44 protein-coding genes and 1 pseudogene are annotated in these 44,029 nt (G+C 63.2%); 19 read left to right on the top strand and 26 right to left on the bottom strand.

The window, feature by feature from the left end; all coding sequences use genetic code 11:
* Positions 1-634, top strand: a 634-nt coding sequence (locus tag AC2FM3_RS12240) for an urea carboxylase-associated family protein (protein WP_496682138.1), incomplete at its 5' end; no start/stop codon positions are given.
* 30 nt (positions 635-664) lie between these two features.
* On the opposite strand, the gene deoD is transcribed toward AC2FM3_RS12240, so the two are convergent.
* The 3 genes from deoD to AC2FM3_RS12225 form a co-directional block, all read right to left on the bottom strand.
* Positions 665-1,375, bottom strand: a complete 711-nt coding sequence (gene deoD, locus AC2FM3_RS12235; protein WP_496682136.1) for a purine-nucleoside phosphorylase — start codon at positions 1,373-1,375, stop codon at positions 665-667.
* A 19-nt stretch (positions 1,376-1,394) separates the two neighbouring features.
* Positions 1,395-1,712, bottom strand: coding sequence for an H-NS histone family protein (locus AC2FM3_RS12230; RefSeq protein ID WP_496682133.1), 318 nt, complete (start codon positions 1,710-1,712; stop codon positions 1,395-1,397).
* A 114-nt stretch (positions 1,713-1,826) separates the two neighbouring features.
* Positions 1,827-3,794: a protein meaA gene (locus AC2FM3_RS12225; protein ID WP_496682131.1), complete on the bottom strand. Its 1,968-nt coding sequence runs from the start codon at positions 3,792-3,794 to the stop codon at positions 1,827-1,829.
* A 146-nt stretch (positions 3,795-3,940) separates the two neighbouring features.
* Here AC2FM3_RS12225 and AC2FM3_RS12220 point away from each other — a divergent pair, with 146 nt between their 5' ends.
* From AC2FM3_RS12220 to AC2FM3_RS12190, 7 genes are all read left to right on the top strand, one after another.
* Positions 3,941-5,326, top strand: coding sequence for a 1-acyl-sn-glycerol-3-phosphate acyltransferase (locus AC2FM3_RS12220; RefSeq protein ID WP_496682130.1), 1,386 nt, complete (start codon positions 3,941-3,943; stop codon positions 5,324-5,326).
* Between the two features lie 112 nt (positions 5,327-5,438).
* The gene (gene ccrA / locus AC2FM3_RS12215) at positions 5,439-6,725 is read left to right on the top strand and encodes a crotonyl-CoA carboxylase/reductase (protein ID WP_496682128.1); all 1,287 of its coding nucleotides are present in this window, start codon (positions 5,439-5,441) and stop codon (positions 6,723-6,725) included.
* A gap of 205 nt (positions 6,726-6,930) precedes the next feature.
* A complete protein-coding gene (locus tag AC2FM3_RS12210; protein ID WP_496682143.1) occupies positions 6,931-7,149 on the top strand; it encodes a hypothetical protein in 219 nt (72 codons plus the stop codon).
* Positions 7,088-7,807 carry a helix-turn-helix transcriptional regulator gene (locus tag AC2FM3_RS12205; protein ID WP_496682127.1) on the top strand — a complete coding sequence of 240 codons (720 nt, stop codon included), beginning with the start codon at positions 7,088-7,090 and terminating at the stop codon, positions 7,805-7,807. The genes AC2FM3_RS12210 and AC2FM3_RS12205 overlap by 62 nt, the downstream gene beginning before the upstream one ends.
* Before the next feature lie 82 nt (positions 7,808-7,889).
* Entirely contained in the window at positions 7,890-8,528 is a 639-nt protein-coding gene (locus AC2FM3_RS12200) for an acyl-homoserine-lactone synthase (protein WP_496682126.1), read from the top strand.
* A 51-nt stretch (positions 8,529-8,579) separates the two neighbouring features.
* Positions 8,580-10,112: an ATP-dependent DNA helicase gene (locus AC2FM3_RS12195; RefSeq protein WP_496682124.1), complete on the top strand. Its 1,533-nt coding sequence runs from the start codon at positions 8,580-8,582 to the stop codon at positions 10,110-10,112.
* The gene (locus tag AC2FM3_RS12190; RefSeq protein WP_496682122.1) at positions 10,109-10,837 is read left to right on the top strand and encodes an SDR family oxidoreductase; all 729 of its coding nucleotides are present in this window, start codon (positions 10,109-10,111) and stop codon (positions 10,835-10,837) included. Before AC2FM3_RS12195 ends, AC2FM3_RS12190 begins: the two co-directional genes overlap by 4 nt.
* A 3-nt stretch (positions 10,838-10,840) precedes the next feature.
* On the opposite strand, the gene AC2FM3_RS12185 is transcribed toward AC2FM3_RS12190, so the two are convergent.
* The 14 genes from AC2FM3_RS12185 to AC2FM3_RS12120 form a co-directional block, all read right to left on the bottom strand.
* Positions 10,841-11,584, bottom strand: coding sequence for a TIGR02186 family protein (locus tag AC2FM3_RS12185; protein WP_496682141.1), 744 nt, complete (start codon positions 11,582-11,584; stop codon positions 10,841-10,843).
* 22 nt (positions 11,585-11,606) lie between these two features.
* Positions 11,607-12,527 (bottom strand): sulfite exporter TauE/SafE family protein, encoded by a 921-nt coding sequence (locus AC2FM3_RS12180; RefSeq protein WP_496682119.1) that lies wholly within the window; start codon positions 12,525-12,527, stop codon positions 11,607-11,609.
* 129 nt (positions 12,528-12,656) lie between these two features.
* Positions 12,657-13,577, bottom strand: coding sequence for a sulfite exporter TauE/SafE family protein (locus AC2FM3_RS12175; RefSeq protein ID WP_496682117.1), 921 nt, complete (start codon positions 13,575-13,577; stop codon positions 12,657-12,659).
* 87 nt (positions 13,578-13,664) lie between these two features.
* Positions 13,665-14,633 carry an ABC transporter permease gene (locus AC2FM3_RS12170; RefSeq protein ID WP_496682116.1) on the bottom strand — a complete coding sequence of 323 codons (969 nt, stop codon included), beginning with the start codon at positions 14,631-14,633 and terminating at the stop codon, positions 13,665-13,667.
* Positions 14,633-15,727 (bottom strand): ABC transporter permease, encoded by a 1,095-nt coding sequence (locus tag AC2FM3_RS12165; protein WP_496682113.1) that lies wholly within the window; start codon positions 15,725-15,727, stop codon positions 14,633-14,635. The genes AC2FM3_RS12170 and AC2FM3_RS12165 overlap by 1 nt, the downstream gene beginning before the upstream one ends.
* A 1-nt stretch (position 15,728) precedes the next feature.
* Positions 15,729-17,258, bottom strand: coding sequence for an ABC transporter ATP-binding protein (locus AC2FM3_RS12160; RefSeq protein ID WP_496682111.1), 1,530 nt, complete (start codon positions 17,256-17,258; stop codon positions 15,729-15,731).
* Between the two features lie 113 nt (positions 17,259-17,371).
* Positions 17,372-18,370, bottom strand: coding sequence for a BMP family lipoprotein (locus AC2FM3_RS12155; RefSeq protein ID WP_496682109.1), 999 nt, complete (start codon positions 18,368-18,370; stop codon positions 17,372-17,374).
* A gap of 159 nt (positions 18,371-18,529) precedes the next feature.
* Positions 18,530-18,943, bottom strand: coding sequence for a GNAT family N-acetyltransferase (locus tag AC2FM3_RS12150; RefSeq protein ID WP_496682108.1), 414 nt, complete (start codon positions 18,941-18,943; stop codon positions 18,530-18,532).
* On the bottom strand, positions 18,940-19,530 hold the full coding sequence (gene tsaB, locus AC2FM3_RS12145) for a tRNA (adenosine(37)-N6)-threonylcarbamoyltransferase complex dimerization subunit type 1 TsaB (protein WP_496682106.1): 591 nt from the start codon (positions 19,528-19,530) through the stop codon (positions 18,940-18,942). The genes AC2FM3_RS12150 and tsaB overlap by 4 nt, the downstream gene beginning before the upstream one ends.
* Positions 19,520-20,083, bottom strand: coding sequence for a NifU family protein (locus AC2FM3_RS12140; RefSeq protein ID WP_496682105.1), 564 nt, complete (start codon positions 20,081-20,083; stop codon positions 19,520-19,522). Before AC2FM3_RS12140 ends, tsaB begins: the two co-directional genes overlap by 11 nt.
* A gap of 69 nt (positions 20,084-20,152) precedes the next feature.
* Complete coding sequence (locus tag AC2FM3_RS12135) at positions 20,153-20,746, bottom strand: 2-hydroxychromene-2-carboxylate isomerase (protein ID WP_496682103.1); 594 nt, start codon at positions 20,744-20,746, stop codon at positions 20,153-20,155.
* Positions 20,746-21,201 (bottom strand): universal stress protein, encoded by a 456-nt coding sequence (locus tag AC2FM3_RS12130; RefSeq protein WP_005978853.1) that lies wholly within the window; start codon positions 21,199-21,201, stop codon positions 20,746-20,748. Before AC2FM3_RS12130 ends, AC2FM3_RS12135 begins: the two co-directional genes overlap by 1 nt.
* A gap of 67 nt (positions 21,202-21,268) precedes the next feature.
* On the bottom strand, positions 21,269-22,132 hold the full coding sequence (locus AC2FM3_RS12125; RefSeq protein ID WP_496682101.1) for a branched-chain amino acid aminotransferase: 864 nt from the start codon (positions 22,130-22,132) through the stop codon (positions 21,269-21,271).
* Between the two features lie 58 nt (positions 22,133-22,190).
* Positions 22,191-22,652, bottom strand: coding sequence for an Lrp/AsnC family transcriptional regulator (locus AC2FM3_RS12120; RefSeq protein WP_496682099.1), 462 nt, complete (start codon positions 22,650-22,652; stop codon positions 22,191-22,193).
* 129 nt (positions 22,653-22,781) lie between these two features.
* Between AC2FM3_RS12120 and AC2FM3_RS12115 the strand changes: the two genes are divergently transcribed.
* Entirely contained in the window at positions 22,782-23,831 is a 1,050-nt protein-coding gene (locus tag AC2FM3_RS12115; RefSeq protein ID WP_496682097.1) for a Glu/Leu/Phe/Val family dehydrogenase, read from the top strand.
* Positions 23,832-23,889: 58 nt separating this feature from the next.
* On the opposite strand, the gene trpS is transcribed toward AC2FM3_RS12115, so the two are convergent.
* A complete protein-coding gene (gene trpS, locus AC2FM3_RS12110) occupies positions 23,890-24,918 on the bottom strand; it encodes a tryptophan--tRNA ligase (RefSeq protein WP_490359977.1) in 1,029 nt (342 codons plus the stop codon).
* Positions 24,919-25,004: 86 nt separating this feature from the next.
* On the opposite strand from trpS, the gene AC2FM3_RS12105 reads away from it, so the two are divergent.
* A complete protein-coding gene (locus AC2FM3_RS12105) occupies positions 25,005-25,691 on the top strand; it encodes a rhomboid family intramembrane serine protease (protein WP_496682094.1) in 687 nt (228 codons plus the stop codon).
* 3 nt (positions 25,692-25,694) lie between these two features.
* Here AC2FM3_RS12105 and murJ read toward each other — a convergent pair whose 3' ends face one another.
* The 3 genes from murJ to AC2FM3_RS12090 are packed head-to-tail and all read right to left on the bottom strand — an operon-like array spanning position 25,695 to position 31,172.
* Positions 25,695-27,236, bottom strand: a complete 1,542-nt coding sequence (gene murJ / locus AC2FM3_RS12100; RefSeq protein WP_496682091.1) for a murein biosynthesis integral membrane protein MurJ — start codon at positions 27,234-27,236, stop codon at positions 25,695-25,697.
* Positions 27,233-30,052 (bottom strand): [protein-PII] uridylyltransferase, encoded by a 2,820-nt coding sequence (locus AC2FM3_RS12095; RefSeq protein WP_496682089.1) that lies wholly within the window; start codon positions 30,050-30,052, stop codon positions 27,233-27,235. The genes murJ and AC2FM3_RS12095 overlap by 4 nt, the downstream gene beginning before the upstream one ends.
* The gene (locus AC2FM3_RS12090; RefSeq protein ID WP_496682086.1) at positions 30,012-31,172 is read right to left on the bottom strand and encodes a penicillin-binding protein activator; all 1,161 of its coding nucleotides are present in this window, start codon (positions 31,170-31,172) and stop codon (positions 30,012-30,014) included. Before AC2FM3_RS12090 ends, AC2FM3_RS12095 begins: the two co-directional genes overlap by 41 nt.
* An 88-nt stretch (positions 31,173-31,260) precedes the next feature.
* On the opposite strand from AC2FM3_RS12090, the gene rsmI reads away from it, so the two are divergent.
* From rsmI to gshB, 3 genes are all read left to right on the top strand, one after another.
* On the top strand, positions 31,261-32,118 hold the full coding sequence (rsmI, locus tag AC2FM3_RS12085; RefSeq protein WP_496682083.1) for a 16S rRNA (cytidine(1402)-2'-O)-methyltransferase: 858 nt from the start codon (positions 31,261-31,263) through the stop codon (positions 32,116-32,118).
* Position 32,119: 1 nt separating this feature from the next.
* Complete coding sequence (locus tag AC2FM3_RS12080) at positions 32,120-32,491, top strand: YraN family protein (RefSeq protein ID WP_496682081.1); 372 nt, start codon at positions 32,120-32,122, stop codon at positions 32,489-32,491.
* A gap of 61 nt (positions 32,492-32,552) precedes the next feature.
* Complete coding sequence (gene gshB / locus AC2FM3_RS12075; protein WP_496682078.1) at positions 32,553-33,485, top strand: glutathione synthase; 933 nt, start codon at positions 32,553-32,555, stop codon at positions 33,483-33,485.
* Here gshB and AC2FM3_RS12070 read toward each other — a convergent pair.
* From AC2FM3_RS12070 to cobU, 4 genes are all read right to left on the bottom strand, one after another.
* Positions 33,482-34,996: a YifB family Mg chelatase-like AAA ATPase gene (locus AC2FM3_RS12070; RefSeq protein ID WP_496682076.1), complete on the bottom strand. Its 1,515-nt coding sequence runs from the start codon at positions 34,994-34,996 to the stop codon at positions 33,482-33,484. The two genes, gshB and AC2FM3_RS12070, sit on opposite strands and share 4 nt — an antisense overlap.
* 64 nt (positions 34,997-35,060) lie before the next feature.
* The gene (locus tag AC2FM3_RS12065) at positions 35,061-35,939 is read right to left on the bottom strand and encodes a glutathione S-transferase (protein ID WP_496682074.1); all 879 of its coding nucleotides are present in this window, start codon (positions 35,937-35,939) and stop codon (positions 35,061-35,063) included.
* A 58-nt stretch (positions 35,940-35,997) separates the two neighbouring features.
* Complete coding sequence (locus AC2FM3_RS12060) at positions 35,998-36,576, bottom strand: histidine phosphatase family protein (protein ID WP_496682071.1); 579 nt, start codon at positions 36,574-36,576, stop codon at positions 35,998-36,000.
* Complete coding sequence (cobU, locus tag AC2FM3_RS12055; RefSeq protein ID WP_496682068.1) at positions 36,573-37,094, bottom strand: bifunctional adenosylcobinamide kinase/adenosylcobinamide-phosphate guanylyltransferase; 522 nt, start codon at positions 37,092-37,094, stop codon at positions 36,573-36,575. The genes AC2FM3_RS12060 and cobU overlap by 4 nt, the downstream gene beginning before the upstream one ends.
* 101 nt (positions 37,095-37,195) lie before the next feature.
* On the opposite strand from cobU, the gene AC2FM3_RS12050 reads away from it, so the two are divergent.
* The 6 genes from AC2FM3_RS12050 (at position 37,196) to AC2FM3_RS12025 (ending at position 43,801) form a co-directional block, all read left to right on the top strand.
* Positions 37,196-38,074 (top strand): RNA polymerase factor sigma-32, encoded by an 879-nt coding sequence (locus AC2FM3_RS12050; protein WP_496682065.1) that lies wholly within the window; start codon positions 37,196-37,198, stop codon positions 38,072-38,074.
* Positions 38,071-38,895: a ChaN family lipoprotein gene (locus tag AC2FM3_RS12045; protein ID WP_496682064.1), complete on the top strand. Its 825-nt coding sequence runs from the start codon at positions 38,071-38,073 to the stop codon at positions 38,893-38,895. Before AC2FM3_RS12050 ends, AC2FM3_RS12045 begins: the two co-directional genes overlap by 4 nt.
* Positions 38,896-38,959: 64 nt before the next feature.
* Positions 38,960-40,156: a bifunctional phosphopantothenoylcysteine decarboxylase/phosphopantothenate--cysteine ligase CoaBC gene (coaBC, locus tag AC2FM3_RS12040; protein ID WP_496682062.1), complete on the top strand. Its 1,197-nt coding sequence runs from the start codon at positions 38,960-38,962 to the stop codon at positions 40,154-40,156.
* Positions 40,157-40,201: 45 nt separating this feature from the next.
* The gene (gene dut / locus AC2FM3_RS12035; protein WP_496682140.1) at positions 40,202-40,657 is read left to right on the top strand and encodes a dUTP diphosphatase; all 456 of its coding nucleotides are present in this window, start codon (positions 40,202-40,204) and stop codon (positions 40,655-40,657) included.
* Positions 40,657-41,703, top strand: coding sequence for a HesA/MoeB/ThiF family protein (locus AC2FM3_RS12030; RefSeq protein WP_496682060.1), 1,047 nt, complete (start codon positions 40,657-40,659; stop codon positions 41,701-41,703). Before dut ends, AC2FM3_RS12030 begins: the two co-directional genes overlap by 1 nt.
* Before the next feature lie 82 nt (positions 41,704-41,785).
* Complete coding sequence (locus AC2FM3_RS12025; protein ID WP_496682058.1) at positions 41,786-43,801, top strand: M3 family metallopeptidase; 2,016 nt, start codon at positions 41,786-41,788, stop codon at positions 43,799-43,801.
* 88 nt (positions 43,802-43,889) lie between these two features.
* Here AC2FM3_RS12025 and AC2FM3_RS12020 read toward each other — a convergent pair.
* A pseudogene (locus tag AC2FM3_RS12020) lies at positions 43,890-44,029 on the bottom strand (glyoxylate/hydroxypyruvate reductase A); the annotation flags it as partial.

Raw genomic sequence — 44,029 nt, 5'->3', positions numbered from 1 at the left:
CCCGCAGGTCGGTGACCTGAACCTGTGGAGCCTGCACGACCTGTCCGAGCGTTTCTATTCAGGCAAGACCCGCGCGTTGCACGGAACCCACGTGACGACGGGCGAGCGGCTGTGGTCCAGCTTTCCCCATCTGCGCCCCATGGCGACGATCGTGGCCGACACGCTGGACTGGTACGGCATCGACGAATATGGCGGGTCGGTGCATGACGTGATCGGAACGCGCTGCGACCCCTACACCGGCAATCTGCTGTCGGGCACGCAGTATCACCAGTGTTGCCATTCCAACCTGACCCGCGCGCTGGCCGACCATCTGGGCCTTTCGCTGGCCGAGGCCGAGCCGGCCGTGCACGACGTGCTGAACGTGTTCATGTGCACCGGCTTCACCCGCGATACCGGGCAGTATTTCATGAAGGCGTCGCCGGTGCGTCCGGGCGACTATCTGGAGTTTTTCGCCGAGATCGACCTGCTGGGCAACCTCAGCGCATGCCCGGGCGGGGATTGCTCGGCCGAGCATTCATCGGACACCGCCGCCTGTCATCCGCTGCTTGTCGAAGTGTTTGCGCCTGCCGAGGGGAGGTTGACCGGATGGCAAAGCCCGGCGCCCAATGGCTATGACCGCTCGCACGGGCGCTGAGGCCCGGGAATAGCCCCGGGCCGGTTGGCTTCAGGCGTTCGGGAAGGCGGCGTGCAGCGCAATTTCCACCATGTCGCCAAAGCTGCTCTGGCGCTCGGACGAGGGCAGGGCCTCGCCGGTCAGCAGGTGATCGGACACGGTCAGAACCGCCAGAGCACGGCATTTGTGCCGTGCGGCCAGGATATACAGCTCGGCGGCCTCCATCTCGACACCCAGGATGCCGTGGCGCACCATCTGCTCGTTCAGGTCGGGGCGTTCGTCATAGAACACGTCCGACGAGTAGATACCGCCGACATGCATCGGGGTTCCTTTCGCCTCGGCCGCCTGCACGGCCGCCTGCAACAGCGACCAGTCGGCGCAGGGCGCGAAGTTGATCTCTTTCATGATGCCCCGAGACGGCGTGCTGAGCGTCGTTGACGTCATCGCAATGATCACATCGCGCAGTTTGACGTTTTCCTGCATGCCACCGCACGAGCCGATGCGGATCAGGGTTTTCGCACCGTAGTCCCGGATCAGTTCATTGACGTAAATAGACAGCGAGGGCATTCCCATTCCGCTGCCTTGAATGGTGACCGGATTGCCTTTCCATTCGCCGGTGAATCCCAGCATTCCGCGCACATCGTTGATCTGGCGGACATTGCTCAGGAAAGTTTCCGCTGCCCATTTCGCGCGATAGGGGTCGCCGGGCAAAAGCACGGTTTCGGCAATTTCACCTTTTTCGGCGCCAATGTGAATTGTCATTTTGGTACAAAACCCTCATTCAGATTTCGAGATCGGTTATATCTGCTCCGGCTTTCAGCGCTTCGTGTACCCATTTCGGTTTGCGCCCGCGCCCCGTCCAAGTTTGCGAAGGGTCAGCCGGATTCCGGTATTTTGCCTTGGCTTTGCCGCTCTTTCCAGATCTGGACGCCTTCACCGTCAGGTCCGACAGCGAGAACCCATAAGCCGCCGCGGCCTGTTCAGCCGCTTTCAGGGCTTCTTCGCGCTCGCGGGCCTCGGCATTCTCCAAAGCCGTGTCGATTTGGCCGCGCAATTCCAGAAGTTCCTGACGCGACATTTTTTCAAGATTGATCGCCATTTTCCCCGTACCTGTCAATTTCGGTTGCGAATTGTCCGCACACGGTAAGGAGAACTTTCTTTGTTTTCTAATCTTTTTTACTGAAATCGAATAATAAGCGCGCTCATTTCTGTTTTATTCTGCGGCGATCGTTTTTGGATCTGCCAACGCCACGATGTCTCCCATGATCGCATTCAGTTCGAAATTCTTGGGAGTATAGACATTGGCAACACCCATCGATCTGAGGCGATCCGCGTCTTCGTCCGGGATGATGCCCCCGACGACAACGGGAATATCACCCAAGCCAGCTTCGCGCAGGCGTGTCATGACTTCCTGAACCAACGGCAGGTGACTGCCCGACAGGATCGACAGGCCGATCACATGAGCTTGCTGATCCATGGCCGACTTCACGATTTCCTCGGGGGTCAGGCGGATGCCGTCATAGGTGATGTCCATGCCGCAGTCGCGGGCGCGGAAGGCGATCTGCTCTGCACCGTTGGAATGGCCGTCCAGCCCCGGCTTGCCCACCAGGAATTTCAGGCGACGCCCCAGGCGGTCGCTGACCGCATCCACCGCCGCCCGCAGGTCGTCCAAGCCTTCGGTCTTGTTCGAGACCGACCCCGAAACGCCCGTCGGGCCACGATAGGTGCCAAAGACGCGCCGCATCTCTTCGGCCCATTCACCGGTGGTGACGCCGGCCTTGGCCGCGGCGATCGAGGGCTCCATGATGTTGGCGCCCGATTGCGCGGCGGCGCGCAGATCGGCCAGCGCCGCGCTCACGGCGGCGTCATCGCGGGCGGCACGCCAGTCGTTCAGGCGATCGATCTGTTCCTGTTCGACCGCCGGATCGACGACCATGATCCCGCCATCCTCGGTCTGCAGCGGCGAGGGCTCACCCTCGGTCCAGCGGTTCACGCCGACGACGATGGTCTCGTTGCGCTCGATCCGGTTGAGCCGCTCGGCGTTGGAATCCACCAGCCGCGATTTCATGTAGTCGATCGCCGCAACCGCACCGCCCATCGACTCCAGATTGGCCAGCTCGGCCCGGGCGCCCTGCTTCAGTTCCTCGACTTTGGCATCGACCACCGGGTTGCCGTCGAACAGGTCGTCATATTCCAGCAAGTCTGTCTCATAGGCCAGGATTTGTTGCATTCGCATCGACCATTGCTGGTCCCAGGGGCGCGGCAGGCCCAGTGCCTCGTTCCAGGCGGGCAATTGCACCGCCCGGGCGCGCGCCTTTTTCGACAGGGTCACGGCCAGCATCTCGATCAGGATTCGATAGACGTTGTTCTCGGGCTGCTGCTCGGTCAGGCCCAGCGAGTTGACCTGAACGCCATAGCGGAACCGGCGGAACTTGGGGTTTTCCACGCCATAACGTTGTTGCAGTATTTCATCCCAAAGGTCGACAAAGGCCCGCATCTTGCACATTTCGGTGACAAATCGGATGCCCGCATTCACGAAGAACGAGATGCGGCCGCACAGCGCCGGAAAATCCTCGGCCGGAACGCGGGGACGCAACTCGTCTAGGACCGCGATGGCGGTGGCCAGCGCATAGGCCAGCTCCTGCTCGGGCGTCGCGCCGGCCTCTTGCAGGTGATAGGAACACACGTTCATCGGGTTCCATTTCGGTACGTTCGAATAACAGTACTCGGCCACATCCGCGATCATCTTGAGCGAGGGCTTGGGTGGGCAGACATAAGTGCCGCGGCTGAGATACTCCTTGATCAGATCGTTCTGTACCGTGCCCTGCAGCTTGGACACATCGGCGCCCTGTTCCTCGGCCACCGCGATATACAGCGCCAGCAGCCAAGGGGCTGTGGCGTTGATCGTCATCGACGTGTTCATCTGCTCCAGCGGGATCTGATCGAACAAAACCCGCATGTCCCCCAGGTGGCAGACCGGCACCCCGACCTTGCCGACCTCGCCCCGGGCCAGGGTGTGATCACTGTCATAACCCGTCTGCGTCGGCAGATCGAAGGCAACCGACAAACCGGTCTGCCCTTTGGCCAGGTTGGACCGGTACAGCGCGTTCGAGGCTTTGGCCGTGGAATGACCGGCATAGGTTCGGATGAGCCAGGGGCGGTCTTTCTGCGTCTGCGTCATGGTCAGAGCCTCATGCGTCGATGGGTAACAATATTTCTCTCATGGGTTCTAAAGCGCAATTTTCAGCACATGTCAATTCGCTGCGTTGCGGCATGTACGGCGTGCTGCAGATTGTGACGGCGGCGGTTTGATGGCACTGTGCCGGCATGACGCAGACCGTTGAGCTACCGATTTGGCTGTTTGTTCTGATCGTGGTGTTTGCCGCGGTCACTTTTGCCTCGCATTTCCTGTTCCCGTCGGTGCGCTGGTTCTTTCGCCGCCGGCTTGAACGGGCTGTTGAACGGTTGAACCAGCGCCTGCAACGGCCAATCCAGCCGTTCAAACTGGCCGAGCGTCATGACATGATCCAACGCCTGATCTATGACCCGCAGGTTGGTCAGGCTGTTCAGCACCACGCCGAAGAACATGGTATCCCCGAAGCGGTCGCGTTCGAGCAGGCCCGGCGATACGCCCGAGAAATCGTCCCGTCGTTTTCGGCCTTCATGTATTTCAGCTTTGCCATTCGGTTGGCTCGATGGTTGAGCAACGCGTTCTACAATGTCCGCCTCAGCCACGAGGACGAGGCCGCATTGAAGGAGATCGATCCCAAAGCAACCGTGGTCTTTGTAATGAATCACCGGAGCAACATGGATTATGTTCTGGTGACCTATTTGGCCGCGCAACAGTCGGCGCTGTCCTATGCGGTGGGCGAGTGGGCACGGGTCTGGCCGCTCAGCCGGTTGATCCGCGCGATGGGAGCCTATTTCATCCGGCGCAAGTCCGGCAGCGAACTCTACCGGCAGGTTCTGGCCAGCTATGTGCGCTTGGCCACCAATGCCGGTGTCACGCAGGCGATGTTTCCTGAAGGTGGCCTAAGCCTGACCGGGGCGCTGGGCCGACCCAAGCTAGGGCTGCTGAAATACATCATCGACGGCACCAGCCCCGATGGGCGGGATGTGGTGTTCGTGCCGGTTGCGCTGAACTATGACAGGGTGCTGGAGGATACGATCCTGACCGCTGCCGCCCTGGGCAGCGAACGGCGGTTTCGCGCTCGGATCGGCGTGATCACAAGGTGGAGCCTGAAACAGGTATGGCGCCGTATCATCGGGCGCTACAAGCGGTTCGGCTTGGCCTCGGTTCGGTACGGCCTGCCCATTTCGCTGCAGGAGTTTCGCGAACAAGCTGGCCCGGACCTGATGACGGATCTGGCCCGAGAGCTGATGCGCCGGATTGGCCAGGCGATTCCTTTGGTACCAGCGCCCGCCGCGTGTTGGCTCGTTCGCGAGAACGGCACCATCTCCGAGTCTGACGTTCAGTCACGCATCGTCGAACTGATGCGGCGGGAAGGCGCGACGGACGAAGACCTGAAAGCTATTTCGCCAGCGATCGAACAACTGGTTGAACGGCGAATACTGAGCAGAAACAACGGTATGCTGTCGCCATCGGTCGAGCGGCTGGATCTGATGCAGTATTATGCCGCCTCAGCGCCCATCAGCGAAGACCCGGATGGTTCTGCGGCTGCAAAAGAAATTTCTGCGGCTGCTGGGTCATAAAATTTCAATAATGATCCGAAATGGGTTGCAAAATTACTCATGGGCCAATATTCCAGCCTATGAAGCGCGCGATTCTGCGTCGCGGCGAACATGTTTGACAGAGGAGGCCACAATGGCTTTGGACACCGACAGCGGCATCGCGTCCTACGAGGCACCGGAAAAAGACCTCTACGAAATGGGTGAAATCCCGCCGATGGGATATGTGCCGAAGAAGATGTATGCGTGGGCCATCCGTAAGGAGCGCCACGGTGAGCCCGACACTGCGATGCAGTTGGAGGTGGTCGATGTGCCCAAGCTGGACAGCCACGAAGTACTGGTTCTGGTGATGGCGGCGGGCGTCAACTACAACGGCGTTTGGGCCTCGCTCGGCAAACCGATCAGCCCCTTTGATGGCCACAAGGCCCCGTATCACATCGCGGGCTCGGATGCATCAGGCATCGTCTGGGCGGTGGGCGACAAGGTGAAACGCTGGAAGGTCGGCGACGAGGTCGTGATCCACTGCAACCAGGACGACGGCGACGACGAGGAATGCAACGGCGGTGACCCGATGTATTCACCCAGCCAGCGGATCTGGGGCTATGAAACGCCCGATGGGTCGTTTGCGCAATTCACCAACGTGCAGGCGCAGCAGCTGATGCCGCGCCCCAAGCATCTGACCTGGGAGGAAAGCGCCTGCTACACGCTGACGCTGGCCACTGCCTATCGGATGCTGTTCGGGCATGAACCGCATGACCTGAAGCCGGGCCAGAACGTTCTGGTCTGGGGCGCGTCGGGCGGTCTGGGCTCCTACGCGATCCAGCTGATCAACACGGCGGGCGCCAACGCAATCGGCGTGATCTCGGACGAAAGCAAGCGCGACTTCGTCATGGGGCTGGGCGCCAAGGGTGTCATCAACCGCAAGGATTTCAACTGTTGGGGTCAGTTGCCTACGGTCAACACACCCGAATACGCCGAATGGTTCAAGGAAGCCCGCAAATTCGGCAAGGCGATCTGGGACATCACTGGCAAGGGCGTGAATGTCGACATGGTGTTCGAGCACCCCGGCGAAGCCACCTTCCCGGTCTCGACCTTCGTCGTGAAGAAGGGCGGCATGGTGGTCATCTGCGCCGGCACCACCGGTTACAACCTGACCTTCGACGTGCGGTACATGTGGATGCACCAGAAACGCCTGCAGGGGTCGCATTTCGCGCATCTCAAGCAGGCCTCGGCGGCGAACCGACTGATGCTCGAACGGCGGCTTGATCCCTGCATGTCCGAGGTGTTCCCCTGGAACGAACTGCCCGAAGCCCACATGAAGATGATGCGCAACGAGCACAAGCCAGGAAACATGTCGGTTCTGGTTCAGGCGCCGCGCACCGGGCTACGCACCCTCGAGGAGGTCTTGGACGCCCGCGGTTGAGCGGGGCGTTGAAACGCATCAACGCCCGCGAATCGTTCCGGCGACTCGCGGGCGTTTTCTGTTTTGCAGCCCCTTCTTGAACTTCAGTCGCTTGGAGATTGCGGACCCGCCATTTTTGGGGAGTAGAAAGAAGCGAATATGCAACAAAATCACACACATGTTATGGTTGTGTTAACCCTTCGTTAACTGTTTCGGAGCGACCCTGATGGCGCAGAATGAGTGGATACTGGACGTACTGTCGGACCTCAACGCCTTCGCAGTTGCCAATGGGCTGACGGCTTTGGCCGAACAGCTTGATGACACGAAGCTGATTGCAGCGGCCGAGATTGCGTCCCTCGAGCGTGAGGCGCGGGCACCGTCGAATGGGAACGCAGGTCGATTTGAGTCAGGTCCTGGAGGACTTGGAAAACACCAGCACGCTTGACGAACTGGGCGCGGTTGCCGTCGGGCTTCGCGACAAGCTGAAAATCGATCACATCGTGTATCACTGGGTCGATGGCGGCGGCGAACAATATGGGTGCACGACCTATCCCGACGCCTGGGCCGAGCGCTATCAGGAGCGCAACTATCATCGCATCGATCCGGTCATTCTGGGCTGTTTCCAACGGTTCCAGCCGGTTGACTGGAAGGCGTTGGACTGGTCGGGCAAGGTCGCCAAGGCCTTTTTGAAGGATGCATTGGCGCACGGGGTCGGCAATCAAGGTTACTCGATACCTATCCGCGGCCCGAATGGCCAGTTTGCCCTCTTTACCGTGAACCATTCATGTACGGATGACGCGTGGCAGGCCTTCATCGGCGCATATGGCCGCGAACTGATCCTGATCGCGCATTACTTCAACCGAAAGGCGCTGGAATTCGAGCGGTCCCGGCAACCGGATTCGCCCCGTTCGCTGTCGCCGCGCGAGATTGATGCCATGACACTTTTGGCCCTTGGCTACAGTCGGGCGCAGGTCGCCCATTCCCTGTCGATTTCCGAACACACGCTGCGGGTCTATATCGAAAGCGCGCGGGCCAAGCTGGGGGCGTTGAACACCACGCACGCCATCGCAAAAGCCCTGAGCCGGGGATTAATAGTGGTTTAAGGGCCGCGCGCCCCAAACACAGTAAATTAACCATGGCTTTGTACCCCCTTCGTTCCAGCACTGGACGACAAGGGGAAAAGTCATGCTGCGTTATTTATACGCTGACGAACTTCATAAATTTCCGAAATTGGCCGAGGGGATGTTTCGCGACCGCGCCGATCAATTCAAGACCCGCCTGGGGTGGGACGTTCACGTCAACGAAAAAGGCGAGGAGCGGGACCAGTATGATGATCTGAACCCGCTGTATGTGATCTGGGAGGAGCCGGATGGCAGCCATGGCGGGTCCATGCGAATTCTGCCGACGACGGGCTCGGTCATGGTGAATGACGTGTTTGGACATCTGACCGGAGGTCGGCCGATTTGCAGCCCCCTGATCTGGGAAGTGACCCGATTCTGCCTGTCGCGCGGGGCCAGCCCGCACACGGCCGGTGCCATCATGCTGAGCGGCGGCGAAGTGATGGAGGGCTTTGGCCTGACCCACATCGCGGGGGTCTTTGATGCGCGCATGATTCGCATCTATCGCCTGATCGGGTCGTCTCCGATCGTGCTGGGCTCGGAGGGAACTGGGCGCGACCAGATCTCGGTCGGACTGTGGCCCTATTCGGCCGAGGACTGCAACCGTGTGGCCGAGCGGGCGGGCATCCCGCGCGAGCTGTCGCGGCTGTGGTTCCGAACAGCCTTTGGGTCCACCGCGCGGCATCGGTTCGCACTGTCTGCCTGACGTTGGATTCCGCATCTGGCGCAGACTGGCGCGGCCTTGTAGGGTCGCGCCATGTCTCTGCCCAAGGTCACATTTTCCGAAGACCAGGCCGCCGCCTTCGACAGCATCGCCCAGATGCTGAAAACCGCAGGCGTGGACCTGGAAGACGATGCGCTGCTCAAGCTGCCCGGCCAAGGCGAGTCGGGGGTGATGGCGGTGATCGGCAAGGCCGGGTCGGGCAAAACCCTGCTGTTGGCCGAACTTTACAAGGCGCTGGCCGAGACCGGAGTTCAGATCGTCTCGGGCGACTATGAAAGCCGCAAATCGAAGGACAAGCGCAGCCTTGCCATTCTGGCCCCGACCAACAAGGCCGCCAGCGTGTTGCGGTTGCGCGGTGTTCCGGCCACCACCATTCACCGGATTCTGTACACGCCGGTCTATGATCCGGAATACGAGCGGATCGCCGAATGGCTGGCGGGCAACGACGACCGCCCCGAGATTGAAGGCCTGACCGACGAGGCGCTGGACCGCGCCGCCGCGTTTTACGCCAACAACAAGTCCATCCCCGGTGCTCTGGCCGCCGCCGGCCTGCGCGGGTCGGATTTCATCACCGGCTGGAAACGGCGCGACGAGCCGCTGGATATCGGGTTCGTCGATGAAGCCTCGATGCTGGATGACCGGCAGTTCGAGGATCTCAAGGAGATCTTTCCCACTCTGCTGCTGTTCGGCGATCCGGCGCAGTTGGCGCCGGTGAACCAGTCCGGGTCGATGGTGTTCGATGCTTTGCCGGAACCTCGCAAGCTGATCCTGCACCGGGTGCACCGGCAAGAGGCCGACAACCCCATTCTGGACCTGGCCCATGCGCTGGCCGATCCGGCGATGGGGTTCGAGGATTTCGAACGCCTTGTCGAGCAGACCGCCCGCACGGATGACCGCGTGGTCTGGGGCCAGCGGGTCGAGGTCGACCTGATGGCCCGCAGCCCGGTTCTGGTCTGGCGGAACGCGACGCGTATCCGGCTGATCCAGGCCTTCCGCCAGGTGCATGGGGCCCCCGAGACCGAGCTGTTGGAAGGCGAACCGTTGATTTGCGATGGGATCGAGCTGCCGCTGAAGCACCGCAAGAAGCGGCTCGACCTCGAGGCGCGCGGGCTGATCAAGGGCGCGCAGGTGATCTATCTGGGACCGGGGCGCAAGCCGGGGTTCTCGCGGCTGCATGTCATGGGGGCCGAGGACCCGCAGGTGAGCGCCGCTTCGATCGTGCAGATCGAAAAACCGGACGAGGAAGAGCCCTTCATCCCCTTTGCCGCGCGCATGGGGGCCACGTTTCTGCATGGGGCCGCCGTGACGATCCACAAGGCGCAGGGCTCGCAGTGGGACACGGTGCAGGTCTTTGCCCCTGACCTTTACGCCGCCGCCCGGATGGGCCGGACTGAGGCCGGGCAACCCCTTTGGAAACGGCTGGCCTATGTGGCCATCACCCGGGCGCAAGAGCGGCTGATCTGGGTGGTGCGCAATCGGCTTTCGAAGCCGAGCCACCCGTTGCAGGTTGACGACCTGCGCGCGGTCCCGGCCGCAAAACTTACGCTGGAGGCGGAGGAGACATGAAGACGATCATCGTAACCGGTGCCAGCTCGGGGATCGGGCGAGCCACCGCCGAACTGTTTCTGGATCAGGGCTGGAAGGTCGGCCTGCTGGCGCGTAGTGCGGACAAGCTGAACCAGATGGCCGCCGCGCGCGAAAACGCTATTCCGCTGGTGGCCGACGTGACGGACCCCCAAGCGGTGTCGGCAGCATTCGATGCGTTTGAGGTGCAGGCCGGACGGTTGGATGTTCTGTTCAACAACGCCGGCATTTTTGCGCCCGCCGGAACGATCGACGAGATCGCGCTGGACGACTGGTATCAGAGCGTCAACGTGAATCTGAATGGGATGTTTCTGTGCGCCCGCGCCGCGTTCGATGCGATGCGGCGGCAGAGCCCGCAAGGTGGACGCATCATCAACAACGGCTCGATCGCGGCGCATGTGCCGCGTCCGAACTCGGTGCATTATACCGCTACCAAACATGCCATAACCGGTTTGACGCGCAGCCTGTCCTTGGACGGGCGGGCCTTCGGCATTGCCTGCGGTCAGATCGACATCGGAAACGCGCGTACCCCGATGGTGCAGGGTCTGGTTGAACGGGCCATTGCCGAAGGGCGCGAGCCGGACCCGACGATGGCGGTCGAGGATGCGGCGCGGTCGGTTCTGCACATGGCCAGCTTGCCGCCCGAGGCGAATGTTCAGTTCATGACCGTCATGGCGACCACGATGCCCTACATCGGCCGCGGCTAGGCCTCAACTTTCACGCAGCAGCCGGAAGGCCGTGGATGCGCCCCATCCCGCCGCGATGGCGATCACCAGCGACATCAGCCCGTACCAGACAGGCTGCTGGCGGGACATGTTGTACAGGAACCGCTCCAGCCCCACCTTGCGCACGTCGATGGTGGTTTCGAATTCCGAAATCACCTGACCGCCGCGCATCAGGAAGATGCGGGTCAGATAGTCGCCTTCGGTCAGGTCAGCGGGCATGTCGATCGAGGTGCGGAACAGTGTCTGTTCATCCACGGCAACGGTGTTTTCACGAATCGAATACAGGCCCTCATCCTCGCGGATTCTGACGACCGCCTCGGCAAAGTCCTGCGCCTGCCGGATATGCATCGCGGCCCCGACCGAGCGGATCGCGCGCTTGATCGAGATCCGATAGCGCAGGTCCTCGGTGTCGCTGATGATCTCGTTGAACGGGGCGCTGGTCGCCACGGCATAAAAGCTGGGCGCGGAATCGACCAGGACGCTGTCGGTGTTGACCCAGATGCCGAATTTCTTTTCCTTCCGGCGGACCATGACCGGTTCGGACGGGCCGGCCACGGCCACGATCACCTCCAGCGGTGGCCCGTCGGGAATGGGCGCCTCGCGCTTGACGGCGCCGAAAATCAGAATTTCGGAACCGTCGAAATCGGCGGTGATGGCAACCCGGTCCTGGCTGAGGCCTAGAACGACCTGTTCCTGCGCTGCCGCGGCGGGCAGGGACAGCAACACCATGGCTAGAATCCAGCGCAACACGTCAGTGCCCTCCGTCGGTGCCGAGCGAATAGAGCTCGGCTGGTTGGAGAAGCAGATCCAGTGCCAGTTTGGCGCAGACCGCGAGAACAAGCGCTGCCAACAGCACGCGCAACTGTTCGGCGGGCATGCGTGATCCGATGACGGTGCCGATTTGCGCGCCGATCACACCTCCGACCAGCAGCAGCACCGCCAGCACGATATCCACGGTATAGTTCGTGGTGGCATGCAACATTGTGGTGAAGGCGGTGACGAAGATGATCTGAAACAGCGATGTCCCTACGACCACCTTGGTCGGCATGCCCAGCAGATAGATCATTGCAGGCACCATGATGAAGCCACCGCCGACCCCCATGATGGCCGACAGTACGCCGACGCACAGACCCACCAGAACCGGCGGGATCACCGAAATATAAAGGCCCGAAGTCCGGAACCGCATCTTGAAGGGCAGGGCATGGATCCATCCGCGCTGACGGCGTTTGGCCACCGGCCCTCCGGCCCGGCGGGATTTGCGCAGCGCGTTCAGGCTTTCGATGAACATCAGGCCGCCTACGACGCCCAAGAATACCACGTAACAAAGCTTGACCAGCAGATCGACCTGGCCGAGGCTTTTGAGGTAGTTGAACACCACGACACCCAGCGCGGCCCCTAACAGGCCGCCCACCAGCAGAACGCAGCCCATTTTCAGATCGACAGTCTTTCGTCGGAAATGCGCCAGCACCCCCGAGAATGATGACGCCACGATCTGGTTGGCCTCGGTGGCGACCGCGACGGCCGGCGGGATGCCGATGAAAAACAGCAGCGGGGTCATCAGAAAGCCTCCGCCGACCCCGAACATGCCCGACAGGATGCCCACCATTCCGCCCAGCCCCAACAGAAGAAAGGCATTTACGGAGACTTCGGCAATGGGAAGGTAAATATACATGCTGTCAACACGCTCCTGAATCTGCGGGGGCAGGGCTGAACGCGGGGGCCGGAGACAGTGCAGGCCCAAGCCCAGTGGATTCTCGGGGCGGTCGTGAGTGAGTGTCGAAGCGGTGCCGGACCATAAGTTCTATCCAAGAAATTCAGACAGGTTGTAGTGTTCGACCGGATCGATGGTCAGGTCCAGCCCAACCTTGGCGGCGACGATCATGACCATCACCGCCAGAAGGATGCGCAGCTGCTCGGACTTCAGGCGGGCGCCCAGACCGGTTCCGAACTGGGCGCCGACGACGCCTCCGATCAACAGGAAAAGGGCAAGGATGATATCGACGCTGAAATTGGTCGAGGCATGGATCATCGTCGTGAAGCCGGCGACGAAGATGATCTGGAATAGAGAAGTCCCGATTACGACCTTGGTCGGCATCCCCAGGATATAGATCATGGCCGGCACCATGATGAACCCACCGCCCACGCCCATGACGGCCGACAAGACCCCGACGCCAAAGCCCACCATCACCGGCGGGATGATCGAGAGATAAAGGTTCGAGGCCCTGAACCGGGTCTTGAACGGCATGCCATGAATCCATCCGCGCCGATGGCGGCCCGCGGAAACGGTACCGCCTGCCTGCCGAGCCCGACGGATGGAAAGCACGCTTTCAACGAACATCATGCTGCCGATCAGGCCCAGGAACACCACATAGCAAAGCTGGACCGCCAGATCGACCTGTCCCAGATGCTTGAGGGCGTTGAAAGCGATCTTTCCGATCGTGGCGCCCAGCAGGCCGCCGCCCAGCAGAATCGATCCTATCTTCAGATCGACGGTGCGTCTTTTCAGATGGGCCAGTAGACCCAAAAACGAAGATGCCACCACCTGATTGGCCGAGGTCGCCACGGCGACGGCCGACGGAATGCCGATCAGGAACAACAGCGGGGTTATCAGGAAGCCGCCGCCCACGCCGAACATTCCCGACAGGAATCCGACCGTGATTCCGGTCCCCAGCAAAAGGAAGGGGCTCACGGACACTTCGGCGATGGGAAGGTAGACGTGCATACCCCTTTAGAGCGGTTGCGGCATGCAAAATCAACTCTGCATGCCGCTGTGCAGCGAACAGGACTGCCAATCAGTCCCGAACTGGCCTTATCGCTCCTTGATGTACGGCTCGCCCCCTGCCTTCGGCGGAATGGCCTTGCCGACGAAACCGGCCAGGATCACGACCGTTAGGATATAGGGCAGCGCGTCCATGGCCTGCACCGGGATCACGATGCCTCCCAGATCGATATTCTGGAACCGCAGCGCCACCGCCTGCAGCAGCCCGAACAGCAGGCAGGCCCACATGGCGTGCCATGGGCGCCACTTGGCGAAGATCAGGGCTGCCAGTGCGATAAACCCGCGGCCGGCGGTCATGTCCTTGACAAAACCGGCCTGCAACCCGGTTGCCAGATAGGCCCCGGCGATCCCGCACAGAACACCGCAGATGGCCACGGCGGCATAGCGCAGGCCGACCACCGAAACCCCTGCGGTATCAACGGCGGCGGGGTTTTCCCCGACCGCGCGCAGCCGCAGCCCAAAACGGGTGCGGAACAGCACCCACCACGTGGCAGGAACCATCAGAAACGCCACATATACAAGAATCGAATGGCCCGACAGCAGTTCGGAGTAGATGGGCCCGATGATCGGGACGCCACCCAGCGACTCGGCAAAGGGGAATGTGATCGGTTCGAACCGGCCGCCTCCGAACAGCGAGGGCGTGCGGCCGCCCTGCTGGAACCAGTCCTGTGCGATCAGCACGGTCAGGCCTGCCGCCAGAAAGTTGATCGCCACGCCCGAAATCAGTTGATTGCCGCGGAAGGTGATCGAGGCCAGCCCGTGCAGGGCCGACAACACCAGCGACGCTGCGATCCCGGCCAGCAGGCCCAGCCAGACCGATCCGGTGACGGCCGCAACCGCCGCCGAGAAGAACGCAGCCATCAGCATCTTGCCCTCGAGGCCGATGTCGAAAATGCCCGCGCGTTCCGAATACAGCCCTGCCAGACAGGCCAGCAGCAGCGGCGTGGCCAAGCGGACGGTCGAATCCAGAACTTGAATCAGTGTCAGGAAGGAGTCCATTAGTTCGCCTCCTTGCGCAGGGCCAGGAACAGCTTTTCAAGCGGCATGCGCACCATGTTGTCCAGCGCCCCAGTGAACAGGATCACCAGCGCCTGGATCACCACGATCAGTTCGCGCGGGATCGAGGTCCACAGCGCCAGTTCCGCGCCGCCCTGGTACAGAAAGCCGAACAGGATGGCCGCCAGGAACACGCCGAACGGGTGCGAACGGCCCATCAGGGCCACGGCGATGCCGATGAAGCCTGCGCCCTCGGTCGAGTTCAGAACCAGCCGCTCGGCCTCGCCCATGACGTTGTTGATCGCCATCAGACCCGCCAAAGCGCCCGAGATCAGCATCGCCACGATGGTGATGCGCACCGGCGAGATACCGGCATAGACCGCACCGGTCTCCGAATGCCCATAGGCCCGGATTTCATAGCCCAGACGGGTGCGCCAGATCAGCGCCCAGACCACGACACAGGCCAACAGCGCCACGATCAGCGAAATGTTGGCCGGGGCGGCCTTGGAGAAGTTGATTCCTATCGGTGCCAGCATCTCGTGCAGCGTGGGCAGATGTACCGCCTCGGCAAAGCGGGCGGTTGCCGGGTCTTGCGAACCGGCTGGCCGCATCACGTTGACCAGCATGTAGTTCAGCAGTGCCGCAGCGATGAAGTTGAACATGATCGTGGTGATCACGATATGGCTTCCGCGCTTGGCCTGCAGATAGGCCGGAATCGCCGCCCAGGCCGCCCCGAACAGCATCGCGGCGGCCATGGCCGCCAGCAGGGCGATGCTCCAGTGCGGCCACGGCACATACAGGCAAACCATGGCGACGCCCAGTCCGCCCAACATTGCCTGGCCTTCGCCGCCGATGTTGAACAGACGCGCGTGGAATGCCACCGCGACCGCCAGACCGGTGAACATGAAGTTGGTGGCATAATACAGGGTGTAGCCCCAGCCATAGGTCGACCCAAGCGCGCCGGTGACCATCAGGTTCACCGCCTCGACCGGGTTTTCGCCGATGGCCAGAATGACCAGGGTCGACAGGATAGCGGCCAGGATCAGACTGATCAGCGGGATCAGAATGACGTCGGCCCATTTTGGCATCTTGTCCATGTTACGCGGCCTCCCCCGCAACACCGGCCATCAACAGGCCCAGTTCTTTTTCATCCGTTTCATGGGGCAGGCGCTCGCCCATGATATGCCCGTCGAACATCACGGCAATCCGGTCAGACAGAGAGAAAATCTCTTCCAGTTCGACCGAGACCAGCAGGATCGCCTTACCTTGGTCGCGCAGGGCGACGATCTGCTTGTGAATGAACTCGATCGCCCCGATGTCCACACCGCGGGTCGGCTGACCCACCAGCAGCAGGTCGGGGTTTCGCTCGATTTCGCGCGCCACGACGATCTTCTGCTGGTTCCCGCCCGAGAAATTCTTGGCCGACAGCCAGCCATTCGGCGGACGCACGTCGAATTTCTCGATCTTGCGTTCGGTGTCGGCGCGCAGGGCGGCGTTGTCCATGAAGATCCCGCGCTGATAGGCCGGGTCGCGGTGATAGCCGAACGCCACGTTTTCCCAGGCGTGGAAATCCATGATCAAGCCTTCCCGCTGCCGGTCCTCGGGCACATGGGCGATGCCCTGGGAGCGGCGCGCTTGCCCGTCCGACCCTGGCCCGCTCAACGCCAGAGGAACGCCGTTCATCCTGATCGTCCCCGATCCGGGGCGCATTCCGCCCAACACCTCGAGCAGCTCGGACTGCCCGTTTCCGGCGACGCCCGCGATGCCTACGATCTCGCCCGCGCGAACCGTCAGGTCGATGCCCTTGACGCGCTCGACACCGGTTGAATCCGTCACCCGCAGGTTCTCGATTTCCAGAATGGGCTTGCCGGGTTTGGCCGGCACCTTGTCGACGCGCAGCAGAACCTTGCGCCCGACCATCAGCTCGGCCAGCTCCTCGGGGTTGGTCTCGGCGGTCTTGACCGTGGCGGTCATTTGGCCGCGGCGCATCACCGACACCGTATCGGTGGCCTCCATGATCTCGCGCAGCTTGTGGGTAATCAGGATGATGGTCTTCCCTTCGGCGCGCAGCCGATCGAGGATGCGAAACAGCTGGTCGGCCTCGGCCGGGGTCAGCACCCCGGTGGGTTCGTCCAAAATCAGGATCTCCGCCTTGCGATACAGCGCCTTGAGGATCTCAACCCGCTGCTGCATGCCCACGCCGATCTCGTCGATGCGCTTGTCGGGGTCTACGAACAGCTCGTATTCCTGCTCGAGCTCTTTCAGTTCTTTGCGGGCCTTGGCCAGCGAGGGGGCCAGCAGCCCGCCATCTTCGGCGCCCAGAACGATGTTTTCCAGAACGGTGAAATTTTCAACCAGCTTGAAATGCTGAAAGACCATGCCGATACCCGCGGCGATCGCGGCCTGGCTGTCGGGGATGTCGGTCTTTTTGCCGTTGATCCAGATTTCACCTTTGTCGGCCTTGTAGAAGCCGTAAAGAATGCTCATCAGCGTGGATTTGCCCGCACCGTTTTCACCGATGATCCCGTGGATCGTGCCGGGGGCGACGCTGATCGAGATGTCCTTGTTCGCTTGAACTGGCCCAAAGGCTTTGGAAATCCCTTTGAGCTCGATGGCGGGGACTGTCATGTCTTGTCCTCGATTGCCGAAAAAGCTGCGCTGAACTCGCGATCATCGGGTCGTTGCGAAACAGCGGCATGAGTGGATGCGGGACGGGAGGCCCTCCCCCGCCCCGTGCGATATCAGAACTGCAGTGCCGGGCAGCTGTCGTTCTCGTAGTAGCTGACGACGGTGACATTGCCGTCGATGATGTCGCGGCGCGCCTTCTCAACGGCGGCCATCATCTCGTCGGTCACCAGCGGCGCGTTGTTCTCGTCCATGGCCACGCCCACGCCGTCTTCGGCCAGACCCATGGTGAACACGCCGGTTTCGACGTCCTCGCCTGCTTTCATGGCGTCATACACGGCGACGTCCACGCGCTTGAGCATCGAGGTCAGAACCTTGCCCGGGTGCAGGTGGTTCTGGTTGCTGTCTACGCCGATCGACAGGATGCCTTCGTCTGCAGCGGTCTGCAGGACACCCACGCCAGTGCCGCCGGCCGCGGCATAGATGACGTCAGCGCCTTGGCTGATCTGCGCCTTGGTCAGCTCCGAGCCCTTCACCGGGTCGTTCCATGCGGCCGGGGTGGTGCCGGTCATGTTGGCGACGACGTTGATATCGGGGTTCACCGATTTGGCGCCCTGGGCGTAGCCGCACCCGAAATGACGGATCAGCGGGATATCCATACCGCCGATGAAGCCAACGGTGCCGTTTTTCGAGGCCATGGCCGCCAGGATGCCTACCAGGTACGAACCTTCATGCTCGGCAAAACCGATCTGGCGGATATTGGGCGCGTCCAGCCAGGTTACGTCAACAGCGACGAACTTGGTGTCCGGGTAATCGGGCGCGACAGCGGCCAGCGGATCGGCCATGGCAAAGCCCATGGTGATGATCGGGTTGGAACCAGCTTCGGCAAAACGGCGCAAGGCCTGTTCGCGCTGCGCTTCCGACTGCAGCTCGATTTCACGGAAGGATTTGCCGGTCTGGTCGGCCCAGCGCTTGGCGCCGTTATAGGCCGCTTCGTTGAACGATTTGTCGAACTTGCCGCCAAGATCGAAGATGATTGCCGGTTCGGCGATGGCTGCGCCTGCCGTCAGTGCAAAGGCGGCGGCTGCGCCCATCAAGGATTTCATCAGGGTCATCATATACTCCCGTTGTTTATTATGACTTCGGGACCGGGTCTTACGCCCAGCCCCGCTCAGAGCGAGCAGAACTGCTGTGATAGCGGCAATTAAGGCCGTCTGAAACTGACATGGTCAACCGCTTTTTGACCAATTGGTCTCGGAATCGCTCGGCTTTCGTCAGGGCAGCGTGCGCTCCATCACAATTGCATCGACATTGTTCGCCCCGGGACGCCTGTAATAGGCCCGGCGCAGACCGCAGGGCGCATAACCGCAACTTTGATAGAGTGCAATGGCCGGAATGTTGTCGGCCGCGACGTCCAGAACGGCGCGGCACGCGCCCAGAGCGCTGGCGCGCGTCTGCCAGCCCTGCATGAGCGCCCGCGCCAGTCCCTGCCTCTGGCGGTCGGGATGGGTTGCAATGGTCAGCAGCTCGGCCTCGTCGCCAATGACTCGGAACAGGGCAAAAGCAGATTTGTTTCCGAGCACATGCGTGAAACGGCCTGCAGTCAGATCGGCAAACTCCGACGCGGTCCAGGGGCGCGACTGGGTAAAGGCCGCGGCATGGGTTTCGGCCATCTCCTGTGGCGTCATGGATCCAGTAGGACCGGCGGCGCGTCGCGCGACGGCGCGGCATCGGCCGGGCGCAGATACAACGGCGCGGGCGGTGTTTGCGGCAGGGTCCGGCGTTGCGCGGCGATGCGCGCGATCGCGCAGGCCAGCTGCTCCGGGTCGTCGTTGGTAAACAGCGGCCCCAGTGATTCTGCCTGATCCCGAGGCAGAACTTGCGGTGCGGCTCCCGGCTTCTGCAAATAGACCTGGTCCCGCGGGGCGGGGATGGCCGGAATGTGGCCCGAAGGGGCCAGCGCAGCCAGGGCTTCGAGGCCCGACACCCCGACTGCGGGTTTGTTCAGGCCCAGCGCCAGACCACGCGCGGCCGAGACCGAGATGCGGATGCCGGTGAAGTTTCCTGGCCCGGTTCCGACGCCGATCGCGTCCAGCCCGGACCAGTCCAGCCCGGCCTCGGTCAGGATGTCCTGCAGCAAGGGCATCAATCGCTCGGCCTGACCGCGGGCCATGGGTTCGGCACGGCTGGCGATGATGTCCGGGCCGCAAATCAAAGCGGCCGCGCAATGCGCGGCCGATGTGTCAAAGGCCAGAACCTTGGGCTCAGACGGCAACGGGGCGAACCTCGGTCACTTCGGGAATGTAGTGGCGCAGCAGGTTCTCGATCCCCATCTTCAGAGTCAGGGTCGACGACGGACAGCCTGCGCAGGCCCCCTGCATGTGCAGGTAGACAACGCCACGATCAAATCCGTGGAACGTGATGTCGCCACCGTCCTGCGCCACGGCGGGGCGGACACGGCTGTCAAGCAGTTCCTTGATTTGATTGACGATTTCCGAATCTTCGCCGGTGTGTTCCGCGTGACCCGAGGCCGCATCCGCCCCGGCCCCCATGACCGGCTGGCCGGATTGGTAATGCTCCATGACCGCGCCCAGGATCGCGGGTTTGATGTGGTCCCACTGAACGTCGTCATCCTTGGTGACGGTCACGAAGTCGTTGCCGAAGAACACACCCGTTACGCCCTTTACCGCAAAGATGCGTTTGGCCAGCGGCGAGTTTTCGGCGGCCTCGGCCGTCGGGAAATCCGCGGTGCCCGCCTCGAGCACGGTCTGGCCGGGCAGGAATTTCAGAGTTGCCGGGTTCGGCGTGGATTCGGTCTGGATGAACATGGCGGCGCTCCGTATCGCTTGCGTCTGATATGCGCGCCGGGCGCGGGGAAGTCAAGATTTGGAACGATTCTAATCCAGGGCTGCATGCTCGATCGCCATGTCCAGGCGGTCGTCACCCCAGAACAGGTCCGAGCCGGCCACGAAGCTGGGCGCGCCGAACAGGCCCAATGCCTTGGCGCGGTCGACCTGTTCGAACAGGGCGGCCTTGATGGCCGGATCTGACAGCTGGTCCAGCATCTCGGGTGCGGCGCCTGCCTGGGACAGCGCATCCTGCAGGACTGTGTCGTCGGATATGTTGCGGCCATCTCCGAATTCGGCCGAGAAGACGGCCCGCGCGAACGCGGCCCGTGGGCCGGAGTCTGGAAGCGCCAGCGCCAGGCGCGCCGCTTTCAAGCTGTTCTGCGGAAACGGGTCCGGACGGGTCAGCGGCAGGCCGCGCAAGGCGCACAGCCGCTCCATGTCGCGCCACATGTACCGGCCTTTGGTCGGGTAGATGTTGAAAGGCGAGGTGGTCCAGCCCTGTTCGGCAAAAATGGGACCCAGCAGAAATGGCTGCCATTCCACGCGCACCCCGCGCCGCGCCGCCTCCCGTTCTACGCGCATGGCGCTTAGGTAAGAATAGGTCGAGGCGAAATCGAACCAGAAGTGCAGGGTGGCGGGCATCAGGTGATCTCTTCGAGCTTCTCTTTGCTCAGGTCGCCCGGCACGATGGTGATCGGAATCGGCAAGCCGCCGGCGTTGCGGGTCAGTTGTGTGACCAGCGGCCCGGGCCCCTTCTTGCCCGTGCCGGCCCCCAGAACCAGAACCCCGATTTCCGGGTCCGAGCGGATATGTTCGATGATCTGGGCCACCGGCTCGCCTTCGCGGATCGCCAGTTCGGGTTCGATCCCCTGCTTGTCGCGCATCCATTTCGCGAAGACCTCGAAATGGGCGTGGATGCGTTCGCGGGCCTCTTCGCGCATCACTTCGGACACGCCGATCCAGTGATTGAACTCATCCGGCGGAATGACCGACAGGATGGTCACGCCGCCGCCCGTATGCGCCGCCCGCATGGCAGCAAAGCGCATGGCATTCAGGCATTCGCGGCTGTCATCCAGAACTACAAGGAACTTGCGCATGACTGTCCTCTCAAGATTTTGGCGATCATGCCCCAGCCTTCGCAGTCTGGCAACTCGGTCGGGCCGATTACCGGGCGCTTGCGGCCCAGTCCCAGTACAAGGATCGCACCCGGCGCGTGACGGGGCCGACTTGGTACTGGGTGTCGTCAAAGGCCGTCACCGGCGTGACCTTGTTCATGTTGCCGGACATGAACACCTCGTCCGCCGCACGGAAATCGTCGAAGGACAGCACCGTTTCATGCACGGTCACCCCGTCGCGGCGCAGGTTGTCGATGTGCCGCGCGCGGGTGATGCCGGCAAGGAAGGTGCCGTTGGGAATGGGGGTAAAGACCTCGCCATCCCTGACCATGAAGATGTTGGCGGTTGCAGTTTCGGCCACGTTGCCAAGGGCATCGGCCACCAGCGCGTTGGAAAACCCCTTGGAGCGGGCCTCGGTCAGCATGCGCGCGTTGTTCGGGTACAGACACCCGGCCTTGGCGTTGACCACCGCGTTTTCCAGAACCGGACGGCGGAACCGCGTGGTGGTCAGGGTGGCCGAGGCGGTTTCGGGGGCCATCGGGATCTCCTCCAGGCAGATCGCGAACCCGGTACTTCCGGCCTGCGGCACGATCGCGGTCGCGTCGCCGTCGATGCCCCAGTACATTGGGCGGATGTACACCGCGGCATCCTTGGGATAGGTCGCCAGCCCTTCCTGGACCAGCTCGACCATCCGTTCCGTGGACACTGTTGGGGTCAGCATCAGCGCCTCGGCCGAGCGGTTCACCCGGTCGCAATGCGCCGCCAGATCGGGCGCCATTCCGTCAAAATAGCGCGCGCCGTCAAACACCGATGATCCCAGCCAGGCCCCGTGGTCCGCGGCCCGCATGATCGGGGCATCGCCATCGTGCCATGTTCCATCGAAATAGGTGCGGATATTCTTGCCGACTGCCATTGTGCCCTCCGTCAATTCCGCCGAACCGTAGGAGCGCGCGCGCCCGAGGTCCAGCAGATTATCCGGCCGACGATGGCAACACGTCGCGCTTGACCATCGCGCGCAGGGCGAAGTTGGAGCGTAGGTTGCGGATGCCCGGAATCTGCATCAGCCGGTTCTCCAGAAACGCGTCGAAGGCGGTCAGGTCACGCGCCACGACGCGCAGCAGGATGTCGCGCGAGCCGGTCATGAGGTAACACTCCATCACCTCGTCACAGCGCAGGATGGCGCGTTCGAATGCGTCGATGGCGTTGCGGTCCTGTTTCTCCAGTTCGACAGACACGAAAATCGTGACGCCAAAGCCCAACTTCTCGGGGTCGACCTGCGCCGAATATCCGGTGATCACCCCGTCGCGGCGCAGGCGCTCCAGGCGTCGCGCGCAGGGTGTGGGCGACAGGCCCACCTTTTCAGCCAGGTCCAGAACGGTCATGCGCCCGTCCTGTTGTAGCGCGCGCACGATCTTGCGGTCGATCTGGTCCATGGAGAAAATCCCTAAAATAGTCGGCTTAGATTATTATTATCGCCAAGAGGTATGTTCTGACCAGCATCTATTGGCGAAAATCGCTCGGTCCGATGTGGCAAGCTCCATCTGTCTTTCCGGAGGAGCAAAATGGAAATAACCACGATTGACGCGCCAGATCACGAGCGTGTGGTCGAATTCAAAGACGCCGCTAGCGGGCTTTCGGGTTTTGTGGCGATCCATTCCACGCAATTGGGGCCTGCAGCGGGCGGCGTGCGGATGCGCACCTATGGTCACCCGTCCGAGGCGCTGGACGATGCGCTGCGCCTGTCGCGGGGCATGACCTACAAGAACGCAGCGGCCGATCTGCCGCTGGGCGGGGGCAAGGCCGTTATCATCGGCGACCCGAGCGCGGACAAGACGCCCCGGCTGTTGCAGGCCTTCGGGCGCGTTGTGCAAAGCCTTGGTGGCCGGTACTGGACGGCCGAGGACATGGGGATGACCCCGGCCGACATGGCCCAGATCGGCACCGAAACCGAATATGTCGCCGGTCTGCCCGATGGCCCGTTCGCCAGCGGCGACCCGTCGCCCATCACCGCCCGCGGGATCTTCAACGCCATCCGCGTGACTGCGCGGCATCGGTTCGGGTCCGACGACCTGAGCGGCAAGACCATCTCGGTGCAAGGGCTGGGCCATGTGGGCGAACACCTGTGTGCGCTGCTGAATGACGCAGGGGCGAAACTGGTGATTACCGACATCGATGCGGGCCAGACTACCCGGCTGGCGGACCGGTTCGCGGCGCAGGCCGTTGCGCCTGATGCGGTCTATGCGGCCGAGGCGGATATTTTCGCGCCCTGCGCGATCGGCGGCATCCTGAACGAAACCAGCATTCCGCTGCTGAAGGTCGGCGCAGTGGCCGGAGGGGCTAACAATCAGCTGGCAACCGATGTCGACGCGCAGCGACTGCATGACCGCGGCATCCTCTACGCCCCGGATTTCGTGGCCAATGGCGGCGGGATCGTGAACGTGGCGACCGAAATCCTGAAGATCAAGGACCGCGAAGCTTGGGTCGGTCAGCGGCTCGAGGCGTTGGAGCGGACGATGGACCGCATCCTGACCCGCGCCAAGGTGGATGGCGTCAGCCCCCATGCGGTGGCCGAATCCATCGTCGAGGAAAAACTTCACCCGCAGGCTGCCTGATCTGCAACGAAAAACGCCGCCCCGGATCCGGGGCGGCGCTGCTGTTTCCATCTGGTTCTCAGGCGCGGCCGGCGCCCACCATCCCCACGATTTCGTAGGTGCGGCTGAGGATCGGAGCCGCGATCTCCCGCGCCCGTTCCGCGCCACGGTCCAGGATCCTGTCGATCTCGGCCTGATCGCCCATCAGCCGCGCCATTTCGGTCGAGATCGGCGACAGCTTTGCGACCGCAAGATCGGCCAGCATCGGCTTGAATTCACCAAACTGCTTGCCACCGACCTCGGCCAGAACCTGCTCGACCGTCTGATCGCTGAGCGCGGCATAGATGTTGACCAGGTTGCGCGCCTCGGGGCGGCCTTCCAGCCCGTCCACGTCCGAGGGCAGGGCGTCGGGGTCGGTCTTGGCCTTGCGGATCTTCTTGGCGATGGTGTCGGCATCGTCGGTCATGTTGATCCGACTCATGTCGGACGGATCCGACTTGGACATCTTCTTGGCCCCGTCGCGCAGGCTCATCACGCGCGTCGCCGCGCCCTCGATCACCGGCTCGGTGATCGGGAAGAAATCGACGCCATAGTCGTGGTTGAACTTGATGGCGATGTCGCGGGTCAGTTCAAGGTGCTGTTTCTGGTCGTCGCCCACCGGCACATGGGTCGCGTGATAGACCAGAATGTCAGCGGCCATCAGCGAGGGATAGGCGAACAGACCCAGAGAAGCGTTCTGCTGGTTTTTGCCAGCCTTGTCCTTCCACTGAGTCATGCGCTGCATCCAGCCCATGCGCGCGACACAGTTGAAGATCCAGGCCAGTTGCGCGTGCTCGGGCACCTGGGACTGGTTGAACAGGATCGACTGTTCCGGGTCGATGCCGGCGGCGATGAAGCCCGCGCACAGCTCGCGCGTGGAATGCGCCAGTTCCTTGGGATCCTGCCAGACGGTGATCGCGTGAAGATCGACCATGCAGTACACGGTCTCCATCTCCGGCCCCTGCATGTCCACAAAACGCTTGAGCGCACCAAGGTAGTTGCCAAGATGCAGGTTTCCCGAGGGCTGAATGCCGGAAAACACGCGCGGCGTGAACTTGGTCTCGGTCATGGAAGGGAACTCCCGTCTGGAAAAATAAGCCTCCGTCGCTTACCCATGAGGCAAAGGGACGTCAACAGCCGCGAAAGGCCCGCCCAATGAGCAGCGAGCACTACACACCCCCCGTGAACCCCCTGCCACCCGTGGTGGTGGCGCTGGTCCTGTTCATCATGGGGATCGAACTGGCCTTCACCCTCGGCACGCGCGGCCTGGTCGGCGGACCCGACGCGGTAGGCTGGCGGCTGGAGGCGATCAAGCGCTATTCCTTCTCGGCCGACATCTTCGACTGGATGGTGATGAACGGGCGTTGGCCGGTCGAGCATGTGATCCGGTTCTTCACCTACCCCTTCGTGTCAGGCAGTTTTACCCAGGCGCTTTTTGTCTGCGTCTTTGTTTTGGCGATGGGCAAAATGGTGGGCGAGGTGTTTGGCGGTTTTGCGATGCTGGTGATCTTCGTGCTGTCCGGCGTGGGCGGGGCGCTGGCCTATGCGGTGCTGCTGGACCCGCGCTATCCGCTGGTCGGGGGCTTCCCGCCGGTCTATGGCCTGATCGGCGCGTTCACCTGGCTGCTATGGCGCAGGCTGTCGCTGGTCGGAGAGAACCAGGCACGGGCATTCCAGTTGATCGCGGTGCTGATGGGCATCCAACTGCTGTTCGGCCTGATCTTCGGCGGCACCTCGGATTGGGTTGCCGATCTGGGTGGGTTCGCGACCGGGTTCGCGCTGTCGTTTTTCGTGGCACCGGGAGGATGGGCGCGGCTGGTGGGGCGTATCCGGCGGGATTGACGGTCAGGACCTTCGCAGGGCGGACCGGAACTCGGACAGGCGGAACGCACCCAGCAGGTGGCCCAGAAGGAAGTAAGACACTGCGGCGACCACGATCAGGGCCAGTAACGCCAGATACCGCCAACCCGGAATGTCGAATGCCCAGCCGAACATCTGCATTGCCACGACCAGCGCCACACCCATTCCTATTGAAGCGACCAATATTCTGGGCGCGCGGCGCTTGAACCTGTCGTCGAAACGAGCCTCGTCGCCCATGCGCCGGGCACCCAGTGCCAACAGCGCCACCATGCCCCACCCGGCGGCCGAGGCCGCAATGGCTGGGGCGATCCAGCCGACGATCGGGTACAGCCCAAAAGCCAGAACGGCGTTGATGACCATAGCCACCACGGCATACCGGAAGGGCGAACGGGTATCCTCGCGCGCGAAGAACAGCGGTTGCAGCAGCTTTTGCAGCATGAAGGCCGGCAGGCCGACGCCATAGACCGCCACGGCCAGTGCGGTGGCAGCCGTGTCTTCAGGGGTGAACTGGCCACGTTGGAACAGGACCGAAACCAGCGGGACCGGGACGAGCACGAAGGCCACGGTTGCCGGAATAGTCAACAAGAGGGTGAATTCTCCGGCGCGGGAAAAAGCGTTGCGCGCACCATCGCCGTCACCCGCGCGCAGACGACGCGACAAGTCGGGCAACAGCACGATGCCCACGGCGATGCCGACCACGCCCAGCGGCAGCTGATACAGCCGGTCGGCAGCGAACAGCCAACTGACGGCATTTTCGGTCTTTGACGCGACCAACTGCCCTACGACCAGATTGACCTGAGTCACCCCCATCGCAAGGGCGGCTGGTACCGCGATCCGAACCATCTTGCGCATGTCAGGGCTGAGCTTCGGTCGGCCGAACCGGATGCGAATTCCGGCGCGTTCGGTGGCGACCCATACCAACGCCAGTTGAGCGACCCCGGCAACGGGTATGACGGCAATGAGCCAACGGATGACCTCGCCCCCGGATACCGCGCCTACGATGAGTGCCGTGCAGGCGAAGATGTTCAGCAGGACCGGAGCCGCAGCAGCGGCGGCGAAGCGACCGGTGGCATTGAGAACCCCGGAAAACAGCGCGGCCAGAGACATGAACAGGATGTAGGGAAAGACGACATAACCGTACCCGACCGCCAGATCGAAACGTTCGTCGCCATAAAACCCCTCGGCCGTCAGCCAGACCAGCCCCGGCATGAAGACCATGGCCAGCCCGACCAGCGCCAGAACGGCCGTTGCCAGCAGGTTGAACGCATCCTGCGCAAACCCTTGCGCGTCCTCGCCGCCTTCCAGCCGTTTCGAAAACATCGGAACGAAGGCCGCGTTGAAAGCGCCCTCGGCGAAGAATCGGCGGAACATGTTGGGCAGGCGGAAGGCCGCAACAAAGGCGTCCATCACGGGTCCCGGGCCGATCAGCGCGGTCAGAAGGATTTCGCGCGCAAATCCCAGAATGCGGCTGGCCAGGGTCCAGAACCCGACCGTGAACAGGCCCGAAAACAGGCGGATCTGCTTCATGAGGCCGCCCGCTCGGCGCCTTCGGCGATGGCGCTGCGCAACTTGGCCTCAAGCGCGCGCTGCTTGGACTCGGAATGGTATTTCAGCCCGAACATGTCCTTGACATAGAACGTGTCCACCACCTGCTCGCCATAGGTCGCGATCACCGCGTTGGCGATATAGACATTGGCCGCCGCAAGGGTTCGGGCCAGATCGTAGAGCAGGCCGGGGCGGTCGCGGGTGTCGACCTCGATGATGGTGTAGATTTCCGAACCTTCGTTGTCGAAGGTGATGTGGGTCGGAACATTGAACGCCTTTTCCCGCTTCTTGATCTTGTCGCGAGACTTGAGCGCGTCGCGGGCGACCACTTCGCCCTTCAATGTCTTGTGTATTATCTGGGTCAGGCGTGGCAAGCGGGCCGTGTCAAATGGGTGACCTTCGGAATCCTGGATCCAGAAGGCATCGGTGACATAACCGTCCTTGGTGGTGTAGCTGCGCGCATCCACGACGTTGGCCCCCGCCAGCGCCAGCGCCCCGGCGATGCGGGCAAAGATGCCGGGATGGTCGGCCATGGCGAAACAGGCACGGGTAGCGTCGCGGTCCTCGTCGGGGTGCAGACGGATTTCCATGGCGCCCGGGTCGCCGCCGTGTTCCAGCGCTCGCAGCATTTCGGCGAACTCGACATGGGTTTCGAGGTTCAGACCCTGCCAATACGGGTCATAGTGCCGCGCGGTCTCGGTCTTGAGATCGGCCTTGGACCAGCCCGCCAGCGCCTCGCGCAGCGCCTTCTTGGCCTCGGCGCCCCGGTTGGCGCGGTTGAGATCCTCCATCCCGGTTTCCAGCGCCCGCTTGGTTTCGGCGTGCAACGCGCGCAGCAAGGTGGCCTTCCAGTTGTTCCAGGTATCGGGCCCCACCCCGCGGATGTCGCAGGCCGTCAGAACCGTCAGCAGGTCCAGCCGTTTGACGGTTTTCACCGCTTTGGCGAAGTCGCGGACCGTGCGCGGGTCGGAAATGTCGCGCTTCTGCGCCATGTCCGACATCAGCAGGTGATAGCGCACCAGCCATTCGACGGTTTCGCATTCCTTCTTGTTTAGCCCCAGTCGCGGCGCCACCGTGCGGGCGATCCGTGCCCCCAGAATCGAATGATCCTCGGAGCGGCCCTTGCCGATGTCATGCAGCAACAGCGCGACATACAGCACCCGACGGTTCACGCCGCCCTTCAGGATCGACGAGGCCAAGGGCAGCGCCTCGACCAACTCGCCGCGTTCAATCTGCGCCAGGTTTGTGATGCACTGGATCGTGTGTTCGTCCACGGTGTAGCTGTGGTACATGTTGAACTGCATCATCGCCACGATGGGCTCGAATTCGGGGATGAAGGCCGAAAGAACGCCCAGTTCGTTCATGCGGCGCAGCGCGCGTTCGGGATTGCCGTGTTTTAGCATCAGATCCAGAAAGATGCGCCGCGCCTCTTTGTCGTTACGCATGTCATCGTCGATCAGGTGCAGGTTGGCGGTGACCAGCCGCATGGCATCGGGGTGGATCAGCATACCGGTGCGCAGGCCCTCTTCGAACAGGCGCAGCAGGTTCAGCTTGTCGGACAGGAAGCTGTTGGGGTCGGCCACGTCCAGACGCCCGTGCACCACCTTGTACCCCGGCTTGACCCGCGGTTTGCGGCTGAAGATACGTTCCAGCAGGGGCGCGCTCTTCATGTGGGCCGCTTCGAGCTTCGTCAAAAAAATCCGTGTCAACTCACCGACTCGGGTGGCCTCGCGGAAGTAGCGCTGCATAAAGATTTCGACCGCACGACGTCCCGCGCGGTCCTCGTATCCCATACGCTCGGCAACTTCGACCTGAAGATCAAAGGTCAATTTCTCGGTCGCCCGCCCGGTAACCAGATGCAGGTGGGAGCGCACCGCCCACAGGAATTCTTCAGCTTGGGAGAAAGTTCTGAGCTCGTCGGCGGTAAAAAGACCGAGAGGCACCAACTCGGCCACATCTTGTACGCCGTAGATATATTTGGCGATCCAGTACAGCGACTGCAGGTCGCGCAGCCCGCCCTTGCCTTCTTTCACGTTGGGCTCGACCACGTAGCGCTCGCCCTGTTTGAGGTGGCGCGCGTCACGTTCGTGCAGCTTGGCCTCGATGAATTCGCGTTCCGAGCCCTTGAACAGGTCAGATTTCAGCCGCTGTTCGAGCTCGGCGGCCAGGGCCGCGTCGCCGCCCAGAAACCGGTGCTCCAGCATCGCGGTCCGGATCGTGAAATCATCCTCGCCCAGGCGCAGGCAGTCGCGGATCGTGCGCGACGAATGACCGACCTTCAGCCGCAGATCCCACAGCATGTACAGCATGGATTCGATCACGCTTTCGGCCCAGGCAGTGATCTTGTAGGGCGTCAGGAACAGCAGATCGACATCCGAGAACGGTGCCATTTCCCCACGCCCATAGCCGCCGACCGCCATCACGGCGATCTTTTCACCCTGGGTCGGATTCGCCAGCGGATGCAGCCGGGTGCTGGCCACCTGCAACGCGGTGCAGACCAGCCCGTCGGTCAGATAGGTGTAGGACCGGGTCAATGGACGGGCGTCGAAAGGGCGGGCGGTGAACGCTTCGGCAATGGCCTGACGCCCGGCCTTTTGCGCGTCGCGCAACACGCGCACCACCGCAGCGCGGGCCGCCGCCGTGTCAGAGGTATCCATAAGGGCCGCTGACAACCGGGCGCCGATCGCATCGCTGTCGAAAATCTCAGAGGCGTCACAGATCAGCGGGCCGCTGGGCTGCAGAGCCAGCGCAAGCGGTTCAGAAACCGGCGCCGGAGAAGCTTTGTGGGGCAGGGTCAATCACAACCACCTGTTTGTTCTGGATCGTGGCAACCGCCAGACCGCGTTCGTTGGTGCCGTCCGGTCGTAGACGGAAGATGCCGCCCACCCCCTGGAACCCGGCGTTCTGCGTCAACGCGGCCGCTGACAGGGCGTTCGAATTGCCCTGGCTGGCCAAGGCGCCGATGGCTGCGATACCGTCATAGGCCAACCCACTGATCGGGTGCGGGGCCTCGCCATAGGTCGCGTTGTAGCGCTGCCGATAGGCTTGGGCCTTGGCCGGATCGGGCAGGGCGAACCATCCGCCCTGGACCCCGGGCAACTCCAGAGTCTGCGCCGGGATGTCCCATCGTGTCAGGCCGATATATTGCACCAGGGCGGGGGACACGCCGGCCTCTGGCAGCAATTGGGTGAACAACGGCAGCGCGCCGGCGGTCGTGGCGGTCAGGAAAATCGAATCCGCTCCGGTCTGATCCACCGTGGCCTTGATCGCCGGAACCGCGTCGATCACGCCTTGCTGAGACCGGTCAAAGCCGACCTCGCCGGCATTGGCGACTCGGCTGCCACTAAGGGCGTTGGCGATCGCGGCGCGTCCCAACTGCCCGGCGGCGTCGTTGCTGTAGACGACAACCATTTTCGATTTGCCCTGCCGGCCTGCGAAATTGATCAGCCGGCGGGCCGTGTTGTCGAAGGTCGGCCCCAGCACGAAGACATTGCCGCCCGCGATGCTGGTGTTGTTCGAAAACGAAAGCACGTTCACGTTCTTGCTCAGCACTGCCAGCCCCGCCGCATTGGCGGCCTGGGCATAGACGGGCCCCAGAATGACCTTGGCGCCGTCGGCCACCGCCTGCTGCGCCGACGCGGTCGCGGTGTTCGGATTTCCGGCCGTGTCATAGACCCGCAGGTCGATCCGGGCGTTCTGAAGATCCGCCATCGCCAGACGCGCGGCGTTCTCGAGGCTTTGGGCCAGCGACGGATCGCTGGACTGAGGCACCAGCAGCGCAACGGGAACCGGCTCGGAGGTATCGATCGAGGGGCCCCGGCCGGTCGCGCCCGGCTCGCAGGCGGCCAGAAACGCAGCAGTGGCAATGCCGATGGCGATTTTCGCGATCTTGCGAACGGGGTTGCAAACGGTGGACATCTCGATGAAAACTCCCTGATCCGGCGGCACGGGACGCTGCTGTTTGGTGCCGCCGCGATAATAAACGTCACGCTGCGAGGGTCCAGCATTGAATTTCCAAAAGGTTAGATTGGCGGGGGGGCTGTATTTCGTTGCCACACCGATCGGAACGGCGCGCGACATCACGCTGAGGGCGTTGGATGTTCTGGCCTCGGCGGATGTGATCGCCGCGGAAGACACACGAAGCCTGCGCAAACTGATGGAGATTCACGGCGTGCCGCTCGAAGGGCGGCGCATTCTGTCCTATCACGATCACAGCGGCACGGGCGCGCGCGAGCGGATCATGGCCGAACTGGCACAGGGCAAGTCGGTGGCCTACGCCTCCGAGGCTGGCATGCCGCTGATCGCCGATCCGGGTTACGACCTGGGCAAGCAGGCGGCCGAGGCCGGATTCACCGTGACCTGCGCCCCCGGTGCGTCAGCTGTAGTGACGGCGCTGACCCTGGCGGGCCTGCCGACGGACGCCTTCTTTTTCGCCGGTTTCCTGCCGAATGCGTCAGGCGCCCGCCGAACACGGATCGAGGCGCTGCGCGACATTCCCGGAACGCTGGTATTCTACGAATCCCCCAAGCGTTTGGGGGCATGCCTGTCGGATCTGGCGCAAGTCTTGGGCGACGAGCGACAGGCCGCGGTCTGTCGTGAACTGACCAAAAAGTTCGAGGAAGTCCGGCGGGGTAGCTTGCTAGAGCTGTCCGAGCAGTATCGAGATGCCACCGTGAAGGGCGAGATCGTCTTGCTGGTGGAGCGCGCCCATTCACAAGCCGTTAACGATTCGGATGTAGAAGAGGCGCTGCGACAGGCTCTGGAAACGCACTCGGTGCGGGATGCGGCAGATCTGGTGTCCAAGATGTATGATTTGCCAAGGCGGCCGATTTACCAAAAGGCTCTGCAACTGGGAAAGGGATGATATGGCGCGACGGTCGGTCCAGGGCTCGGTTTCCTATCACGCCGGGCAAGCGGCCGAGCACAGCGTCGCTGCCGACTACGAAAGACGAGGGTTCGAGGTCTGTCACAGGCGTTGGCGCGGCGCGGGGGGCGAGATCGACCTGATCGTCCGGGATGCGCAAGGCCTTGTGTTCGTCGAGGTCAAGAAAAGCCAAACCTTTGACAGCGCCGCGGCACGGATCAGCAAGCGCCAGATCGACCGGATATATGCCTCGGCGGCGCAGTATTTGGCACAGGAACCGGGCGGACAGCTGACCGATGTCCGGTTCGATGCGGCTCTGGTGGATGCAACGGGCGCAGTGCAAATCGTCGAAAACGCCTTTGGTCAGGGCTGATCGCCATTGAACACCCGTCCCCGCTGGGCCATGTATCTGGCGTGAACACGAGGGACACGCCATGAAAATCGCCTTTCAGATGGACCCGATCGGGGCCGTGGACATCAATGCCGACAGCTCGTTCCGGCTGGCCGAAGAAGCCCAGGCCCGCGGCCACCAGCTGTTTTACTACGGACCCGATCAACTGGCCTATCAAGAGGGGCGCATCACCGCCCGCGGTCACGACATGACGGTGCAGCGGGTTGCTGATCAGCCAGCGGTTCTGGGGCTTGAGCGCGAGGTTGATCTTGCGGATTTCGATGTCGTCTGGCTGCGGCAGGACCCGCCGTTCGACATGCACTATATCACCTCGACCCATCTGCTGGATCGGCTGCGCGGGCAGACGCTGGTTGTGAATGATCCGTTCTGGGTGCGCAACTACCCGGAAAAACTGCTGGTTCTGGATTTCCCTGACCTGACTCCGCCAACCACGATCGCCCGCGATCTGCGGACCATCAAGGCGTTCAAGGAAAAGCACGGCGACATCATCCTCAAGCCGCTCTATGGCAATGGTGGGGCCGGCGTGTTCCGCCTCGATGCGGATGACCGCAACCTGACCTCGTTGCACGAGTTGTTCACCGGTTTCTCGCGAGAGCCGCTGATCGTTCAGAAATTCCTGCCGGATGTGCGCAACGGCGACAAGCGGGTGATCCTGGTAGATGGCGAACCAGTCGGCGCGATCAACCGCGTTCCAGCCGAGGGTGAAACGCGGTCGAACATGCATGTGGGCGGCCGGCCCGAAAAGATTGGCCTGACCGACCGTGATCTTGAGATTTGCGCGGCCATCGGACCGCTGCTGAAGGAAAAAGGCCAGATTTTCGTAGGCATCGACGTGATCGGCGACTATCTGACCGAAATCAACGTGACTTCGCCCACAGGAATCCAGGAATTGGAGCGGTTCAACGGAACCAATATTGCCGAAAAGATCTGGCAGGCGATTGAGGCCAAGGTCTAAGCCGCAACTCGGGCGCTGATCCTGTAGCTCAGCGCCTCGGCCACATGGGGGCGACGCACATCGGGCGCGTCCTCGAGATCCGCAATGGTGCGGGCCACACGCAGAATACGGTGGTAGGCCCGCGCCGACAGGCCGAACCGTTCGGCCGCCTTGACCAGCAGGTCCTTGCCCTCGGCGTCTGGAGCGGCGACCTCTTCCAGCAGATTGCCCTCGATATCGGCGTTCTGGAGAATGCCGGGCGTGTCCTGAAAGCGCCGGGCCTGAACAACGCGCGCCTGCTGCACCCTCGTGGCAACCGTGGCCGAGCTGTCTCCGGATGGCGGCAGGTCAAGGTCGGTAAAGCCCACGGGCGGCACCTCGATCCGCAGATCGAACCGGTCCATCAGCGGCCCCGAGATGCGGCCCAGATAGTCCTCGCCGCAGACCGGCGCGCGCGAGCAGGCGCGGGACGGGTCGCTGAGATATCCGCATTTACAGGGGTTCGCTGCCGCCACCAACATGAACCGGCAGGGGTATTTCACATGGGCGTTGGCGCGGGCGACCATGACCTCGCCGGTTTCGATGGGCTGGCGTAGGGTTTCCAGAACCGTACGCGGAAACTCGGGGAACTCGTCCATGAACAGGACGCCGTTGTGGGCTAGGGAAATCTCGCCGGGTTTCGCGCCTTTTCCGCCGCCTACGATCGCCGCCATCGATGCCGTGTGATGCGGCTCGCGGAACGGGCGGGTCCTGCTGATGCCGCCCTCGTCCAGCATACCGCACAGCGATTGGATCATCGAGGTCTCCAGCGCCTCGGTGGGCGTCAGCGGCGGCAGTATGCCGGGCAAGCGGGCGGCCAGCATGGATTTGCCCGATCCCGGCGTGCCGATCATGATCATGTGGTGACGGCCGGCCGCTGCGATTTCCAATGCGCGTTTTGCCCGTTCCTGCCCTTTGACGTCGCGCAGATCGCGGGTCGAGGGCTCCAACCTGACCTCGCCGGGTTCGGCGACCGACAGGGGCGACTGACCCGTAAAATGGCGCACGACGTCGCCCAGGGACGAGGCCCCGATCACCTGGGTTGCGTCGACCCAGGCCGCCTCGGCACCTGACGCGCGCGGACACAGCAGCGTGCGGCCCTCGGCCGCGGCGGTCATCGCGGCGGGCAGGGCGCCGGCCACGGGTACCAATGAGCCGTCCAGCGAAAGCTCGCCCAGAGCCATGGTGCCTTCGGCGGCGTCGGCGGGCAGGATGTCGATGGCACAGAGCAGGGCCAGCGCGATCGGCAGGTCGAAATGGCTGCCTTCCTTGGGCAGGTCGGCGGGCGACAGGTTGATCGTGATGCGTTTGGATGGCAGCGCAATGGCCATCGCACTCAGCGCACTGCGCACGCGTTCGCGGGCCTCGGACACGGCCTTGTCCGGCAGGCCGACGATTGAAAAGGCGGGCAGCCCGGGGGATACGGCGCATTGCACCTCGACCGGGCGGGCCTCGACCCCCTGAAAAGCAACGGTATGAGCGCGGGCGACCATGGCGATCCTGTTCGTGGTTAACAGGGCCTTGCTGCCATGGCGCCGGTTTAGGAATGGTTAACGGTCACATCGCTTGCCGGATCATATGCGTGAATTTCGGCCACGCTCCGGGGTCGGCCACGGTTTTGTCGCGGCAGAAAGTGTTGCAGAAGCCCCATCGTTTGCTGTCCAGTTCGAGAAATGCGGTCACCGGTTCGCCGGAATAGGGGCAGAGGTCATTGACCGACGGCCCCGCCTCAACTGCGCGGGCTGTCGAGGCCTCGCCGATCGGCCAAGGCTCGGCGTCGAGCGGCTGGTCATAGGGGAACGGGTCGTAGTCGACCGTTAGACCCATCGCGCGCCATTGTCGAACCGCCGGGTCCGACAACAACTCCATGCAATAGTCGTGGTTCTGCGCGGATACGGGCAGACCGTAGCCGATGATCCTGGCCGCGACCGGCGTATAGAACACATCGGCCAGCGAATAGCTGCCGAACAACGGGCCGGACTCCATGCCCGAAATTTTGCGCGCATGCGCCCACAGGGTCTCGATCCGGGTCAGATCGGCGCGGGTTTCGCCGGACGGCTCGAACCCTTTCCAGCGGTGTTTGAGTTGCATGGGGCAGGCCGACCGCAGGGCATGGAACCCGGCGACCATCTCGGCACAAAGCCAACGGGCGGTTGCGCGGGCTGCGGCGTCTTGCGGCCAAAGCTGGGCATCGGTATGGCGTTCGGCCAGCGTCTCGGCGATGGCGAGGCTTTCGCCGACCACCGTGCCGTCGGGCAGGCGCAGCGCAGGGACCAGACGGGCCGGGGCCAGCGGCTGCATGTCCCGGGCCATCGTGCCCGAATACAGGCCGATCATGTGGGTCGTGTAGGGCAGGCCGAATTTTTCCAGCATCAGCCATCCGCGCATGGACCAGCTTGAAAACAGGCGGTCCCCGATGAAAAGGTCATATGTCATGGCCCAAGGATGGCCGAGCGCCTGACATCGGTAAAACGCTGATTTGTGTGCGTTGTATTCACGGAAGATGATTGATCCGGCCGACCGACCAGGTTTTGCCGTCAAACGCCAACTCGGTCACCGACAGGTTGTCGATGCGATGGGCAAAGGCCTGTTGCGCGTCCAGATCCAAGGCACGCTGTACCTGGGTCAGGATCACGCCGAAATGAGCCACGATGACCAGATTGGCGCCTGTATGCATAGCGATCAAACCGTCGATCGCCGCGTCGACCCGCGCGCGGACCGCGTTCCAGCTTTCGCCGTTGGGCGGACGCACGTCGCCTGGGCTGTCCCAATAGGCAAAGGCCAGTTCGGGGTCTTCTGCCTCGATCTCGGGAAAGGTGCGCATTTCCCAAGTGCCGAAATGGATCTCGCGCAGGTCGGGGTGGTGCGGCAGGCGGCGGCGCGTGCCTTGAATTGCCGTGGCCGTATCCGCAGCGCGCGACAGGTCCGAGGAAATGACCAGCGCATCCCGCGGCAGGTGGTCGTGTAGGCGCGTGAGGGCCGCGTGGTCGCTCAGGTCGGCGGGAATATCGGACCAGCCCACCATCGTCTTGGCATGGGTCGGGCCGTGACGGACCAAATGCAACCGGGTCACGGCAACTGGCCTTTCAAGACCTGCGGTAGTCCCGCGATGACCTGAACCACCAGATCGGCTTGGGCGGCGAGGGCAATGTTCAGCCGCCCCTGCGCCTCGCGGAATTTGCGTGCCAGCGCATTGTCGGGAACGATACCGTGTCCAACCTCGTTCGAGACCATCACGACCTGCGCGGGGCAGGTCCGTAGCGCGGCCAAAAGGGCGGCCTGTTCCCGTTCAAGATCGCTGTCGGCAAGCAAGTGATTGCTGAGCCACATCGTGGCGCAATCGATCAGGCAGACCTGATCCGGGCTCAGCCCCGCCAGCGCCGGACGCAGGTCCATCGGGGCTTCGATCGTGTGCCAGCCGTCGCCTCTTTGGTCCACATGGCGCCTGATTTTTAGGCGCATCTCATCATCAAACACTTGTGATGTTGCCAGGTAGACGCGGGTTTTTCCTGTTGAAACAGAGAGTTGTTCGGCAAATGCAGATTTTCCCGACGCCGCGCCACCCAGCACAAAGGTTAAATCGGGATGCATTTTTTACTACCTTTACAGTGATCCACCCGGTGCGCCCTTGCGTATCGACCATACGTCGGCAAGGCAAGACCGGCGGCGCCTACGACAGATGGGAGAGCTGCATGGCACTGGATAACCCGAACGACTTCTCGATGTCCCGGCAGGCTATGAAAGCCGAATTGCTGGATGCGGAAACTGAATTGCGCCTGGCCTACGCTTGGCGCGACGAGCGCGACGAACAGGCCCTCCACCGATTGATTATGGCCTATATGCGATTGGCAATTTCAATGGCGGCCAAGTTCAAACGCTATGGCGCGCCGATGAATGACCTGATCCAAGAGGCCGGGCTGGGCCTAATGAAGGCAGCAGACAAGTTCGACCCGGATCGCGGGGTTCGCTTCTCGACCTATGCGGTGTGGTGGATCAAGGCCAGCATTCAGGACTACGTGATGCGCAACTGGTCGATGGTGCGGACCGGTTCGACGTCATCCCAGAAATCCCTGTTCTTCAACATGCGCCGGGTGCAGGCGCGGCTGGAGCGCGAAGCTGCGTCCGATGGTTTGGAACTGGACCGGCACCAGCTTTACCAGATGATCGCGGCCGAGATTGGTGTTCCGCTGCGTGATGTCGAAATGATGCATGGCCGGCTGGCTGGGTCCGATTTTTCTCTGAACGCCGTGCAGTCGGCCGACGAAGATGGACGCGAATGGATCGACGCGCTGGAGGATGACAGCGCGCAGGCCGCCGAACTGGTGGAACATGGACACGACACCCGCCAATTACGGGAATGGCTCATCACGGCGATGCAGGCGCTGAACGACCGGGAACGGTTCATCGTGCGCGAGCGAAAGTTGCGCGACCCGGCGCGGACGCTGGAAAGCCTCGGTCAGGAATTGGGCCTGTCGAAAGAGCGCGTGCGCCAACTCGAGGCGGCGGCCTTCGTGAAAATGCGCAAGAGCCTTGAAGGGCAATCGCGCGAGGTGCAACACTTCTTCGCATGAGATTTCTTGCGATTCTGACGGCGGCTGCCGTTTCCCTCACCGGTTTGGCGCGCGCGGCGGCGGCCGGTGAATACATACCCGACGATGTTCTAGCCCTGATGAAAGAGGCCGATGTGGTCATCCTGGGCGAGGTTCACGACAACCCGCGCCATCACGTGGTGCAGACCGAGGCAATTGCAGCGATCGAGCCGTCGGCCGTCGTTTGGGAAATGGTCACCGAAGAGGGCGCGCAGCGTCTGGCGCAGACGGCCGCGTCAAACCCCGAGGAACTGTCGCGCATCCTGCGCTGGGCCGAATCCGGATGGCCACCGCTCAGCATGTATTATCCGGTTTTTCAGGCTTCGAACGCCCCGGTCTATGGAGCTATGGTGCCCCGTGCGGCTGCCCGGGCCGCGATGGAGCGCGGGGCCGCGACCGCGCTGGGCGCGGATGCGGCGCGATACGGCCTGACCGTGCCGCTGGCCCCCGAGGATCAGGCGGCGCGCGAGGCCGAGCAGCAGGCGGCCCACTGCAACGCCATGCCCGCCGAGATTTTGCCACAGCTGGTCGCCATCCAACGCCTGCGCGATGCGGTTCTGGCCCGCGCCATCCTGCGCGCGGTGGATGAGACCGGCGGACCGGTGGCGGTGATCACGGGCAATGGGCATGCGCGCAAGGATCAGGGCATTCCGACCTTCCTGAGCCGTCTGCAGCCGGGGCTGAGGCTGTTCGTGTTGGGGCAGGCCGAAGACGGTGCGCTGACCGGTGAATTCGATGCGGTGATCAACAGTCCCGCCGCCGATCGCGAGGACCCCTGCAAGGCGTTCGAGACGCAGGATTAACCGCTGGAACTCGGGCCATGCGTGGCATAGTGTCGGGTCCGACTGCGACCGGGAAAGGCTGAACATGCTGGCATCCAAACGGATTCTCCTGATCATCGGCGGAGGCATCGCGGCCTACAAGTCGCTCGACCTGATCCGCCGCCTGCGCGAGCGGGGCGCCTCGGTCACTCCGGTCCTGACCCGCGCGGCCGAAGAATTCGTGACACCGCTTTCGGTGGCGGCCCTGGCCGGGGAAAAGGCCTATCGCGATCTGTTCGACCTGACGGATGAGGCCGAGATGGGGCACATCCAACTGTCGCGCTCGGCCGATCTGGTGGTAGTCGCGCCCGCGACGGCCGATCTGATGGGCAAGATGGCCGGAGGGCTGGCCAACGATCTGGCCTCGACCCTGTTGATGGCGACGGACACGCCGGTTCTGTGCGCGCCGGCGATGAACGTACGGATGTGGACCCACCCGGCGACCCAACGCAACCACCGTCAGTTGATCGCCGACGGGGTTCGGTTCGTAGGGCCGAACGATGGCGACATGGCCTGCGGCGAATACGGGCCCGGGCGGATGTCCGAGCCGCTGGAGATCGTCGCGGCGGTCGAGGCGGCGCTGGCGGACGGTCCGTTGACGGGCAAGCGGATTCTGGTGACCTCGGGGCCGACGCACGAGCCGATCGACCCGGTGCGGTACATCGCCAACCGGTCCTCGGGCGCGCAGGGTGCCGCGATTGCCCGGGCTCTGGCGGCGCTGGGGGCCGAGGTGGTCTTTGTCACCGGTCCCGCCGAGGTGCCGCCGCCCGACGGCGTGCAGGTGGTGCGTGTCGAGACCGCGCAGCAGATGTCGGATGCGGTGGATGCCGCCTTGCCGGTGGATGCGGGCGTGTTCGCCGCCGCGGTGGCCGACTGGCGCGTTGACGGGGCCTCGGACCGCAAGCTCAAGAAAAGCCGCGATGGCACGCCCGCACTGGAGTTTGCCGAGAACCCGGACATCCTGAAGCGGGTGTCGCACTTGGGTGCTGGCCGGCCCGCCTTGGTCGTGGGTTTCGCCGCCGAGACTGACGACGTGATCGCCCATGCAACCGCCAAGCGGGCGCGCAAGGGCTGTGACTGGATCGTGGCCAATGACGTTAGCCCGGCGACGGGGATCATGGGCGGGGCCGAGAACGCGGTTGTGCTGATCACGGACCAGGGCGCCGAGGAATGGCCGCGCATGGGCAAGGACGCGGTGGCCGCGCAGTTGGCGGAACGGATTGCGGCGGCTTTGGCCGGGTGACCGGCCCATTGCAGGTGCACGCAGTTGGAAAACGAGGGGGCAGCGATGGTGGCAATTCGGGTGATCCGGGAAGACGGGGCCGATCCGGCGGTTGCATTGCCGTCTTATGAAACGGCCGGTGCCGCCGGTGCGGATGTGCGGGCCAACCTGCCGGATCGGGGCAAAATCGTTCTGATGCCCGGAGAGCGCGCCTTGGTGCCGACCGGCCTGCGGATCGAGATACCGGATGGATATGAGGCGCAGGTCCGCCCACGCTCGGGGCTTGCCTTGAAACATGGGATCACGCTGCCCAACGCGCCGGGCACGATCGACAGCGACTATCGCGGCCCGCTGGGGGTGATCGTGCTGAACGCGGGGCAGGACCGGTTCGAGATCGCCCATGGCGACCGGATCGCGCAGCTGGTCGTCGCGCCGGTCGTGCAGGCCCGGTTCGAGCTGACCGGCCGCCTGCGGCAGACGGAACGCGGAGCCGGTGGGTTCGGTTCCACCGGGCGCAGCTGATGCTGTTGGTCTTGATTCTGGCTGCGGGGCTGTGGGGGCTGGGCTATCTGACCGGCGCATCCCGAACCGCGCGATGGGTCTCGATTCTGGTTCTCCTGGCGGGAGTCGTGCTGTCGCATCTGGTGCTGCCCGATGGGCACCCGGTCCGTCTGGCCACCGGCGGGTCGGCCGCGATGTGGTTGATTCTGGTGGGGGCGGTGGCTTTGGTGACGGGGTATGGCGCGATCGTGAAAGCGTTGCGCCGTCGTGCCCATTCGGTGCAGGCCGAGCCTGCGCCCGCCCCCGCCGGGCAGTTCAGCCTGACCGAACTGGAACGCTATGCCCGTCACATCGTCCTGCGTGAGTTGGGCGGACCGGGCCAAAAACGCATGAAGACGGCGCGCGTGCTGGTGATCGGCGCCGGGGGGCTTGGCGCGCCGGCCTTGCAATACCTGGCGGCCGCGGGTGTCGGTACGATCGGGGTGATCGATGACGACGTGGTCGAAAACGCCAACCTGCAGCGGCAGGTGATCCATCGCGATACCGACATCGGCATGCCCAAGGTCTTCTCCGCGCAGCAGGCGATGGAGGCGCAGAACCCCAACGTCATCGTGCGCCCCTATCACCGTCGTCTGACCGAGGAGATCGCCGCCGAGCTGTTTTCCGACTATGACCTGATCCTCGATGGAACCGACAATTTTGAGACCCGGTATCTGGCCAATCGCACCGCCGTGGCGCTGGGCAAACCGCTGATCTCGGGCGCGCTGTCGCAGTGGGAGGGGCAGCTGAGCGTGTTTGATCCGGCCAGCGGCGCGCCCTGCTACCAGTGCATCTTCCCCGAGGCTCCGGCCCCGGGTCTTGCGCCCTCTTGCGCCGAGGCCGGGGTGATCGGGCCGCTGCCCGGCGTGGTGGGCGCAATGATGGCAGTCGAGGCGATCAAGGTGATCGCCGGTGCCGGTCAGGCCCTGCGCGGCGAGATGCTGATCTATGACGCGCTTTACGGTGAAAGCCGCAAGATCACCCTGTCACGGCGCGCCGATTGCCCCGTCTGCGGGCAATTGGGCTGAGAGCACCCGCTCCAGAAACCTGGCGTCCGCCTCTGGACGATCCTTGCCGCTATTCCTAGCTTGACGCTCAAAGGAGTATTCGATGAGCAACCCGATCCTGTCCGACTGGACGACCCCGTTTGAAATCGCGCCTTTTGCCGAGATCTCGGATGATGACTTCGCCCCGGCGCTCGAGCAGGCGCTGCAGGCGCATACCGACCAGATCGCGGCGATTGCGGCTAACCCCGAACCGCCAAGCTTTGCCAACACGATCGAGGCGCTCGAGGCCGCCGGTGAAGGTCTGAGCAAGGTTCTGTCGGTATTCTACACCGTGGCCGGAGCCGACAGCAATCCGGCGCGCGAGGCGCTGCAGCGCGACTTTTCGCCCAAGCTGGCGGCCCATTTCGCGGCGATCTCGTCGAACAAGGCCCTGTTCCAGCGGGTGGCGGACCTGTGGGCGCAGCGGGACGACCTGGGCTTGACCGAGGAACAGGCGCGGGTGCTGATGCTGACCCATCGCGGCTTTGTCCGCTCGGGGGCGGCCCTGCAGGGCAAGGCGGATGCCCGCATGCAGGACATCAAGGCGCGTCTGGCCAGCCTTGGCACCGCCTTCACCCAGAACCTGCTGGCGGACGAGCGCAACTGGTTCATGCCGCTTTCCGAGGATGATCTGGACGGGCTGCCCGATTTCGTGATCGACGCCGCGCGGGCCGCGGGCCGGGAAAAGGGGGCGGATGGCCCTATCGTGACCCTGTCGCGGTCGCTGATCGTGCCGTTCCTGCAATTCTCGCCCCGGCGCGACCTGCGCGAGAAGGCCTATCGCGCCTGGACGGCGCGTGGGGCGAATGGGGGTGAAACCGACAACCGCGACATCGCGGCCGAGATCCTGAAGCTGCGCGAGGAACGCGCCCGGCTGCTGGGCTATGAGAATTTCGCGGCCTTCAAGCTGGAGACTGAGATGGCCCGCAGCCCCCAGCGCGTGCGCGAACTGCTAATGCAGGTCTGGACCCCCGCCAAGGCCCGCGCCGAGGCCGATGCCGCGGTGCTGACGCAGATGATGCAGGCCGACGGCATCAACGGTCCGCTCGAACCGTGGGACTGGCGCTATTATGCTGAAAAGCGCCGCAAGGCCGAGCATGACCTTGATGAGGCGGCGCTGAAGCCCTTTCTGCAACTGGACCGGATGATCGAGGCCGCGTTTTCTTGTGCCAACCGTCTGTTCGGGCTGGAGTTCGCGCCGCTGGATGTGCCGCTGTATCATCCCGATTGCCGGGCCTGGGAGGTCACCCGAAATGGCCAGCATGTGGCCGTTTTCATCGGCGACTATTTCGCGCGCGGCTCGAAACGGTCTGGCGCATGGTGCAGCGCGATGCGGGCGCAGGCCAAGTTTCCCAAGGTGCAGACGCCGATTGTCATCAACGTGTGCAATTTCGCCAAGGGTGACCCGGCCCTGTTGTCCTATGACGACGCGCGGACCCTGTTCCACGAATTCGGGCACGCCCTGCATCAGATGCTGTCGAACGTGACCTATGAAAGCATCTCGGGCACCAGCGTCGCGCGGGATTTCGTCGAGCTGCCGAGCCAGCTGTACGAACATTGGCTGGAAGTGCCAGAGGTGCTGGCCCAGTTCGCGACCCATGCCGAAACCGGTGAGCCGATGCCGCCCGAGATGCTGGAAAAGGTTCTCGGTGCGGCCAATTTCGATCAGGGCTTCCAGACGGTGGAATATGTGGCCTCGGCGCTGGTCGATCTGGCCTTTCACGAAGGTCCGGCTCCGGCCGATCCGATGGCGCGGCAGGCCGAGGTTCTGGCCGAGATCGGGATGCCGCATGCGATCGGGATACGCCACGCGACCCCGCATTTCGCGCATGTCTTTGCCGGGGACGGCTACAGCTCGGGCTACTACAGCTATATGTGGTCCGAGGTCATGGACGCGGATGCCTTTGCGGCCTTTGAAGAGGCCGGCGGTGCGTTCGACCCCGAAAAGGCGCGGGCGCTGGAAGAACACATCCTGTCGACCGGCGGCTCGAAAGAGGCCGAAGATCTGTATCTGGCGTTTCGCGGTCGCTTGCCGGGCGTTGATGCCTTGCTGAAAGGGCGGGGCTTGATCGCGGCGTGACCGACCGGTTGCGCCCCGCCGCGCGCTGCCCATTGCGGGCCGGGCGACGGACCAAGTGAGATTGGCATGCGGCGCTGTTCCGGCGCCGTCAGTAGCCCAGGTCGCGATCGACCAGATGCAAAAGCGACTGTCCGGCTTCGTTGCGTCGGATGTTCTCGCAGATGACCTGGGCTGCGGTCTCGGGCCGGGTTTCCGAGGCGATATGGGGCGTGACCGTCACGTTCGGAT

Source organism: Ruegeria sp. BHSB172 (assembly GCF_059613165.1).
This window is presented reverse-complemented; position numbering and strand designations above follow the sequence as displayed.

Excerpts from the sequence above, each read along its gene's own strand:
- deoD (WP_496682136.1), bottom strand. The coding sequence starts at position 1,375 with ATGACAATTCACATTGGCGCCGAAAAAGGTGAAATTGCCGAAACCGTG.
- AC2FM3_RS12230 (WP_496682133.1), bottom strand. The coding sequence starts at position 1,712 with ATGGCGATCAATCTTGAAAAAATGTCGCGTCAGGAACTTCTGGAATTG.
- AC2FM3_RS12225 (WP_496682131.1), bottom strand. The coding sequence starts at position 3,794 with ATGACGCAGACGCAGAAAGACCGCCCCTGGCTCATCCGAACCTATGCC.
- AC2FM3_RS12220 (WP_496682130.1), top strand. The coding sequence starts at position 3,941 with ATGACGCAGACCGTTGAGCTACCGATTTGGCTGTTTGTTCTGATCGTG.
- ccrA (WP_496682128.1), top strand. The coding sequence starts at position 5,439 with ATGGCTTTGGACACCGACAGCGGCATCGCGTCCTACGAGGCACCGGAA.
- AC2FM3_RS12210 (WP_496682143.1), top strand. The coding sequence starts at position 6,931 with ATGGCGCAGAATGAGTGGATACTGGACGTACTGTCGGACCTCAACGCC.
- AC2FM3_RS12205 (WP_496682127.1), top strand. The coding sequence starts at position 7,088 with ATGGGAACGCAGGTCGATTTGAGTCAGGTCCTGGAGGACTTGGAAAAC.
- AC2FM3_RS12200 (WP_496682126.1), top strand. The coding sequence starts at position 7,890 with ATGCTGCGTTATTTATACGCTGACGAACTTCATAAATTTCCGAAATTG.
- AC2FM3_RS12195 (WP_496682124.1), top strand. The coding sequence starts at position 8,580 with ATGTCTCTGCCCAAGGTCACATTTTCCGAAGACCAGGCCGCCGCCTTC.
- AC2FM3_RS12190 (WP_496682122.1), top strand. The coding sequence starts at position 10,109 with ATGAAGACGATCATCGTAACCGGTGCCAGCTCGGGGATCGGGCGAGCC.
- AC2FM3_RS12185 (WP_496682141.1), bottom strand. The coding sequence starts at position 11,584 with ATGGTGTTGCTGTCCCTGCCCGCCGCGGCAGCGCAGGAACAGGTCGTT.
- AC2FM3_RS12180 (WP_496682119.1), bottom strand. The coding sequence starts at position 12,527 with ATGTATATTTACCTTCCCATTGCCGAAGTCTCCGTAAATGCCTTTCTT.
- AC2FM3_RS12175 (WP_496682117.1), bottom strand. The coding sequence starts at position 13,577 with ATGCACGTCTACCTTCCCATCGCCGAAGTGTCCGTGAGCCCCTTCCTT.
- AC2FM3_RS12170 (WP_496682116.1), bottom strand. The coding sequence starts at position 14,633 with ATGGACTCCTTCCTGACACTGATTCAAGTTCTGGATTCGACCGTCCGC.
- AC2FM3_RS12165 (WP_496682113.1), bottom strand. The coding sequence starts at position 15,727 with ATGGACAAGATGCCAAAATGGGCCGACGTCATTCTGATCCCGCTGATC.
- AC2FM3_RS12160 (WP_496682111.1), bottom strand. The coding sequence starts at position 17,258 with ATGACAGTCCCCGCCATCGAGCTCAAAGGGATTTCCAAAGCCTTTGGG.
- AC2FM3_RS12155 (WP_496682109.1), bottom strand. The coding sequence starts at position 18,370 with ATGACCCTGATGAAATCCTTGATGGGCGCAGCCGCCGCCTTTGCACTG.
- AC2FM3_RS12150 (WP_496682108.1), bottom strand. The coding sequence starts at position 18,943 with ATGACGCCACAGGAGATGGCCGAAACCCATGCCGCGGCCTTTACCCAG.
- AC2FM3_RS12140 (WP_496682105.1), bottom strand. The coding sequence starts at position 20,083 with ATGTTCATCCAGACCGAATCCACGCCGAACCCGGCAACTCTGAAATTC.
- AC2FM3_RS12135 (WP_496682103.1), bottom strand. The coding sequence starts at position 20,746 with ATGCCCGCCACCCTGCACTTCTGGTTCGATTTCGCCTCGACCTATTCT.
- AC2FM3_RS12130 (WP_005978853.1), bottom strand. The coding sequence starts at position 21,201 with ATGCGCAAGTTCCTTGTAGTTCTGGATGACAGCCGCGAATGCCTGAAT.
- AC2FM3_RS12125 (WP_496682101.1), bottom strand. The coding sequence starts at position 22,132 with ATGGCAGTCGGCAAGAATATCCGCACCTATTTCGATGGAACATGGCAC.
- AC2FM3_RS12120 (WP_496682099.1), bottom strand. The coding sequence starts at position 22,652 with ATGGACCAGATCGACCGCAAGATCGTGCGCGCGCTACAACAGGACGGG.
- AC2FM3_RS12115 (WP_496682097.1), top strand. The coding sequence starts at position 22,782 with ATGGAAATAACCACGATTGACGCGCCAGATCACGAGCGTGTGGTCGAA.
- trpS (WP_490359977.1), bottom strand. The coding sequence starts at position 24,918 with ATGACCGAGACCAAGTTCACGCCGCGCGTGTTTTCCGGCATTCAGCCC.
- AC2FM3_RS12105 (WP_496682094.1), top strand. The coding sequence starts at position 25,005 with ATGAGCAGCGAGCACTACACACCCCCCGTGAACCCCCTGCCACCCGTG.
- murJ (WP_496682091.1), bottom strand. The coding sequence starts at position 27,236 with ATGAAGCAGATCCGCCTGTTTTCGGGCCTGTTCACGGTCGGGTTCTGG.
- AC2FM3_RS12090 (WP_496682086.1), bottom strand. The coding sequence starts at position 31,172 with ATGTCCACCGTTTGCAACCCCGTTCGCAAGATCGCGAAAATCGCCATC.
- AC2FM3_RS12080 (WP_496682081.1), top strand. The coding sequence starts at position 32,120 with ATGGCGCGACGGTCGGTCCAGGGCTCGGTTTCCTATCACGCCGGGCAA.
- gshB (WP_496682078.1), top strand. The coding sequence starts at position 32,553 with ATGAAAATCGCCTTTCAGATGGACCCGATCGGGGCCGTGGACATCAAT.
- AC2FM3_RS12070 (WP_496682076.1), bottom strand. The coding sequence starts at position 34,996 with ATGGTCGCCCGCGCTCATACCGTTGCTTTTCAGGGGGTCGAGGCCCGC.
- AC2FM3_RS12065 (WP_496682074.1), bottom strand. The coding sequence starts at position 35,939 with ATGACATATGACCTTTTCATCGGGGACCGCCTGTTTTCAAGCTGGTCC.
- cobU (WP_496682068.1), bottom strand. The coding sequence starts at position 37,094 with ATGCATCCCGATTTAACCTTTGTGCTGGGTGGCGCGGCGTCGGGAAAA.
- AC2FM3_RS12050 (WP_496682065.1), top strand. The coding sequence starts at position 37,196 with ATGGCACTGGATAACCCGAACGACTTCTCGATGTCCCGGCAGGCTATG.
- AC2FM3_RS12045 (WP_496682064.1), top strand. The coding sequence starts at position 38,071 with ATGAGATTTCTTGCGATTCTGACGGCGGCTGCCGTTTCCCTCACCGGT.
- coaBC (WP_496682062.1), top strand. The coding sequence starts at position 38,960 with ATGCTGGCATCCAAACGGATTCTCCTGATCATCGGCGGAGGCATCGCG.
- dut (WP_496682140.1), top strand. The coding sequence starts at position 40,202 with ATGGTGGCAATTCGGGTGATCCGGGAAGACGGGGCCGATCCGGCGGTT.
- AC2FM3_RS12030 (WP_496682060.1), top strand. The coding sequence starts at position 40,657 with ATGCTGTTGGTCTTGATTCTGGCTGCGGGGCTGTGGGGGCTGGGCTAT.
- AC2FM3_RS12025 (WP_496682058.1), top strand. The coding sequence starts at position 41,786 with ATGAGCAACCCGATCCTGTCCGACTGGACGACCCCGTTTGAAATCGCG.